Origin of the sequence: Roseburia amylophila, assembly GCF_025567465.1 — a bacterium.
GTDB lineage: Bacteria > Bacillota > Clostridia > Lachnospirales > Lachnospiraceae > Roseburia_C > Roseburia_C amylophila.
The window spans coordinates 263,185-304,853 of record NZ_JAOQKI010000001.1 but is presented as its reverse complement, the minus strand read 5'-3'; the positions used below and the strand labels follow the sequence as shown (position 1 = coordinate 304,853).

General features: G+C 43.8%; 38 protein-coding genes and 2 pseudogenes. 22 read left to right on the top strand and 18 right to left on the bottom strand.

Annotation, left to right across the window (positions count from 1 at the left end; genetic code table 11):
• Positions 1 to 116: 116 nt before the first annotated feature.
• From OCV43_RS01465 to ftsH, 14 genes are all read right to left on the bottom strand, one after another.
• Positions 117 to 1,313 carry an ammonium transporter gene (locus OCV43_RS01465; protein ID WP_227701031.1) on the bottom strand — a complete coding sequence of 399 codons (1,197 nt, stop codon included), beginning with the start codon at positions 1,311 to 1,313 and terminating at the stop codon, positions 117 to 119.
• Positions 1,314 to 1,482: 169 nt separating this feature from the next.
• Positions 1,483 to 1,821, bottom strand: coding sequence for a P-II family nitrogen regulator (locus tag OCV43_RS01460; RefSeq protein WP_022243575.1), 339 nt, complete (start codon positions 1,819 to 1,821; stop codon positions 1,483 to 1,485).
• Positions 1,822 to 2,067: 246 nt separating this feature from the next.
• A complete protein-coding gene (locus tag OCV43_RS01455; protein ID WP_262623215.1) occupies positions 2,068 to 4,188 on the bottom strand; it encodes a glutamine synthetase III family protein in 2,121 nt (706 codons plus the stop codon).
• 466 nt (positions 4,189 to 4,654) lie between these two features.
• Positions 4,655 to 5,521: a class II fructose-1,6-bisphosphate aldolase gene (fba, locus tag OCV43_RS01450; protein ID WP_227710784.1), complete on the bottom strand. Its 867-nt coding sequence runs from the start codon at positions 5,519 to 5,521 to the stop codon at positions 4,655 to 4,657.
• 71 nt (positions 5,522 to 5,592) lie between these two features.
• Positions 5,593 to 6,501 carry a diacylglycerol/lipid kinase family protein gene (locus OCV43_RS01445; RefSeq protein WP_117696671.1) on the bottom strand — a complete coding sequence of 303 codons (909 nt, stop codon included), beginning with the start codon at positions 6,499 to 6,501 and terminating at the stop codon, positions 5,593 to 5,595.
• Positions 6,502 to 6,526: 25 nt separating this feature from the next.
• Positions 6,527 to 6,781 (bottom strand): HPr family phosphocarrier protein, encoded by a 255-nt coding sequence (locus tag OCV43_RS01440; protein WP_022243579.1) that lies wholly within the window; start codon positions 6,779 to 6,781, stop codon positions 6,527 to 6,529.
• A 21-nt stretch (positions 6,782 to 6,802) separates the two neighbouring features.
• The gene (gene whiA / locus OCV43_RS01435) at positions 6,803 to 7,720 is read right to left on the bottom strand and encodes a DNA-binding protein WhiA (protein WP_022243580.1); all 918 of its coding nucleotides are present in this window, start codon (positions 7,718 to 7,720) and stop codon (positions 6,803 to 6,805) included.
• A 13-nt stretch (positions 7,721 to 7,733) separates the two neighbouring features.
• Positions 7,734 to 8,606, bottom strand: a complete 873-nt coding sequence (gene rapZ / locus OCV43_RS01430) for an RNase adapter RapZ (protein ID WP_118057105.1) — start codon at positions 8,604 to 8,606, stop codon at positions 7,734 to 7,736.
• Entirely contained in the window at positions 8,603 to 9,514 is a 912-nt protein-coding gene (gene murB / locus OCV43_RS01425) for a UDP-N-acetylmuramate dehydrogenase (RefSeq protein WP_118172849.1), read from the bottom strand. The genes rapZ and murB overlap by 4 nt, the downstream gene beginning before the upstream one ends.
• A gap of 27 nt (positions 9,515 to 9,541) precedes the next feature.
• Entirely contained in the window at positions 9,542 to 10,933 is a 1,392-nt protein-coding gene (locus OCV43_RS01420; protein WP_117696662.1) for an aminopeptidase, read from the bottom strand.
• Between the two features lie 16 nt (positions 10,934 to 10,949).
• Entirely contained in the window at positions 10,950 to 11,891 is a 942-nt protein-coding gene (gene hprK, locus OCV43_RS01415) for an HPr(Ser) kinase/phosphatase (RefSeq protein ID WP_262623214.1), read from the bottom strand.
• 45 nt (positions 11,892 to 11,936) lie between these two features.
• Positions 11,937 to 13,232: a methyl-accepting chemotaxis protein gene (locus tag OCV43_RS01410; RefSeq protein WP_262623213.1), complete on the bottom strand. Its 1,296-nt coding sequence runs from the start codon at positions 13,230 to 13,232 to the stop codon at positions 11,937 to 11,939.
• A 26-nt stretch (positions 13,233 to 13,258) separates the two neighbouring features.
• Positions 13,259 to 15,133, bottom strand: coding sequence for an excinuclease ABC subunit UvrC (gene uvrC, locus OCV43_RS01405; RefSeq protein ID WP_262623212.1), 1,875 nt, complete (start codon positions 15,131 to 15,133; stop codon positions 13,259 to 13,261).
• Positions 15,123 to 17,087, bottom strand: coding sequence for an ATP-dependent zinc metalloprotease FtsH (ftsH, locus tag OCV43_RS01400; RefSeq protein WP_117947729.1), 1,965 nt, complete (start codon positions 17,085 to 17,087; stop codon positions 15,123 to 15,125). The genes uvrC and ftsH overlap by 11 nt, the downstream gene beginning before the upstream one ends.
• 251 nt (positions 17,088 to 17,338) lie before the next feature.
• Between ftsH and OCV43_RS01395 the strand changes: the two genes are divergently transcribed.
• Entirely contained in the window at positions 17,339 to 18,949 is a 1,611-nt protein-coding gene (locus tag OCV43_RS01395; RefSeq protein WP_117842220.1) for a CTP synthase, read from the top strand.
• A gap of 99 nt (positions 18,950 to 19,048) precedes the next feature.
• Here OCV43_RS01395 and OCV43_RS01390 read toward each other — a convergent pair whose 3' ends face one another.
• Both OCV43_RS01390 and OCV43_RS01385 read right to left on the bottom strand, forming a co-directional pair.
• Complete coding sequence (locus tag OCV43_RS01390) at positions 19,049 to 19,453, bottom strand: hypothetical protein (protein ID WP_022243589.1); 405 nt, start codon at positions 19,451 to 19,453, stop codon at positions 19,049 to 19,051.
• A gap of 15 nt (positions 19,454 to 19,468) precedes the next feature.
• Entirely contained in the window at positions 19,469 to 20,455 is a 987-nt protein-coding gene (locus OCV43_RS01385) for a helix-turn-helix transcriptional regulator (RefSeq protein ID WP_227701022.1), read from the bottom strand.
• Positions 20,456 to 20,704: 249 nt separating this feature from the next.
• On the opposite strand from OCV43_RS01385, the gene OCV43_RS01380 reads away from it, so the two are divergent.
• The 6 genes from OCV43_RS01380 (at position 20,705) to OCV43_RS01355 (ending at position 25,857) form a co-directional block, all read left to right on the top strand.
• Positions 20,705 to 22,153 (top strand): NAD(P)/FAD-dependent oxidoreductase, encoded by a 1,449-nt coding sequence (locus tag OCV43_RS01380; RefSeq protein ID WP_262623211.1) that lies wholly within the window; start codon positions 20,705 to 20,707, stop codon positions 22,151 to 22,153.
• Positions 22,150 to 23,463: an NAD(P)/FAD-dependent oxidoreductase gene (locus OCV43_RS01375; protein ID WP_262623210.1), complete on the top strand. Its 1,314-nt coding sequence runs from the start codon at positions 22,150 to 22,152 to the stop codon at positions 23,461 to 23,463. Before OCV43_RS01380 ends, OCV43_RS01375 begins: the two co-directional genes overlap by 4 nt.
• A gap of 4 nt (positions 23,464 to 23,467) precedes the next feature.
• Complete coding sequence (locus tag OCV43_RS01370; RefSeq protein WP_262623209.1) at positions 23,468 to 23,836, top strand: DUF1667 domain-containing protein; 369 nt, start codon at positions 23,468 to 23,470, stop codon at positions 23,834 to 23,836.
• A 248-nt stretch (positions 23,837 to 24,084) separates the two neighbouring features.
• The gene (locus tag OCV43_RS01365) at positions 24,085 to 24,651 is read left to right on the top strand and encodes a glycerol-3-phosphate responsive antiterminator (protein WP_262623208.1); all 567 of its coding nucleotides are present in this window, start codon (positions 24,085 to 24,087) and stop codon (positions 24,649 to 24,651) included.
• A 57-nt stretch (positions 24,652 to 24,708) separates the two neighbouring features.
• A complete protein-coding gene (locus tag OCV43_RS01360) occupies positions 24,709 to 25,290 on the top strand; it encodes a sugar O-acetyltransferase (protein ID WP_262623207.1) in 582 nt (193 codons plus the stop codon).
• Between the two features lie 15 nt (positions 25,291 to 25,305).
• Positions 25,306 to 25,857, top strand: a complete 552-nt coding sequence (locus OCV43_RS01355) for a DUF6548 family protein (RefSeq protein WP_262623206.1) — start codon at positions 25,306 to 25,308, stop codon at positions 25,855 to 25,857.
• Positions 25,858 to 25,932: 75 nt separating this feature from the next.
• Here the strand turns inward: OCV43_RS01355 and OCV43_RS01350 are convergent, their stop codons facing one another.
• Positions 25,933 to 27,696: a glycoside hydrolase family 13 protein gene (locus OCV43_RS01350; protein ID WP_262623205.1), complete on the bottom strand. Its 1,764-nt coding sequence runs from the start codon at positions 27,694 to 27,696 to the stop codon at positions 25,933 to 25,935.
• Positions 27,697 to 27,758: 62 nt separating this feature from the next.
• Between OCV43_RS01350 and OCV43_RS13960 the strand changes: the two are divergent.
• Positions 27,759 to 28,217 (top strand): annotated as a pseudogene (locus OCV43_RS13960) (glycerol-3-phosphate responsive antiterminator); the annotation flags it as partial.
• A 50-nt stretch (positions 28,218 to 28,267) separates the two neighbouring features.
• Here the strand turns inward: OCV43_RS13960 and OCV43_RS13890 are convergent.
• Positions 28,268 to 28,609, bottom strand: a complete 342-nt coding sequence (locus OCV43_RS13890) for a hypothetical protein (protein ID WP_199679560.1) — start codon at positions 28,607 to 28,609, stop codon at positions 28,268 to 28,270.
• Positions 28,610 to 28,680: 71 nt separating this feature from the next.
• Between OCV43_RS13890 and OCV43_RS01335 the strand changes: the two genes are divergently transcribed.
• The 14 genes and pseudogenes from OCV43_RS01335 to OCV43_RS01270 form a co-directional block, all read left to right on the top strand.
• Complete coding sequence (locus OCV43_RS01335; RefSeq protein WP_118555767.1) at positions 28,681 to 29,625, top strand: DUF6017 domain-containing protein; 945 nt, start codon at positions 28,681 to 28,683, stop codon at positions 29,623 to 29,625.
• A gap of 36 nt (positions 29,626 to 29,661) precedes the next feature.
• The gene (locus tag OCV43_RS01330; RefSeq protein WP_118555766.1) at positions 29,662 to 30,135 is read left to right on the top strand and encodes a PcfB family protein; all 474 of its coding nucleotides are present in this window, start codon (positions 29,662 to 29,664) and stop codon (positions 30,133 to 30,135) included.
• Positions 30,132 to 33,053, top strand: a complete 2,922-nt coding sequence (locus tag OCV43_RS13955) for a DUF4368 domain-containing protein (protein WP_262623204.1) — start codon at positions 30,132 to 30,134, stop codon at positions 33,051 to 33,053. The genes OCV43_RS01330 and OCV43_RS13955 overlap by 4 nt, the downstream gene beginning before the upstream one ends.
• A 4-nt stretch (positions 33,054 to 33,057) precedes the next feature.
• Positions 33,058 to 33,435, top strand: coding sequence for a TnpV protein (locus OCV43_RS01320; protein ID WP_005944774.1), 378 nt, complete (start codon positions 33,058 to 33,060; stop codon positions 33,433 to 33,435).
• A gap of 13 nt (positions 33,436 to 33,448) precedes the next feature.
• The gene (locus tag OCV43_RS01315; RefSeq protein ID WP_005944778.1) at positions 33,449 to 33,733 is read left to right on the top strand and encodes a DUF6809 family protein; all 285 of its coding nucleotides are present in this window, start codon (positions 33,449 to 33,451) and stop codon (positions 33,731 to 33,733) included.
• Positions 33,734 to 33,864: 131 nt separating this feature from the next.
• Positions 33,865 to 35,397, top strand: a complete 1,533-nt coding sequence (locus tag OCV43_RS01310; RefSeq protein WP_015573038.1) for a hypothetical protein — start codon at positions 33,865 to 33,867, stop codon at positions 35,395 to 35,397.
• A gap of 330 nt (positions 35,398 to 35,727) precedes the next feature.
• Entirely contained in the window at positions 35,728 to 35,970 is a 243-nt protein-coding gene (locus OCV43_RS01305; RefSeq protein WP_148447517.1) for a hypothetical protein, read from the top strand.
• A 107-nt stretch (positions 35,971 to 36,077) separates the two neighbouring features.
• A complete protein-coding gene (locus OCV43_RS01300; protein WP_055260677.1) occupies positions 36,078 to 36,398 on the top strand; it encodes a DUF6572 domain-containing protein in 321 nt (106 codons plus the stop codon).
• A 128-nt stretch (positions 36,399 to 36,526) separates the two neighbouring features.
• The gene (locus tag OCV43_RS01295; protein WP_055260675.1) at positions 36,527 to 36,886 is read left to right on the top strand and encodes a DUF3847 domain-containing protein; all 360 of its coding nucleotides are present in this window, start codon (positions 36,527 to 36,529) and stop codon (positions 36,884 to 36,886) included.
• Entirely contained in the window at positions 36,852 to 38,348 is a 1,497-nt protein-coding gene (gene mobQ / locus OCV43_RS01290; RefSeq protein WP_262623203.1) for a MobQ family relaxase, read from the top strand. Before OCV43_RS01295 ends, mobQ begins: the two co-directional genes overlap by 35 nt.
• A gap of 41 nt (positions 38,349 to 38,389) precedes the next feature.
• Positions 38,390 to 38,566 (top strand): hypothetical protein, encoded by a 177-nt coding sequence (locus OCV43_RS01285; protein ID WP_262623202.1) that lies wholly within the window; start codon positions 38,390 to 38,392, stop codon positions 38,564 to 38,566.
• A gap of 13 nt (positions 38,567 to 38,579) precedes the next feature.
• Complete coding sequence (locus tag OCV43_RS01280; RefSeq protein ID WP_262623201.1) at positions 38,580 to 40,451, top strand: AAA family ATPase; 1,872 nt, start codon at positions 38,580 to 38,582, stop codon at positions 40,449 to 40,451.
• Between the two features lie 142 nt (positions 40,452 to 40,593).
• Positions 40,594 to 40,752: a transposon-encoded TnpW family protein gene (locus tag OCV43_RS01275; protein WP_006428300.1), complete on the top strand. Its 159-nt coding sequence runs from the start codon at positions 40,594 to 40,596 to the stop codon at positions 40,750 to 40,752.
• 32 nt (positions 40,753 to 40,784) lie between these two features.
• A pseudogene (locus OCV43_RS01270) lies at positions 40,785 to 41,627 on the top strand (VirD4-like conjugal transfer protein, CD1115 family); the annotation flags it as partial.
• Between the last annotated feature and the right edge of the window lie 42 nt (positions 41,628 to 41,669).

Genomic DNA, 41,669 nt, shown 5'->3' with positions numbered 1-41,669 from the left:
TAAACCGCCTTCAGCCCTTTATTTTCAAGGCTTGAAAGCGGTTTTCATCAACACATTTTGTCCTATAACTCGGATTAGATAATTACTAACCTAATCACAATTAGATTAGTACATGATTAGTGAAGTTCTCTTGTTACAAAATCCGGGTAAGCTGACTCTAAGCCATGCTCAGTAGAATCCAGACCTTCTAACTCTTCTTCTTTTGATACTCTAAGACCAATTGTCTTCTTTAATACGATAAATACAATGCTCATGGTTACAATTACCCAGCCTGCGATACATACGACACCAAGTGCCTGAATAGCCAGATGATGAACTCCGCCACCATAGAAGAGGCCATCTGTATAATCGAAGAGACCTACCATCAATGTTCCAAAAAGACCACAGACACCGTGTACGGATACAGCGCCAACCGGGTCATCTACTTTTAATTTGTCTTCTACAAAGTATACTGACATGGTACAAAGGATACCAGCTAAACCACCGATAACGAATGCACCTACTGCATCAACATTTGCACATCCTGCTGTAATTGCTACCAGACCTGCCAGGGAACCATTTAAGGACATGGACACATCCGGTTTACCATTCTTAATCCAGGTATAAATCATTGCTGTAACAGTTGCTGCTGCCGGTGCAATGGTTGTTGTTGCAAAAATCTGTGAAAGCTGTAAGGTATCAGTTGCTGCTGCACCATTAAATCCATACCAGCCAAACCAGAGAATAAATACTCCCAAAGCACCAATTAAAATGTTGTGACCCATAATAGGTCTTGATTTACCATCTTTGTCATATTTACCAATACGAGGTCCTAATAAAGCGGCTCCGATAAATGCGGTAATTCCACCTACCATATGAATACATGCAGAACCTGCGAAATCTGTAAATCCAAGGTCTGTAAGCCATGGAGTTCCGCCCCATACCCAGTGTGCTTCTACCGGATATACAATCAGGCTGATTACAAAACTGTAAATACAATATGTAATGAATTTGGTACGCTCTGCCATTGCTCCAGATACAATTGTTGCAGCTGTTGCACAAAATACCAGGTTAAATACGAAATTGGACCAGTCTGTTGTTCCAAAATTCTTCAATGGGTTTAAACCCCATCCCACAAATTTTCCATCACCACAAAGAATATTATATCCTAATAAATAAAATGCAACGGTACCAATACAGAAGTCCATCAGGTTCTTCATTGTAATATTACCTGTATTTTTTGATCTGGTAAAACCAGCCTCTACCATTGCAAATCCACATTGCATAAAAAATACTAACGCTGCTCCCATCAGGAACCAAACACTCATATCCATAATCATTTCCTCCTTTACCAAAATAAATATTAAAGTAAAAAAAATAGAGATATCAAACAAGGCTCTCTCCTTGTCTGCTTATCTCCTTCGATAATATTTATTTGCGATATTCATTTTTCAATATCCACAAGACAGTTTCCTATCTGTGCCTTACTCCTCTTTGCATCTTTTATAATGCTTTGTCACCATGTTCACCGGTACGGATACGAACGGCATCTTCTACATCATACACAAAGATTTTACCATCACCAAAGTTACCGGTATTAATCTCATCTACTACCTTATCAATTAATCCTGGTGCAACTTCATCCGAGACAACGGTCTCTACTTTGATTTTCGGAAGTAATGTTACATTATAAGATGCTCCACGGTAATTCTTGATAATACCCTTCTGATTACCATATCCCATGCTGTTTACAATGTTTAAACCATTGACTTCACTGCTTTCTAAGACTGCTTTCAAGTCTTCAAGCTTTTCCGGTTTGATAATAATTTCCAGCTTTTTCATATTATCTCGTCCTCCTTCTTATTATTGTTCACAATTTATTCACCTGGTATTCAAAGATGATTCACTTTATCAACACGCTTTTTTCAAATTAGGCTGATATAGTATAGTCATAAGCAAAAGAAAAACATAACTTTAAATATTCTTTTTCATAATCTGCCAGGTAACTTAAGTTGCCTGGCATCCTCCCTTTTATGCCTCTTTTTTCCGTCTGCTCTAAGGAGAATGCCCTGCAATTAAAGTTCTTTCTTATACTTCGAAGATTAAATCTCCATAAGATGGCATTGGCCATATATCTTTGTCAACAAGCATCTCTAACTTGTCAACCGGAGCTCTTAATGCATCCATTGCTGTTTTTACAACATCTCTATAATATACAGCCTGATTTCTTCCCTCTTCCATTGTTCCACCTTTTTCTGTTACTTCTTCCAGTTTTGCCAAAGCAACCTTGGTCTCAGATAAAAGGTCAGATACTTCTGCCAGTAATTCTGTCTGAACACTGATGTCTGCATCACATACAGATTTTACAGCTGCTGCAGAAGTTGCAAGCTCTGTTGTATATTTGATAACTGCCGGGATAATCTGTTTTCCTGCAATATCAATCATAGCTTTTGCTTCGATGTTAATCTCTTTTGCGTAGGTCTCATATTCGATTTCTACACGGGAATCCAGCTCCGCTTTGGTAAATACACCAAAACGCTCGAATAAAGAAACTGCTTTTTCTGTATTCAGTGCCGGGATTGCATCTACCATGGACTTGATGTTTGGAAGTCCACGACGCTCTGCTTCCTCTACCCATTCATCAGAATATCCGTTTCCGTTGAATACAATTCTCTGATGCTCAGTTGCATATTTCTTAATCAGATCATGTACTGCCATATCGAAATCGTCTGCTTTTTCCAGTTCATCACACGCCTCAGAAAATGCTTCTGCTACGATTGTATTCAATACAACGTTAGGCTGTGCGATGGAATCCTGGGAACCAACCATACGGAACTCGAATTTATTTCCGGTAAATGCAAATGGTGAAGTTCTGTTACGGTCTGTTGCATCTTTCATGAAGTCAGGCAATGTCTTAACACCAGTCTCTAATTTAGAACCAGCTAAACTGTGTGTAGCTTCTCCGGTGCAGATAAGCTGTGATAATACATCCTGTAACTGTTCTCCAAGATAGACAGAAACGATTGCTGGCGGTGCCTCGTTTGCGCCTAATCTGTGGTCGTTTCCAACGTCTGCTGCAGATTCACGAAGCAGATCTGCATGTTTATCTACTGCTTTTAAGATGCAGGTAAGCACTAATAAGAACTGTACGTTCTCATGAGGTGTTTTGCCCGGCTCTAATAAGTTAATTCCATCATCTGTTGTGATAGACCAGTTGTTATGTTTTCCAGAACCATTGACACCTGCAAATGGCTTCTCATGAAGCAGACACTGTAAGCCATGACGACCGGCAACCTTCTTTAAGGTTTCCATTACTAACTGGTTGTGGTCTACTGCTACGTTTGCTTCGGAGTAGATTGGAGCTAACTCATGCTGTGCAGGAGCAACTTCGTTATGCTGTGTCTTTGCAGATACACCAAGTTTCCATAATTCTTTATTTACATCTCTCATGTATGCTGCAATTCTCTCACGGATGATTCCGAAGTAATGGTCATCCATTTCCTGTCCTTTTGGAGGCATTGCTCCAAATAAGGTACGTCCGGTAAAGATTAAATCTTTTCTCTTTAAATATTTTTCTCTGTCTACGATGAAATATTCCTGCTCCGGTCCAACGGAAGGAGTTACTTTCTTAGATGTTGTATTTCCAAATAATTTTAAAAGACGAAGAGACTGGGTATTAATCGCTTCCATAGAACGAAGTAACGGTGTCTTCTGGTCTAATGCTTCTCCTGTGTAAGAGCAGAAAGCGGTAGGAATGCAAAGAGTTGCTCCTGCTGCATCCTGTCTTACGAATGCCGGTGAAGTACAATCCCATGCTGTATATCCTCTTGCCTCAAAGGTTGCTCTTAATCCACCGGATGGGAAAGAAGATGCGTCTGGCTCACCTTTGATTAATTCCTTACCGGAAAAGCTCATTAAAACTTTACCGTTTGGCATTGGTGCTGTAATAAAGGAATCATGTTTCTCAGCGGTTACTCCTGTTAATGGCTGGAACCAGTGTGTATAATGGGTAGCTCCTTTTTCGATTGCCCACTCTTTCATCTCATGTGCCACTACGTCTGCTGTCTCGGGATCTAATTCTTTTCCCTCTTCGATTACTTCTCTTAACTTTTTGTAGGTCTTTTTCGGAAGACGTTCCTGCATTACTGCATCATTGAATACGTTCTCGCCGAAAATATCTGCTACATTGAAATATTCTGTCTCACTCATACTATACATCCTTTCTGCCTCTCACCATAAATCCCCTGAGAAATATGATTTTTATTTTCTGCAATCAATGTATGACTTCTCTCCTCCGGTAATTCCCCAGATATAGAAAAAAGGGCATTCCAATTCCTTTGGAACACCCTTGTTCGTCACGCACATTTCATCTGCTATATCTAAAATACATGAAACTTTCTAAAAAATCAAGTCAAAGTTTATATTTTTTTTATTTTTGATACATTCTACAAATTTGTGCAAAATAATATACATTTTTTGTCGATTTTATCAATCGCCGGTTTCGGAATCAGTTGCTGCCAGGCGGTACTGCATACCCATTCTCATCTGCAACTACTTTTTCCGTACCCTCTTCTGTGCTTTTTAATGTACGCATTCCGTGGTTTCCCGCACGGACAGCAATTTCCTGTAAAGTAATAAGAGCCGCCACAACGGGCGGCCCTTATAAAAATCATTCTTATTCTGCTTTTCCAACAGAACCAAATAATTCCATTTTTTCTTTTACAGTAGCTTTGATTGCTTCTGCACCTGGAGCTAATAATTTACGTGGGTCAAATCCTTTGCCCTCTAAGTCCTTACCAGCTTCAATATATTTACGTGTAGCATCTGCGAAAGATAACTGACACTCTGTATTTACATTAATCTTAGATACGCCAAGAGAGATAGCTTTCTTAATCATATCTGCAGGAATTCCTGTACCACCGTGAAGTACTAATGGCATAGTTCCTGTCTTCTGCTGGATAGCGTCCAGGGTCTCGAAGGAAAGTCCTTTCCAGTTTGCCGGATATTTTCCGTGGATATTACCGATACCTGCTGCAAGCATATCTACACCAAGATCAGCGATTGTCTTACACTCGTTAGGATCTGCGCACTCGCCCATTCCAACTACTCCGTCTTCTTCTCCACCGATGGAACCAACCTCGCACTCGATAGAAAGTCCAAGCTGATGAGCTACATTTACAAGCTCTGTAGACTTAGCAAGGTTCTCTTCAAATGGATAATGAGAACCATCAAACATGATAGATGTAAATCCAGCTTTGATACATTTATAACATCCTTCGTATGTTCCATGATCTAAGTGAAGTGCTACAGGAACTGTGATTCCAAGTTCTTCATGCATAGCTTTTACCATAGCTGCAACGGTCTTAAAACCTGTCATATATTTTCCTGCACCTTCAGATACACCAAGAATTACAGGGGATTTTAATTCTTCTGCAGTTAACAGTATTGATTTTGTCCACTCAAGGTTGTTGATATTGAACTGGCCTACTGCATAATGACCAGCTTTTGCTTTTTTTAACATTTCTGTTGCTGATACTAACATTTTGATTCCTCCATTGTTTTTTTTTCATTGTACCATGGCTTTTCCCAAAAATAAAGTTAAAAATATAACAATCATTTTACAGATGTTTCTTTATTCTTGACCATAATCTCCAATGCCTGGTGCATATTTCTTATTTCCACTTCCTTATGGTCTCCCCCAAACTCACCATCTAAAGTCCATGGAATAATTTCTTCCGGATAAAACTTAATATTGCTGCTCTTAAATGAGTATACCAGGTCGGTATCATCCTTGCGGCTGGTTAATGCTGCAATAATCTCATTTAACTCCAGTGGATTCTTCGGTGCTTTAATCAGTGTCACCTCAAAAACACCGTCATCCAGGAGTACATTTTTACCTGTCAGGTTCTTAAATCCCCCCACAGAAATAGAATTGGTAATCATACCATAGATAAATTCGTCCTCTAATACCTCATCATCATATTCCACCCGCATCTTATAGACCGGAATGTCTAAAAGCTGTTTCATTCCTTCTAAAATATAAGCTGCGTGTCCTAATACATTCTTTAACTGCTGGCTGGTCTGATAAGATACTGCAGTAAACAGTCCAAATGCTGCCACATATACGAATGAATCTCCATTAAAATATCCTATATCTACCGGAAACCTTCTTCCCTTTACCGCTACATTTGCTGCCTTTAGCATGCTTTTAGGTATTCTTAAAGAATTGGCAAAGTCGTTGGTACTTCCTGCCGGAATATAACCAAGCAGTGTCTTTTCTTCACTTTCCATCATTCCGCTGACTGCTTCATCCAAAGTACCGTCTCCACCACTACAGACAATCAGATCATAATTCTTCGCTTCTTCTCTGACATGGTTCTGCGCATCCCCTTTGCTCTGTGTCGGATATATGGTTACTTCATAATCTGCCTTTACCATAATATCTACAATTTCTAACAGTTTATTCTTAATCAGTCCCTTGCCGGAATGTGGATTAAATATAAAAAGTAATTTCTTTTTCATTTTTTACATAACCTCTCTTTTCCTTCTAGCCCTCAGACAGGAACTGTTCCAATGTATCCAAGGCTTCCTTCTCGTCCTCACCCTCAGTAACAACTGTTACCATATCCTCATAATTCATTGCCAGTGACATCATACCCATAATGCTCTTCACATTTACTTTTTTATCTCCGGATTCAATATAAATACTGCTGGAAAAACGATTTGCAGTCTGAACAAGCAATGCAATGGGACTTGCTTCGACACCATTAACAAATTTAATGGTCACCTCTTTCTTCATCATATGTATTCCTCCTCATCCTTTTCATACTCTCATGTTTTCAGCAATTTCACTTATCTTTCTTAACCTGTGATTCACACCGGATTTTCCCACCGGCGGATTTAAGTATGCCCCCAGTTCCTTAAGAGGCGCTTCCGGGTGCTCCAAACGTACCTGTGCCATCTCGTAAAGATTATCCGGCAATTCCTGCAGTCGTCCCTTTTCCTGGATAAACTTAATATCTTCAATCTGCTTTACTGCAGCATTCACTGTCTTATTAATATTGGCAGTTTCACAATTTACCTGCCGGTTTACACTGTTACGCATCTCTTTCAAAATGCGTACATTTTCAAGGTTCATCAGTGCCACATGTGCTTCCATGATATTTAACATATCCACAATCTGTGCACCTTCTTTTAAGTATACCACATGGTGCTTCTTGCGTTCCACCACTTTCGCATCCATGCCAAAGTCACTGATTACCGTCCTGAGCTGTTCTGCCTGTTGTGGCGTTGCACATACAATTTCAAAATGATAGGATTTATGCGGGTCACTCATGGAACCCGAAGCCAGAAATGCTCCTCTTACAAATGTCCTTCTACAGCAGGACTTCTGCAGCAACATTCCATTTACTGCCTGTCGGAACGGATGCAGTGAACCGTCCTCTTCCAAAAATTTAAGTGCCATTAATACCCTGCGCATGGCATCCTGTTCTTCTATATATAACACACCCGGATTCTGTTCAGATAACTCTGCACTGATGTCAAATGCCCGCTTCAAAAGCGTATAGCACTTTTTTGCCAATCCGGCATGTTCTGTTGCAATTTCCAATCTGGGATCTGCTCCCGTCAATATCATTCTTCCGGAAAAACTTATAATTGCTGCAAGTTCTGCTAACTGGCAGTGTCTGCTTTTACTTATATGCTTCTCCAGTTCCGCCTTTACTTCTCCTGAAAAAGACATCTCATATCTCCATCTAGTGCCGCATCGTATCCTTTTCAATGTCACGATGCTCTATCTTAATTCCAAACTGTTTCTGTTTCTCCAACCGTTTAAACAATTCATTGGCAAGGGTTACGGAACGATGCTTGCCTCCGGTACAGCCAATGGCAATTACCAGCTGGCTCTTCCCCTCTGTTATGTAATTCGGTATCAGAAATTTTATCATATCTTCTAATTTATCCAGAAATACGTGGGCTTCCTTATATTGCATCACAAAATCCTGAATTTCTTTATCATTACCATTCTTTTGGCGTAAGCCTTCCACATAATAGGGATTTGGCAGAAAACGTACATCAAACACCAGATCTGCATCTGCCGGAATTCCATACTTGAATCCAAAGGATAAAATTGTGATAAATAAATTCTTAAATTCCTGATTCTCTACAAATATTTTATTTAATTCTGTTTTTAATTCTCTGGTCAGAAGATGACTGGTATCTATAATGTAATTTGCCTGTTTCTTTAAGAATTCCAATCTTCTTCTTTCTTCTTCGATGCCTTTATCGACACGATCGCTTCCTGCCAGTGGATGACTTCTTCTGGTTTCTTTATAACGTTTTACCAGCACACCATCCTCTGCATCCAAAAACAGTACATCAAATTCTTTTCCTTCACCTCTCAGGTGGTCAAGAATATCCTGCAAATCTTCCAATGCCTGTCCGCTTCGGATATCCACACCCACAGCAACCTTCTGAAGCTCGGTATTTCTTAAATCTGCCAACTCTATAAACTTTTCAATCAGCGGAATCGGTAGATTATCGACACAATAAAATCCGATATCCTCCATCATCTTAAGTGCTGTACTCTTTCCAGCCCCGGACATTCCTGTCAGAATTACCAGTTTCATGAAAATTCTCCTAACCTTCTTACTTCCGGCTCCAGTCTTACCTGAAACTCCTGTTCTACTTTTTCCTGCACCCTGCGCATCAGCTCTTCCACTTCTGCTGCAGTTGCCTGCCCACGGTTTATAACAAAGCCACAATGTTTCTCGGATACCTGGGCATCTCCCACACGATAGCCTCTTAACCCGGCATCCATAATCAGCTTTCCGGCAAAATAGCCTTCCGGCCGCTTAAAGGTACTTCCTGCACTTGGGAATTCCAACGGCTGCTTCTCCTGCCGTTTCTGGCGGAGTTCCTGCATGACAGCTTCAATTTTCTCTTTTTCTCCGGATACTAATTTTAACGTTACACCCAGCACTACTTCCCCGGTCTCCATGACACGGCTGTGTCTGTAACTTAAAGAAATCTCTTCTACCGGAACTTCTACCACTTCACCATCTTTGGTCAAAAGATCCGCAGATACTAAAATATCCTTCATCTCTCCGCCATAAGCACCGGCGTTCATCACAACTGCACCTCCGATACTTCCCGGAATTCCTGCTGCAAATTCCATGCCGCCTAAGGATGCTTCCAGTGCCTTGTGCGCAACCTTCGAAAGCAATGCTCCCGCTTCGGCATGAATCATATTTTCCTTTACTTCAATGGAAGAAGCATTTGCGCCAAATTCAATGACCACTCCGGGAATTCCCTTATCGCCCACCAGAAGATTGCTTCCGTTTCCAATAATCGTATACGGAATCTTCTTTGCTCTGCACAATGTGATGACATCCACTGCCTCTTTGATGGTCGGCATCAGAAAAATCTCTGCCATGCCCCCAATCCGGAATGTGGTATGACGGCTCATCGGCTCCTGCAAGCGTATTCTGCTTTCATCTACAATTGTCTTAATGGCTTCTATCCAGTCTTCTCTCACAATTTGCTTCTCCCATTTTTTATTTCTCTATGAAGCCAAAAATGCTACATATCCTTTATATGCTTCATATAAATCTGCTTTACTGATAATTTCCCATGGTGCATGCATATTTAAAACTGCCACACCACTGTCAATTACCTGCATTCCATAATTTGCCAGAATATACGCGATGGTTCCGCCGCCACCCTGGTCTACTTTACCTAATTCTGCAGTCTGATAAAATACATTACCATCGTCCATCACCGCACGCAATTTTCCAACATATTCTGCACTGGCATCATTAGAACCTGACTTTCCTCTGGAACCGGTATATTTATTAAATACCATTCCTTTTCCAAAATATGCTGCATTTTTCTTATCCATAACGGACGGATAATTGGGGTCAAATGCCGCACTGACATCAGAGGATAATACATGGGAATTCTGCAATGCACGACGCAGTGCAAGTTCTGTATACTGTCCTGCTGCTGCCATCACTTCTGCTGTCATATTTTCAAAAAATCTCGACTGCATCCCGGTTGCTCCCACGCTGCCGATTTCCTCTTTATCTACCAGAAGACATACACTGGTATATTCCGGTGTTTCATTTTTTGCCAGCATTGCCTCAAAGGATGGATACGCACAGACTCTGTCATCATGTCCGTACCCCATAATCATGCTCCGGTCAAGTCCATAATCTCTTGCTTCTCCGGCTGGTACTACTTCAATCTCTGCGGACAGGAAATCTTCTTCCTCAATTTCATATTCCTCTTTTAAGATTCCAAGGATATTTTCTTTTACCGTATCCTTGGCATTTTCTTTTTCTTCACCTGCAAGCGGAATGCTTCCAATCAGAAGGTCTAAGTTTTCTCCTTCAATAACCTTTGCTGCTTTCTTTTCCATCTGCTCACCAGCAAGATGAATCAGTAAATCACTGACACCAAATACCGGATCTCCGGGCTTATCTCCAATATTTACCTCTACTACACTTCCGTCTTTCTTTGCCACTACACCATGCAATGCCAGCGGAAGTGTTACCCACTGGTATTTCTTCACACCACCATAATAATGGGTATCTAACATAGCAAGCCCGGTATCTTCATAGAATGGATTCTGTTTTAAATCCATTCTCGGAGAATCCACATGTGCGCCGAGAATCCGCATGCCCTCTTCCATTGGTTTCTTTCCTACAATGAACATAGCAAGTGCTTTTCCATTATTATCTGCATACACTCTTGCACCGGATTCCAGTTTTATTCCTTCTGCAATCACTTTCTTTATATCAAGATATCCTGCTGCCTCTGCCCGCTCTACAAAAGTGCGTACACATTCTCTTTCTGTCTTACATGCTGATATAAATTTACGATACTCTTCTGCAAATTCAAAAACTTTCTTCTTCTCTTCTTCACTGTAATGATTCCATGCTACTTCTCGTTCCATATGAATGAATCTCCTTTTACTCTTCTTCCTCGTCGTCCTTCTTGTTCAGATTTGCCTGTACACGACGATACAATTCCTGAGCTGCATTGTAACCCATCTTCTTCTGTCTGTGGTTAACGGCTGCAGCCTCGCAGATAACTGCGAGATTTCGGCCTGGACGGATTGGAAGGGAATGACAGACTACTTTATTTCCAAGTAACTCTGTATATTCTTCCTCAAGGCCAAGGCGGTCATACTCATTATCTTTCTTCCAGTCTTCCAGTTTAATTACAAGGTCGATATTCTGTTTCTCTTTTACACACTCAACACCGAACAAAGTCTTTACATCAATGATTCCGATACCTCTTAACTCAATGAAGTATCTGGTGATATCCGGTGATGTGCCGGTTAAGGTATGCTCATTGATTTTACGGATTTCTACCACATCATCTGTTACCAGACGATGTCCCCGCTTAATCAGTTCCAGTGCTGCTTCACTCTTACCGATTCCGCTTTCACCGGTAATCAGAAGTCCCTCACCGTAAACGTCTACCAGCACACCATGGATGGTAATACACGGAGCAAGCTCTTCACTCAAAAGATAAATCAGCTCCGCCATGAATTCTGATGTGCTTCTGCCTGTTCCGAATACCGGAATATTATTTTCCTTTGCCCTCTGTAAGAACAGGTCATCCGGCTGTAAATCCCTGCAGAAAATAACACATGGTATATCATATTTTAAGAACCGGCTGTAAATGCTGTCCTTTTCTGAATCATTCAAATGCTGCAGGTATGTATATTCTACCATACCGATAATCTGTACACGGGACTGCTCGAAATGTTCAAAATATCCGCTCAGCTGTAACGCCGGACGGTTTACATCCGCAAGTCTGATGCGGTGTCCCTTTAATTCCATATCCTCAATATATTTCTTTAACTGCAGTTTTTTTACAATTTTCTCAATTCCTACACCTTCCATGGCATGACTCCTTCCTTATCTTCACCCCTGTATTTTTATAATTCTTTACTGTTCTAATAATTTGAAACGTTCTACCAGTTCATCTAAAGAAGTTGCCTCTGCAGACAATTCTTCACTGGTTGCTGATGCTTCCTGGGATGCTGCAGAATTGGTCTGAATAACATCATCAATCTGTTTTACACCATCTTCAATTTCTTTTACTGACACTGCCTGGCGGTCAGATGCAATTCGGATATTAGCAACTTCTGTAATAATAGCATCCAGTTCTGTAATAACCTTATTTAATGATTCCGATGTCTGCTGTGTTACTTCATTTCCATGTTCTACTTCTACCTGGTTTGTCTCCAGTAAATGTTTGGATGTCTCTGCAGATTCTGCACTGCTTTCAGCCAGCATACGAATCTGCTCCGCAACAACTGCAAATCCCTTTCCTGCTTCTCCGGCTCTTGCAGCTTCAATGGATGCATTTAAGGAAAGAAGGTTGGTCTGGCTTGCAATACCATCAATTTCAGTAATAACTCTTTCCAGTTCTTTGGATGTTGTCGAGATACGTTCCATTGCCTCCATAAGTTCCCGCATCTTGTTCTGGCTGACATTTGCTTCCATTCCTACACTCTTTGCACGGTCATGTACAATATCTGTTGACTTGCTGTTTGCAACAACCTGCTCTGTAACCTTTGAAACATTCTCCACCAGATTATCTACTGCAATAGACTGGTCTGTTGCACCCTTTGCCAGGTCCTGGGAGCTGATTGCAAGCTGTTCAGAACCGGCGGCTACCTGATTAGAAGATTCCTTAATCAGACATAATGTACTGCTTACGTTCTGGATGGTGCTTACCAGTTCTTCCATCACTGTTTCAAATTCTCCCACATATGCTTCTTTGCATGAAGAATGTACGGTATAATTACCCTGTGCAAATTCTTTTAAAATATTCTGTAAATCACCAACAATTTTCTGTAAAGTATCTTCCATATTACGGAACTGATTTGCCAGTTCTCCGATTTCATCTTCAGACTGATAAGTTACTTTCTCATGTAATTCTCCATGAGAAAGATGCTCTGCTACATCTTCTAATTCCCGGATTGGTTTTACAATATAATAAATTAACCACTTGGATTCCCGGCCGGTTAAAGTAACACTTACTACTACGATTGTCAGCATAATCACAATGCAGATAACCAAAACCGGAATACGGAACGCATCCGGTACCACTGCCAGCAGAATCAATCCCAGACTGGCTAGTGCTACTGTTGCAAAATACAGCCTGAATATCATGTTAAATGAATCATTAACTTTTTTCTTGATACTTTTGTTTTTGAATTTTTCTTCTTTGGTCATAGTGATTCTCCTTTTTCTTTTTCTTTTTATTTTTCCTCTTCCCCGTGGAAAAAGCGGAATACTTCTTCCGCTGCTTTTTCATTCATCGTTTCTGTCCCAGACAATTCTTCTATGGACGCACTGCGAATGGCATCTAAAGACTGGAACCTTCGCATCAGTGCCTTTCTTCGAGCCGGACCGATTCCCGGAATATCATCCAGCACAGAATGTACCTGTTCCTTACTTCGCAAAGAACGATGATATTCTATGGCAAACCGATGTGCTTCATCCTGTATTCTTGTAATCAGATGAAATCCTTCACCGGAAGTGTCTATCGGTATCTCTATATTCTGATAATATAATCCTCTCGTCCTGTGATGATCATCTTTTACCATTCCACAGACCGGTATGGAAAGATGCAGTTCATCCAGCACCTGAAGAGCAATATTTACCTGACCTCTTCCACCATCCATCATAATCAAATCCGGGAATTTTGTAAATCCCCCATATTGGTCATCCAGCCCTTTTTTTTGTAAAATTTTCCTTTCTTCCTGTCCATGGGTGAATCTGCGGGTCAGAACCTCGTGCATGGATGCATAATCATCCGGTCCCGTGATAGTTCTTAACTTAAATTTCCGGTAATCACTGCGCTGTGGTTTTCCCTTTTCATAAACCACCATGGAACCTACCGTTTCAAATCCATTGATATTGGAAATATCATAGGCTTCCACACGTTCTAACTTTTCTAAATCCAGCCAGGATGCAATTTCTTTCATTGCACCGATTGTCCTGCCTTCTTCACGCTTTAGCTTTTCCCTGTCCTGGGACAATACCAGTGCGGCATTTTTCTCTGCCAGCTCTACCAGTTTTTCCTTCATTCCTTTCTGTGGTACCCGGAGTACTACCTTCTGACCACGCTTCTTAGTCAGCCAGTCTTCAATAACTGCTGCATCCTCAACTGCATATTGCAGCATGATTTCCTTTGGGATATATGGTGTTCCGGAATAGAACTGCTTCAAAAATGTTGCCAGTATCTGTTCCTTACTGTCTTCATTGGCAATAGTTACATAAAAGTGTTCTCTTCCTATAAGCCTGCCACTCCGGATAAAGAATACCTGAACTACCGCATCCCGGTCATCGGCTGCAAGAGCTATTATATCTTTATCCTCTCCGTCGGAACTGGTGATTTTCTGCTTCTGTGCCACCTGTTTTACACTGTTTAAAAGTTCCCGGTACTCAATTGCCCGCTCAAAATCCATATTTTCCGATGCCTGCATCATCCGCTCTTCTAATTCTTTTAAAACCGGCTGATAATTGCCATTTAAGAAATCTACTGCCTGATTGATTTTCTCCCGGTACTCCTCTTTGGAAATATACCCCTGACAGGGTGCCTGACACTGATGAATATGGTAATTAAGGCACGGACGTTCTTTTCCAATATCTCTTGGCAATACCCGGTTGCAGGTTCTTAAATGATAAATTTTTTTCAACAAATCTATCGTATCTTTCACCGCACCGGCACTGGTATATGGACCAAAATATCTGGATTTGTCTTTTTTCAGCTGACGGCAAAAGAGAACCCTGGGGAATTCTTCCCCCAGAGTCACCTTTATATAGGGATAAGTCTTATCATCCCGGAGCATGGTATTATACTTCGGTCTGTACTCTTTTATTAAATTGCATTCTAATACCAGTGCTTCTAATTCCGAATCAGTGATAATATATTCAAACCGGGTAATCTTCTTTACCATCTGGTCTTTCTTGATTCCTTCGTCATGACACGCCTGAAAATACTGACGTACCCGGTTCCGAAGGCTTACTGCCTTACCTACATAAATAATGGCATCACTGGCATCATGCATGATATAGACCCCCGGCTGATCCGGAAGCTTCTTTAATTCTTCTTTAATGTTAAACGTCATTCCCGTTCTCTTCTTTTTGGTCCTCTTCTTCCTTCTTTTCCTCATCCGGATCCGGCAGCCCTTTTAACTCACGGAATATCTTCATAAATTCTTTACCCGTAATGGTTTCATGTTCATATAAATAATCCGCAATATGGTCTAATACCTCGCGATTCTCTTCTAAGAGCTGATATGCCTCCTGATAGCAGTTATGAATCATGGTACGGACTTCTTCATCAATCTGTGCCGCTGTCTCATCGCCGCAATTCAAATGTGCTGCACCATCCAGATATGCATTATCTACAGAAGCCAAACTCATCATGCCAAATTTATCTGACATACCAAACTGTGTAATCATTGCCCTTGCAATCTTAGTCGCATTTTCAATATCATTTGCTGCTCCACTGGTTGCAGAATGGAATACCAGTTCTTCTGCTGCACGGCCTGCCATATAAGTCGTTATCTTGGCAATTAATTCATCCTTGGTCTCAAGAAATTTCTCTTCTTCCGGTGTCTGCAAGGTGTATCCCAATGCCCCCATGGTTCTTGGTACGATAGTAATTTTCTGTACCGGTTCTGTATTCTTCTGTAATGCAGTAACCATTGCATGACCTACTTCATGATAAGAAACAATCTTCTTCTCATGATTACTCATGGCACGGTCTTTCTTCTCTTTTCCACCAACTGCCACGATTTCAAAGGCTTCAAACAAATCACTCTGATTTACAAATTTACGGTTATGTTTTACTGCATTAATAGCCGCTTCATTAATCATATTTGCAAGATCGGAGCCAACCAGTCCTGCACTTGCCAGAGCAATTGCTTCCAAATCTACGGATTCATCCATATGCACATCTTTGGAGTGTACCTTCAGCGTCTCAAGACGACCCTTCAAATCCGGTTTGTCTACAATAATTCTACGGTCAAACCGGCCCGGGCGAAGTAACGCTTTATCCAGTACTTCCGGACGGTTTGTTGCTGCCAGAACTAAAAGCCCCTTTGAAGTATCAAATCCATCCATCTCTGCCAGCAACTGGTTTAAGGTCTGCTCACGCTCGTCATTTCCACCGCCGAATCTGCTGTCACGGCTCTTGCCGATGGCATCAATCTCATCAATAAATATGATACATGGTGCCTGTTTCTGGGCATCCTTAAACAAATCTCTTACCCGGGATGCACCAACACCTACAAACATCTCTACAAAGTCAGAACCGGCCAGTGAGAAGAACGGAACATTTGCTTCTCCGGCAACTGCCTTGGCAAGCAGCGTTTTACCGGTTCCAGGTGGTCCTACAAGCAATGCTCCCTTCGGAAGTTTTGCTCCGATTTCACGGTATTTTTTCGGATTATGCAGGAAATCTACCACTTCCTGTAAAGATTCTTTTGCTTCATCCTGTCCGGCAACATCCTTAAAGGTTACACCGGTTGTCTTTTCTACATATACTTTGGCATTGCTCTTGCCGACTCCCATCATTCCGCCGCCGGCCTTCTTCATGACTGCGCCAAAAATAATCCAGATAATAATCAAAGGCAATACAATACTTAAAATATTAAATACCCATGTCGATGTATTATTCGGAATATATCCGTCAATTTCTACCTTGTGTTTATTTAAGAGATCTAATAAATTTTCATCTTTAATAAATCCGGTATAATAGGTCATCTTTACCAGCGTCTTATCATCTGACTTTGGTGTGATATTATACTGGTTTGCACCTACTTCGACCTTTTCTACCTTGTCATCCTTTACCATCTGGACAAATTCCGTATAGGTAATCCGCTGGGAAGTCATATCTGCACTGCAACGGTTTAAAAGACTCATAAAGAACAGCGTCACAAGAGTAATGATAACAAATGCCAGTATCATCTGGCCATTACCGCCCTTTTTATCGCCGTTCTGATTATTATTCCCATTATTCTGGTTATTATTTCCACCATTCTGATTATTATTTCCATTATTAAACAGGTTATCCATTGTATCCTCCGTATATGATTCTCGAAACTCTCCCAAAATATAGTTCTTATTATATGTAATCTGCCCGGATAAATCAATAATAACTCTGTTAAGTTTTCCTTTCTTTTCTAAATATTTTATAAATTTTTGTGGATTTATTTTTACTGTCGTTGTATAATAGACTAAGTTTGAGAAAAAATGAGACCGACGGCGCATTCACTGTCGGTCTATCTAAGTTTTAACCATATACACACATTTAAGGAGGAACTACCATGCCTGTAAAATACGTCTTTGTCACCGGTGGAGTTGTTTCCGGTCTCGGAAAAGGCATTACTGCTGCATCACTTGGCCGTCTGTTAAAAGCCAGAGGCTACAAGGTTACTATGCAGAAATTTGACCCGTATATCAATATTGACCCGGGTACCATGAACCCAATCCAGCACGGTGAAGTTTTCGTTACCGATGATGGAGCAGAAACCGACCTGGATTTAGGCCATTATGAACGTTTCATTGATGAAAGTCTTACCAAGAATTCTAACGTTACTACCGGAAAAGTTTACTGGTCTGTACTTCAGAAAGAACGCCGTGGAGACTTTGGTGGCGGTACTGTTCAGGTAATTCCACATATTACCAATGAAATCAAGAGCCGATTCTACCGTAACTTTACTTCCAATGATACCCATATTGCCATCATTGAAGTAGGTGGTACTGTCGGAGATATTGAAAGCCAGCCTTTCTTAGAGTCCATCAGACAGTTCCAGCATGAAGTCGGACATGAAAATGCAATTCTGATTCATGTAACACTGATTCCTTATATCAAGGCATCCGGTGAATTAAAGACCAAACCGACACAGTCCAGTGTAAAGGAATTACAGGGAATGGGTATCCAGCCGGATATTATCGTATGCCGTTCCGAGCATCCTTTAGACCAGGGCTTAAAAGATAAAATTGCTTTATTCTGTAATGTGCCAAATGACCATGTGCTGCAGAATCTGGACGTAGAATATCTCTACGAAGCACCACTTGCCATGGAAAAAGAAAATCTGGCAAAGGTTGCCTGCGATTCTCTTCATCTTCCATGTCCGGAGCCGGATTTAAAAGACTGGACCGATATGGTTGAAGCATTACGCAATCCGATTCAGGAAGTAAATATCTCCTTAGTCGGAAAATATACACAGCTTCATGATGCTTATATCTCTGTTGTAGAAGCATTAAAACATGGTGGAATTGCCGAGCGTGCAACCGTTAATTTAAACTGGGTAGATTCCGAATTATTAAATGATGAAAACGCAGAAGAAATTCTTGGTAATTCTGACGGAATTATTGTACCGGGTGGTTTCGGTGACCGTGGTGTAGAAGGAATGATTACTGCTGCAAAATATGCAAGAGAACATAAAATTCCATACCTTGGTCTCTGTCTTGGTATGCAGGTTGCTATCATTGAATATGCAAGACACGTCTGCAAACTCAATGACGCGCACAGCATCGAATTGGACCCGAATACCACACATCCTGTTATTGCTCTGATGCCGGATCAGGATGGCATTGAAGACATCGGTGGAACCTTACGTCTCGGTTCTTACCCATGTGTTCTGGATACTGCCTCCCTTGCTTATCAGGTTTACGGAGAAGAAACCATCCACGAAAGACATCGTCACAGATACGAAGTGAACAATGATTACCGTAACATTCTTACTGAAAACGGTATGAAGCTGTGTGGTCTTTCTCCGGATGGACGTATCGTAGAAATGGTAGAAATTCCTGGACACCCTTGGTTCGTTGCAACCCAGGCCCATCCAGAATTAAAATCCAGACCAAACCGTCCACATCCTTTATTCAAAGGCTTTATTAAAGCAGCAACTGAAATCAGAAAGCAGAAATAGACTTTATTTTAAAAACAGCCTGTGATTTTCATGATACATCATGAAAATCACAGGCTGTTTCTGTTTTACAAATATAACCAAAAATCAAAGCAGTACTGCTTACTTTCTTTCTCCGTCTAAGAAACGCATCTCGCCCTCTTCCCCTTCTTCCGGTTTTGAGAAGCCAATCATTCTGGCCTTTTCTCCATTTAAAAGACGCAGGCACTGTGGACAAAGTGTTCCAAAGGAAACTGGCTGTCCGCACCGGGAACAATAATTCGACATAATACCTGCTTTATCCTTTTCTTTATATTCAATTCTTCCCTCTTTAATCCACTGCTTTACCATCCGTACCGGAATATCAAAATACTCTGCCACCTGATATTCATTTACATCATTGTTTCGTACAAATTCCCGCACTTTATCAAAAAGAAGCAGTTCCTCACAGGCATAACAGTATTCCCTGTCTGACAAAGGCGGCAATGCCTTTCTGCACATCTTACAATACTTAACTTCTGTCTCCATTCTTCCCATCACCTGCTAACTGTATTTATTCTGTATCTTCTGAAGATATGTCACATATTTTTCTCTCATCTCTGCCGGCTCGATAATCTCAACCTTTTCTCCAAGGCCACAAAGCCAGCCGTAAAACTGTCCGCTGACTGCCACATGAAGTCTTGCTCTAAAATGCATATCATCTGCTTTTCTGACATTTACTTCCTGCCCAAACCGGTCAATCACCACGCCAATCATATCATTTTCACAAAGCAGTGTCACCGTTTCTTCCTCACCGGCAAACATACCAAAAGTTTTCTTTGAATAAGATGCAATATCAAAGGTTTCAAACTGCTTAAGACCTTCCCGTTTCTTTCTGGTCAGTGAAATCTTAAGCATCTTATCCACGCGGAAATGCTTGATAATCTTATCTTCCTCATCATATGCTATAAGATAATAATTCTCATCATCCCAGGAAAGCACCAGCGGACTCACCTCGTAAAATGCTCCGTCCCGTCGAAGCTCCATTTCTTTTTCGATATTCCACGAAAAATACTGGAAACGGATTTTTACATCTCCGGAAATTCCGTTGTAAATCATATCAATGTTATAATAAATATTCTCATTAATGGTCTTATTCCGGTTGGTTACCACTACCTGACGCTGAAGCTGTTTTGCCTCATAGACGCTGACCAGCTTCTCCAACTTATGTATCAGCTCTCTTGATTTCTTCTGTGTAATGAACTTCGATGACTGCACCGCATCCACCAAAAGTTTCAATTCTGCCAGTTCAAAATCACGGCTTCCGATATAATATCCGCCTCGGTACTCCTGTTCCCTTAAAATATCCACACCAAAGTCCTGCAGCATCTCCAAATCCCGATAAATACTTTTGCGTTCTGCCGAAATACCTTTCTGATTCAGATATGCTATAATATCCCTCATCCTGACAGCATGCTTCTCATCCGTCTGTTCATACAGCAGTTCTAATATATATAATATTTTCAGTTTCTGATGCTCTGTTTTTCCCATAATTCTAGTATAGCATAGGGCAAAACTTTGCGATACCTGTTTTTCAAATTTTCTGACATTTTCTCGTCACCCGCCTAAATTATGTTTTTCATTTTACTGTAAAAAAGGAATTGTCACCCATTCCAATTCATGTTATAATATGTATAAATAAAGATTGAATTACCAAGAGACGAGAGCAAGGTAAAGAAGAGCGAGAGTATCGCTTTTATTTATCTTGCTTTTTTTGTTGCCAGCAGAAAGGAGTTTTATATGTACGATATTGCAATTATTGGTGCCGGAGTCACCGGCTGTGCCATTGCCAGAGAGTTATCCCGCTATCAGGCAGGCATCTGTGTCATTGAACGGGAAGAGGATGTCTGCTGCGGAACCTCCAAAGCCAACAGTGCCATTATCCACGCCGGATTTGACGCAAAACCGGGCACGCTGAAAGCAAAGCTTAATGTAGAAGGAAATGCCATGATGGATACTCTCTCTAAGGATCTGGACATTCCTTTTGTACGAAACGGTTCTCTGGTGGTCTGCACCGATGAACAGGATGCCAGCGAATTGGAACGTCTTTTGGAACAGGGGAAAGGAAACGGGGTCAAAGACTTACGCATTCTTGACCGCGAAGCCTTACACACCATGGAACCAAATTTAGACGATCATGTCACAAATGCTCTCTACGCGCCCACAGGTGGTATCGTCTGTCCGTTTCATATGACAATTGCCTTCGCAGAAAATGCCGTTGCAAATGGCGTTGAATTCTTTTTAAATACTGCTGTAACTTCTATCACCAGCCTAGAAGATGGATACCTGATTTCCACTGATAAGCAGGATATCACCGCAAAAACTGTTATCAACGCTGCCGGTGTATATGCAGATGTTTTTCACAATATGGTAAGCAGCAAAAAACTTCACATTACCGCCCGGAAAGGTGAATACCAGCTTCTTGATAAATCTGCCGGAACTCATGTATCCCATACGATTTTCCAGCTACCGGGTAAAATGGGAAAGGGTGTCCTGGTTACTCCTACGGTTCACGGCAATCTTCTCGTTGGTCCGACCGCAGAGGATACCGATAACAAAGAAGGTATCAATACCACCAGAGAAGGACTTGCTTCTCTTTCCGAAAAAGCCTCTCACAGCGTTAAGAATCTTCCGATGCGTCAGGTCATTACTTCTTTTGCAGGACTTCGTGCCCATGAAGATAATGGCGACTTTATCATCGGCGAAGCAGCTGATGCTCCCGGCTTTTTTGATGCCGCTGGTATCGAATCTCCAGGACTTTCCTCTGCACCAGCCATTGGCGTCATGATGGCCAGACTGGTGCAGGATAAGATGCATTTAACCGAAAAAGAAAATTTCATTGCCACCCGCAAAGGAATTTTAAGACCAGAAGAGCTTTCCTTAGAAGAAAGAAATGAACTGATCAAAAAGCAGCCTGCCTATGGAAACATTATCTGCCGCTGTGAAATGATTTCAGAAGGAGAAATTCTCGATGCTATTCACCGCCCGCTGGGTGCCCGCTCTTTAGATGCCATCAAGCGTCGTACCAGAGCAGGCATGGGACGCTGTCAGGCAGGTTTTTGTTCCCCGCGTACCATGGAAATTCTTTCCAGAGAAGTTCCTATGGAAATGACGGACATCAGCAAATGTGGTGGCTCTTCACAGTTTGTCTATGGATATAACAAAGAGATTCAGGAGGAAATGCCATGAAATCATATGATTTAGTAATCGTTGGCGGCGGTCCTGCAGGACTTGCAGCCGCTGTATCCGCAAAAGAAAATGGAATAAATGATATTCTCATTATTGAACGTGACAAAGAACTGGGCGGCATCTTAAACCAGTGCATACACAACGGTTTTGGCCTTCATACCTTTAAGGAAGAGCTGACCGGGCCGGAATATGCTTCCCGCTTTATTGAAAAAGTACTCGCTCTTGGCATCTCTTACAAATTAAACACTATGGTAATGGATATCTCCCATAAGAAAAAAATAACTGCCATGAACCGGAAAGATGGCATGTTTGAGATTCAGGCAAAAGCAATTATCCTTGCCATGGGCTGCAGGGAACGGAGCCGTGGTGCCCTTAATATTCCGGGCTATCGTCCGGCAGGTATCTACTCCGCCGGAACGGCACAGCGTCTTGTCAATATGGAAGGCTATATGCCGGGCAGGGAAGTCGTTATCTTAGGCTCCGGTGATATCGGTCTGATTATGGCACGCCGCATGACCTTAGAGGGCGCCAAAGTAAAAGTCGTAGCAGAACTGATGCCTTATTCCGGTGGTCTCAAGCGTAATATTGTTCAATGTCTGAATGACTTTGATATTCCGTTGAAATTAAGCCATACCGTTATTGATATTGAAGGAAAAGAGCGTGTCACCGGTGTTACCATTGCAGAAGTCGGCTCCGATGGAAGGCCAATTGCCGGTACAGAAGAATATTATTCCTGTGATACGCTCCTCTTATCCTGTGGTCTGATTCCGGAAAATGAATTAAGCCGCAGTGCCGGTGTCACTTTAAATCCGGTCACCTCCGGTCCTGTTGTAAATGACAGCTTAGAAACTAGTATTTCCGGTGTTTTTGCCTGTGGAAATGTCCTGCATGTCCATGACCTGGTGGATTATGTTTCTGAAGAAGCCGGTATCGCCGGAGCGAATGCTGCACAATATATTTTATCCGGCAACACTGCTGATGCATGTAATACCAGCAGCCAGCATTCCGATGCATCCGTTTCCGAATGCAGCCAGCCATCTGTCGAAATTATTCCAACCGGTGGCGTCCGCTATACCGTTCCAAAATACATCCGGCCGGAGGCTATGGCGGACAAAGTTACTGTCCGGTTCCGCGTGGGACAAATTTATAAAAACTGCGGAATTGCCACTTACTTCGGCAAAGAACGTATCAGCTTCCGGAAACGTCCGGTTATGGCTCCGGGCGAGATGGAATCCGTTGTCCTTACCAAAGAACAGCTTACCAACTGCCCTGATTTAGAGCAGATTACCATTTGTATAGAGGAGGCGTAAGAGGATGGAAAAACGTGAATTAACCTGTATCGGCTGCCCTTTAGGCTGCTCTATTACCGTAACCATGGAAAATGCAGAAATTCTTGATGTTACCGGCAACACCTGCAAACGCGGCGATGCTTATGCCCGTAAGGAAGTTACCCATCCAACCAGAATCGTAACTTCTACCGTCCGGGTATCCGGTGGCACGATTCCGATGGTGTCCTGCAAAACCAAAGAGGATATCCCAAAAGAAAAGATTTTTGCAATTATCAATGCTCTCTGTGGCGTCACTGTTCCTGCACCGGTTTCTATCGGAGATATTCTGGTTCAGGACGTTGCAGGTACCGGCGTGGATATTATTGCCACAAAAAATGTTCCTGCAAAATTATAATCTCATTGTTATCAAATGATTCACATCATTCTGATAAATATTTATTCCAGGGGAATAACTGTTTTGGTGCGCCAGTATCTGATTGAGGGGTCGGATGCTGGCGTACTTGTTTTTACATGCGTTCCGTATGTTCATAAAATTCCGCAAATTTATATTTTTTATCCTATAGTTTTCCTTTATCATTTCCGGAAATGACGGTATAATATTTATAAATACGAAAATACGATGCGTAGAAAGGCGGTTTTACTATGCTTTCAAATTGTAAAGATGCTATGGATAATTCTCCGATTATTGCAGCCATCAAGGATATGGCAGGATTGAAAAAATGTCTCACCTGCGACAGTCAGGTTATTTTTATCCTGTTTGGAGACATCTGCAATATTGCAGATATTGTAGATAAGGTCAAAGCTGCAGGGAAAACGGCTATGGTACATATCGATTTAATCAATGGCCTATCCGGAAAAGAGATTGCTGTGGATTTCATCCGCAAATACACCCACGCCGACGGAATTATCACTACAAAACCAGTCCTTATCAAACGAGCCCGGGAATTAGAGCTTTCCACGATTCTGCGATTCTTCGTCATTGATTCCATGGCTTATGACAGCATTGAAAAGCAGCTTCGTTCTGTAAAACCGGATTACATTGAAATCCTGCCGGCACTAATGCCTAAGGTTGTATCCCGCATATGCCGGCTTTCAAAAGTTCCGGTTATTACCGGCGGACTCATTTCCGATAAAGAAGATGTAGTTACCATGCTGAATGCCGGAGCAGTCTGCATCTCATCTACGAATCCGGATGTGTGGTTTTTGTAATATGATTTTCAATTTATTTTATACATTTTCTATTTGTAACGAATCAGGAGGTTTCCTATGACAGAATCAGAAAAAATGAAGCTGGGACTTTGGTATGATGCCAATTATGACCAGGAATTATCAGAAGAACGTGAGAAAGCCGAAGATTTATATTTCACTTTCAACCATACTGCACCAAAGGAAAAGGCGCTGCGGGAAGATATTCTTAAAAAACTGCTTCCAAAAATGGGTGAACGTGTTACCATTCTCTCCCCATTTTATACCGACTATGGTTATAACTGTAACATTGGCTCTGATTGCTTTATCAATCACAATGCCTATCTGATGGACTGTGCTCCGATCACTCTTGGCAGCCACTGTTTTATCGGCCCAAACTGCGGCATGTATACAGCCGTTCATGCTACCATTGCCGAAGAACGCAATCTTGGGTTGGAAAAGGCACTTCCGATTACTGTTGGCGATAACGTCTGGATGGGTGGTGATGTCACCATTCTTCCAGGTGTCACCATTGGTGGAAATACCATTATCGGTGCCGGAAGCGTCGTCACAAAGGATATTCCTTCCAATGTCGTTGCCGCCGGTAATCCATGCCGTGTTCTCCGTCCAATTACAGAGGCAGACCGCATTGCAAAGAAATAATAGGGGGAGTAAAAAATGACACCAACCGATAATGAATTTTATGAAGCGTACAAAAAGTCAGCCAGCTTTTGTGATGATCTGTATCAGAAAGAACGGGAGAAAAACTATAAAAGTGGTATTAAATATTATATTGAAGATATGGAGCATACTCCCTTTTCAGTTGCAAGAATGATTCCCAACTGGAATTCTGATTTAAAAAAGCTGAAATATCTGCTCTATCTCAGAAATCAGCTCAGCCATGATATCAATACATCTCCTGGTTCGCTCGCTACCTCAGATGATACTCTGTGGATTCAGTCCTTTTATCAGCGATTATTAAACCAGAGTGACCCTCTTGCCCTAAAACATCAGTTGCTTTCTCCTAACAGAAATACCAATACTCCTGCTAAAAGTGTCTCCACACCAAATCAGTCTATGCAACATAGAACAATGCCATATAACCCACTCTATGCCAATGAAGCTGATAGAGAACCACAAAACATGCATTTTCACTGGACATGGATTGTTATTGGGATTGTTATTGCATTCATTGTTCTATTTTTCATTTACCTTGGAGCTATAATTTAACTCCCTATTTCTGATTGTATTAATTTCTGTCCAATCATTTCAAATTCCTTTTCATCTTCATTCATTTTACTACACTTACTTTCTTATTCTTCTTATCAGCACGCCATTAGACAAAAGTGTGGAATCAATGTAGTGGCGGGCAAGCAGGATTTCTCCCTGCTGTTCTACTTCCACATCTTCCTCACAGCAATTGATGATTACTTCCACATAACAATCCGGAAAATCCACTTTCCGGAACTGGATAACACGCTTGTACTTGGCATAATCATTTGGGAAATGGAAATTGCGGCTTTTTAAAAGTGGTTCCTGCCTGCGCAGGTGAATCAGTGTTGCAATAATTTTACTGCGTTCAGCATATTTTCCAGCCTCAATGTCCTTCCAAGGCATACAACGTCTGCAATCCGGATCATAGCTTCCCTCCATTGCAATTTCCGTTCCGTAATAAATGCAAGGACTGCCCGGCATTGCAAATAATACTGCAATCTGCGCAAAATACTCATCCAGATTTTTCACATCCGAGCGGAGCCGCTTTGTATCATGAGAATCCAGAAGATTGAAAAGCACATCATTGGTCTGCTGCATATAGCTTGTATAGCAGCGGTTAATCGTATACTCAAAATCCTCATTGGTCAGGCTTTTATCTATCCAGAAATCCTTAATACTTTGTCCCAGTGGATAATTCATAACGGCATCAAATTCATCCCCGCGAAGCCACGGAAGTGCATTGTGCCAGATTTCTCCTAAAATATAAATGTCCGGGTTAATTTCCTTTACTCTGGCATGCAGCTCCTTACAGAATCGATGAGATACCTCATTTGCCACATCCAGACGGATTCCGTCAATACCATAATGCTCCACCCAGTTTGCACAGATATCGACAAAATATTTTCTGACCTCCGGATTATTGGTATTGATTTTCGGCATTCCATCATAAAAGGCAAAGGTATAAATCTGTTTTTTCTTTGCAGCTTTTCCATTCCGGTCAAATGGCCATTCATTTATCATAAACCAGTCATAATATTCTGATTCCGGTCCTTTTTCAAGGACATCCTGCCACGGTGCAAAATAATATCCGCAATGATTAAACACGCCATCTAACATTACACGGATGCCACGTTTATGTGCTTCTTCCACCAGATGAATCAATGTCTCTTCATCTCCGAACCGTGGGTCTATCTTTGTATAATCCGTCGTATCATACTTATGGTTGGATGGTGACTCATTGATTGGTGTCAGGTATAATCCATTGATTCCAAGATTCTGCAGGTAATCCAGCTTACTTGTGATTCCAGCCAGATCTCCGCCAAAGCATTCCTCATTTTTCACCCTGCCATGCTCACGCCACGGCACTACATCCTCCGGGTCAATGGAATGGTCGCCGTTACAGAAACGGTCCGGGAAAATCTGATACCATACGGTATCATTTACCCAGGCAGGTGTCCGTGGCACATCACATGGATTCATCCATGGAAATACAAAGCACTGGCGGCTTCTGCCTTCCAGATGCATCTGCTCATCACTGACAAATCCATCCTCAAAATAGAACCAGCTTTCATTTTCTGTCTGTAACTTAAAATAATATTTCAGACGTTTATACTCCGGTCGGACGGTTGTTGTCCACCAAATCTGATTTTTCAGACGCTTCTTATAAATGATTGCCTCTTCCGTTCCATCCCAATGCTCTCCGCCACCTAAGATACCAACAGCAAATGGGTCTCCTAATATGATGGATACCGATTGCACATCATATCCCGTCTTAATATTAATAATTAACTCCTCTTCATTCAGCGGATAACAATAATTGTCACTCGCCTGATGATAAACTGCATTAAAATCCATTTGTTTCCTCTTTCTCTTTGCGATATATTTGTCTTTAAATTATAACATATTTCTTTTCATTTCTCTTTATCATTTTTTCAAATACAGGTATAATAGTTACAAAGATTCAGAAAGGCGGTTATATTATGCTTTCCAACTGTAGAGACGCTATGGTACACATTGATTTAATTAACGGTCTTTCCGGGAAAGAGATTGCCGTGGATTTCATTTAGAAATTTACCCGGGCTGACGGTATTATCACTACCAAACCAGCTCTTATTAAACGAGCCAGGGAATTAGAACTTTCCACGATTCTGCGTTTCTTTGTCATCGATTCCATGGCTTACAGCAGCATCGAAAAGCAGCTTCGCTCTGTTAAACCGGATTACATCGAAATCCTGCCGGCACTGATGCCTAAGGTTGTATCCCGCATATGCCGGATTTCCAAAGTCCCTGTTATTAAGCGCGGTGAGATAAGAAAACAAGCAAAAACCCTTATATCATCGCGTTTTAAGGACAGCGGGCAAACAGGTTACAAGTGAATAACCAAGCAAAAGGGACGTTATCGAAAGATAGCGTCCCTTTCTGCATACTACGCCGCAGCTTCAAAGAAGTTGTGGCGTTTTTTTATGCCCGCAGGAAAGGAGGCGCAGCCGGAATGTATTTCACAAAGGGCAAGCAGCGGGCATTTGAACTGCTCATGCAGCAGAAGCCGGGATTTGACCGCTATCAATCCGGTTGTGCCGGAGATGATGAAGATTGCGGCACTTGCCGTTTCTACCGCCCACAATGGAAATATGAGTTTTGCGTTTTCAAAAAGTGTCCCTATTGCCCCGGCAAAAGGACGCGGAAAACGCCCGCCAGCATGGACAAATAGACGGGCAAAAGCCCTTGTGCCATGCGGCTTTGCAGACGCGAAAACGGCAAAGGGCATATTGCAATACCAAAACCGCCGAAAACGGCTTTCTAATTGTCCACGCAGATCAAGAGAGGAAGTGAGGAAAAATGGCAGTTTTCAGAGTGGAGCGAAATACGGGATATACCGTTATGAGCAACCACCACTTGCGCAACAAGGAATTGTCCTTAAAGGCAAAGGGCTTGTTGTCGCAAATGCTGTCTTTGCCGGAGGATTGGGATTATACCCTTGCGGGCTTATCCCATATCAACCGGGAGAAGATCGACGCAATCCGCGAAGCGGTAAAGGAACTCGAAAAAGCCGGATATATCGTGCGCAGCCGGGAACGCGACGAAAAGGGACGCTTGCGGGGCGCGGATTACGTCATATACGAGCAGCCGCAGCCGCGAGAGCCGGAAGCAGCTACCAGCGGCGGACAGCCGCCTATATTGGATTTACCTACATTGGAAAATCCAACATTGGATAATCCAACGTTGGAAAAACCTACGCAGGAAAAACCTACGTTGGAAAATCCAACGCAATTAAATAAAGATATATCAAGTAAAGAACAATCAATTACTGATTTATCAAGTACCCATTCCTTTCCATTCCATTCCCTAAATCCCTTGCCCTTCGAACAGGGCAAAGCGGCTACGCCGTCGGAAAGGAAAAGAACGGAAGCGAAAAGCAATAGCGCAGTAGAGATTTACAGGGAGATTATCAAGGACAATATCGAATACGACCATCTCATTCAAAACTGCAAAATTGACAAAGACCGCTTGGACGAGATTGTTGACCTTATGCTGGAAACCGTCTGCACAGCGCGAAAGACAATCCGTATTGCCGGGGACGACTACCCCGCCGAATTAGTGAAATCAAAGTTTTTGAAGCTGAACAGCAGCCATATTGAGTTCGTTTTGGATTGCATGAGGGAGAACACAACCAAAGTGCGCAACATCAAGCAGTATCTAAAAGCGGTGCTGTTCAACGCGCCGAGTACCATTGACAGCTACTATACCGCCCTTGTCAATCACGACTTATACGGCGGCGAATGAGCATAGCCGCACTTTACCGGGAAAGGAGTTGATACCTTGCAGGAAGAAGTAACCCAAAAAACGATTGCCCTATACGTCAAAGTGGGAAAAGGCGCGGCGCGGCTTACCGAACAGGCGTTGCAGAAAGCAATCCAAAAGTTTTTGGAGCAGAAAAGCAAGCCCGCACATGGGAAACAGACCATGCGGCAGCTTATGAAGCAGAACGCGGGCGTTTCCAACATCGAGATCACCGACAGCAATATTAAAGCCTTTGAGAGTACGGCGAAGAAATACAACATAGATTTTTCGCTGAAAAAGGTTAAGGGTGAACAGACCCGTTACCTTGTGTTTTTCAAAGGCCGGGACGCAGACGTTATGACCGCAGCGTTTCAAGAGTTTTCTGCAAAGAAGCTGAACCGGGATAAAAAGCCCTCTATCCGCAAAGCCCTTGCCGCTGCAAAGGACAAGGCGAAGCAGCTTAACGCCGCCCGCGACAAGGTAAAGAAAATGGACAGGGGGCGCGAGATATGAAGCAGATAAACTACAAAAAGCTGATACTTCCGAATATCCCCTATGTGTTCTTTGTCTATCTCTTTGATAAAGTCGGACAGGCGGTGCGGCTTGCCCCCGGCGCGGATATATCCGCAAAGATACTGAATATCACAAAAGGATTTTCCGCAGCCTTTGAAAACGCCTTGCCGAGCATTTACCCTCTGGATTTGCTTGTCGGCATTGTCGGCGCGGTGGTTATCCGCTTGATTGTCTATGTCAAAGGGAAAAACGCGAAGAAATACCGCAAGGGCGCGGAGTACGGCTCTGCCCGATGGGGCAACGCCGAAGATATAAAGCCCTACATAGACCCGGAGTTTCAAAACAACATCATTTTGACGCAGACGGAACGGCTTACCATGAACAGCCGCCCGAAGCAGCCGAAGTACGCGAGAAATAAGAACGTCGTCGTGATCGGCGGCAGCGGCAGCGGAAAAACAAGGTTTTTCGTCAAGCCTAATTTAATGCAGCTTCATTCCTCTTACGTCTTGACAGACCCGAAAGGTACGGTTTTGATTGAGTGCGGGAAGCTGCTGCAACGGGCAGGCTACCGCATTAAGGTATTGAATACGATTAACTTCAAAAAATCCATGCACTACAACCCCTTTGTGTATATCCGCAGCGAGAAAGATATTTTGAAGCTGGTAAATACGTTGATAGCGAATACCAAAGGTGAGGGCGAAAAAAGCGCAGAGGATTTTTGGGTAAAGGCAGAACGGCTTTTGTATTGCGCGTTGGTGGGCTACATCTGGTACGAAGCCCCCGCAGCGGAAAAGAACTTTATTACCCTGTTGGAACTTATCAACGCCAGCGAAGCCCGCGAGGACGACGAGGAATATCAAAGCCCCGTCGATCTGCTGTTTGCCGACTTGGAGGAACGCGACCCCGACCATTTCGCGGTGAAGCAGTACCGAAAGTACAAATTAGCGGCGGGTGTTGTATGCTCTAAAAGACTTCTTAATCAAGCGGTTGGGAAGTCTCTTAGAACACACAACCTAAAACCGAAGAAAGGAGCGCAAGTTATGAGAAAAAATGAGAAAATCACAGCTCTGTACGAACGACTGAGCCGTGATGACTTTGGCAAAGATGATGACCAACAGCGTGAGAGCAATTCCATATCCAATCAAAAGGCAATGTTGGAGGAGTTCGCCGCACGGCAGGGCTTTACAAACATTGTCCATTTCACGGACGATGGCATTAGTGGTACTTGCTTTGACCGTCCCGGATTTTTAGCAATGATGAAAGAAGTGGAAGCCGGGAATGTGGAGTATTTGTGCATCAAGGACATGAGCCGCATGGGTCGTGACTATCTGAAAGTCGGTCAGATTATGGAAATCCTGCGTCAGCGTGGCGTTCGCCTTATCGCCATCAATGACGGCGTGGACAGTGCCAGAGGGGACGATGATTTTACCCCTTTCCGCAACATTATGAACGAATACTACGCCAGAGACACCAGCCGTAAAATCCGTTCCACTTTCCAGTCCAAAGGCAAGTCCGGCAAGCACCTCACAGGCACGGTCATTTACGGCTATCTTTGGAACGAAGCCAGAGACCAATGGTTGGTTGACCCCGAAGCCGCCGAGGTGGTCAAGCGCATCTTTGCCATGACGATTGACGGCTACGGTCCGTATCAGATCGCCAGCAAGCTGAAAGAAGAAAAAGTCCTCATTCCGTCCGCTTACCTTGCCCGGCACGGCGAGGGCGTGAACAAAAATAAGACCTTCAAAGATGTGTACGGCTGGGGTTCTTCCACCATCTGCAACATTCTTGAAAAGCGTGAATATCTGGGACACACCATCAACTTCAAGACCCGAAAGCACTTCAAGGACAAGAAAAGCCATTATGTCCCGGAGGACGAATGGACAATTTTCGAGAATACCCATGAAGCTATCATTGACCAGCAGACCTTTGACCTTGTGCAGAAAATCCGTGGGAATGTCAGACGCTACCCGGACGGCTGGGGCGAAGCAGCTCCCCTCACAGGCTTGCTTTATTGTGCCGATTGCGGCGGCAAGATGTATGTCCACCGTACCAACAACGGCAAGCGTATTTCTCAATATACCTGTTCCCAATACAGCAAAGTCCCAGTTGGAAAGCTCTGCACGACACAGCACCGTATCAATGAAGATGTGGTACTGTCCCTTGTTTCCGAAATGCTCAAAGCTATTGCCGAGTATGCGAAGCATGACAGAGCCGAGTTTGTCCGAGTGGTGCAGGAAGCGCAGTCCAGCCAGCAGACGGCAGAGGTCAAGAAACAGCGGACACGCCTTGCCACCGCAAAGCAGAGAGTTTCCGAGCTGGAAGTCCTGCTCTGCAAAATCTATGAGGACAACATTTTAGGAAAGCTGTCTGACAGCAGATATGCCACTCTGGACGCTCAATATGAAAAGGAGCAGACCGAGCTTACCGCTGAAATCTCTGTTCTGGAAAAGGCTATCAAGAGCTACGAGAAGCACGAAAAGGACGCTGACCGTTTTATCGCTCTGATTGACAAGTATGAGAACTTCGACAAGCTGACGATTGCCATGCTCAATGAGTTTATTGAGAAAATCCTTGTGCATGAGCGTGACCGCAAGGGCAGTATTCAGACCACACAGGAGGTCGAGATTTACTTCAATTTCGTGGGTCGTTTCGTTCCCCCTGCGTTTGGCGAAGTGGAGCTTACCCCGGAGGAATTAGAGGAAATCCGCAAGCGTGAGGAACGCAAGGACAGGCTCCACCAGAACTACTTGAAGCGGAAAGCCAATGGTAAACAGAAAGAGTATGAGGAGCGCACGAAAGCCAAGAAAAAAGCGGAGATTGAAGCCAGAAAACAGGCAATCCGCACCGAGGATATTGCCAGAGGGGTATTTATCCCGGTGAGCAGTTTGCCGCAGCTGGGACCGAGAAAGGGAGCGTGATTTTATGAAAGAGTTGAAACCGAGAATCCATGAGAACGGTATGGACTATGTGTTGGTGGGCGACTACTATGTGCCGGACTTGAAGCTGCCGGAGGAACGCCGACCTATTGGGCATTGGGGACGCTTGCACCAGTCCTATCTGAAATTGCACCGTCCCATGCTTTACAACGAGCTAATTTTGTCCGGCAGGCTCCACACCGTCGTTGCCGATCTGAACGAGCAGGCGGCAGACAGGCTGGACTTGATTATCCGGCAGATGATGAAAGCCGAGGGCGTGACCGAAGCCATGAAAGCGGAAAATCAGATGTTATGGGTGCAGTCAATGAACTCCATCCGCTGCCGGGCAGAGGAAATCATCAAGACGGAACTAATCTACTGTTGAGAGAGGTAAAGCTATGATTTTGGAAGCCATGTATAATGGGGAGTTTTATCCCTGCGAGACAGTTGTACCTACATCACCGGAATACCGAAAGGCAGTCATAGCCTGTGAAAAGCTCATGGAGCAGTTGTCCCAGCGGCTCAGCAAAGAGGACTATGAGCTGGTGCAGGAACTCCGGGCGCAGACAGCAATCGCCCAATGTGAAGAAAGTGAAAGTCACTTCAAGTATGGCTTTTCCGCTGGGCTGATGTTCAGCAGGAAGCCCATGAACAAGTGCAGCAGAAGAAAGAAAAATAGATGAAGAAAGCCGCCTGAGCAGAAAGAAACTGTTCGGGCGGTTTCAGCATTCGCCAGTAGATTTATTCACACTCTTGTGATAAAATTTACTACAATAAAGAGCATGATAGCACTAATTTTATGGGGGGATGCTTAATGAATAGAATTTTGAAAAAATTTTTACAGCGGGGTGTCGATTTAAGTCCTGTGGGAGTTGAACTCCGTGAGGATAATACAAATTATTTTTGTACCCCAAAAGGGGCATCGGTTTTTGGATGGGCAGGGATAGATGGTATCCACTTCTGTTTCATTCGTGGATTTGGAGAGATGGTTTTCTCTGTCAGCCCCATGAATACTTCTCCTGATTATGTTCATCCAGTAGCTGAAAATTTTACCGACTTTCTGCGGCTTATACTGGCTTGTGGTGATGTGGCGGCAGTGGAACAAGCGTGGATGTGGAACGAAGCACAGTTTGAAGCCTTTCTCAATGAAAACCCTACAACCCAGGAACAACAGCAAACTTTATCGGAAATTTCAGAGAAGATGAATTTGTTGCCTATGGAACAACCGTGGACATATATCAAAAACCTGCAATCTTCCTTTGATTACAGTCAGATTAAATACACAGAAGATTATTACGATAATGATATGACTTCAGAGGCAGAATTGGTTGCCCCTGAATGGAAGGTCTACTTTGATGGAGATTTCTGGGGACATCGAGGTAAAGACCGTGCCGGAAAAGAGATCAAGCTGGATAAACAATTCGATTGGGCTGGATATCATTGGGTAATTCCGGCTGCTTATTCATGTAGCAAAGGACTTGTCGTTGATTTTTGTATGCGAGTTGATTCAGAAAGCATCCGTGACTTCATGAAAAAATGGAATCTGGACTGGGAAAATGACTCATGTGAAAATTTTACCCGTGAGCAACAGATGCAGATGGAATGGGAAAACCCACTTTGTTTTAACTTCAAACCTTGCTTGAAGTTAAACGAGAAAATATTACAGACAACCCATGGCTGCGCTGTGAGCTTTAATCCTTGTCTGCCAGATGGCGTTATCAATGAGTTGGAAGCAAAATGGGCAATCGACCATTATGGGCTGGATAGTACTTATGGCTGGGTCATATGCAGAGACGTATTTCCTTGGGGAACCAAGCATCACCCTGAAATCAATAAACTTTTTCTTACAATGGAGCAGCAACCAGGACAAGTTCCAGGCTCACATTTCAAAGTTCACGCACCCGGAGATTCATTTATGTTTTCCCATCCTGTTAGCGGAATAACCCATACACTGACCGTGCAGGAAATAGAACAGCAGACAGTTCCTCAAAATAGTTTTGGTTCTGATCGCTGGATTTATCCGACACATTATATTGCCATGAGTTATACACTTACCCCTGAACCGATGGAGAACATTTCGGTTTTTGACTGTGATGAAGGCGATAGACCGATAGAAGTTACACCAGACGATCATTCGTTCCGTCCAGTTGGCAGTAGTTCCTGTTTTGTTGTTGGTGTTATTGGTGGTGCAGATGGTCCGACAGCAGTTATATATGGAACAAATTCACAAGAAAAACTTCATGCTGCTTGTTCTGCTCTGCACTTTGAACCGGTTGGTGATGATGTCGAGTGGCGTATCGTGTTCAATGTTACGCAGTTTGACAAAGAAACATTCCCAATTATCTAAAAATACCCTTAGAACTCTAAGGGCGCACTTCTATACTCTCCTATCGAGAGTAGTGCGTCCTGCGGAGCTTCATTCCCGGTCAGCAGAAGAAAACTGCATGACCGAGAATGTTGCGTCACTTCGTTCCGTCAAGGTGGCTACACCCCCTTGCGCCGCTAATGCGGCTATCCCCTGTGGACTTGCCGTCCGCAAACAGCATAAAATGCTGTTCGCCGCCAGCAAGTTTGAAAGCGACTAAAATGAATTTTATGGAACAAACAAATCGGGACTTACGGGAGGAAAATCGATGGAGCATCATGATATAACGATTTAACATATTTTGGAGGCGTAATGATGACAAGAAAAGAAGTAGAAAGAATTGTTGGGATTTTTAAAAATCATGGTATAGACAAAGAAACAGGGAAAAGAGTGAAAGAAAATGTTATACATGATTTTTTTGACGAAATAGACGATTTGATGGGATATGAAGGAGCTTCTGAAGTTATATTTGTACCGGAAGAGTATGGTCTTGACAAAGAAGCAACAATTCAAGAAATTGTAGATTATATATTGGAAAATCAAAACATCGGGTGAAAAGAAAAATATTGTGGTCAAATATGGATATGATTTCAAACATTGGGACTGACACAAATACATATTTATCGAGTTGCCTTTATAAAGAACTGTAAAGGAGAGATATTGTGGCTGTTGATAACGCAAGTCAGATTGACGCAATTGCAAACGATAAAGAAAATGCTTGTTTGGTACTCCTTATTACCGACCATTTGAATTGGGACAATGAGTTTGAACACTTGAAGATTTTACAAGATAAAATCAATGCGTATGTGGCTTTTATCGAAAGCAAACAGTACGATGAAATATACCCCAATGCTGATTTTAAGATGGCTATGATAGAAATCCATTTCAAGTATGACATAACAGATAGCTGCCAGAAATTTTTGCAAGTAGCTCAAGATCAATTAGGTCAGATAGGGATAAAAATCAAGGCACAGATTAGTTAACATTTTCCAGTTTGCCGAACTGAACACAAAAACCGAATACCAAAAATCAGACCGTTGACTGGTCGCACTATGCGAAAAGTTGACGGTCTTTTTTTATCCCCATTTTTCAAAAAAGGAGGTCAATCACAATGACAAAACCGAAAACCCTCGACCAGCTCCAAGCCGAAAAGGAGCAAGCCGAGACGCAGCTTGCACAGGAACAGCACAAGCTGGAGCGTCTGGAGAACAGAAAGAAGTATCTGGAGAAAGGCGAAAGGCAGAAACGCACCCATCGTCTTTGCAATCTGGGCGGCACGATTGAGAGCCTTGCCCCGGTGGTCAAAGATCTCACACGCACCGAAATGACAGAGCTGATGGAACACATCTTTTCCCTGTCCGAAGTCCAGCGAGCCGTCCGTCACATGGCGATTACCCATATCAGCCAAGCGAACAGAGAAAAGGAGTTGAAAGCCGATGGCACTATTTCATCTGAGCGTCACGCAGACTAAGCGAAGCGCAGGACAGTCCGCTATTGCTTCTGCCGCCTACCGTGCCGGGGAGCGATTGTATAGCGAGTATTACGGCGAATACAGCGACTACACCCGCAAGGGCGGCGTGATCTGCTCCGATATTCTCCTGCCGTCCCATGCTCCCCCGGAATTTGCAGACCGTCAGACCTTGTGGAATGCCGTGGAAAAAGCCGAGCGTGGAAAGAACGCCCAGCTTGCATACAGCTTTGACATTGCCTTGCAGAATGAATTTTCCCTTGAGGAAAACATCGCTCTTGCAAGGCAATTTTTGTTGGAGAACTTTGTGAGCCGGGGCATGGTGGTTGACTTCGCCGTACACCAGCCAGACCGTGAGGACGGCGGCATACCCAATCCGCATTTTCATGTGCTTTGCCCCATCCGTCCCATCGAGCAGAACGGCAAATGGGGACTAAAGCAACGCCGGGTGTACGAACTGGACGAGGACGGCAACCGTATCCGAGACCAGAACGGAGAGTTTGTTTTCAACGCCGTTCCCACTACCGACTGGGGCAGTCCCGAAACGCTGGAACATTGGCGTGAAGCATGGGCGGAGATGTGCAATGCCAAGTTTGCGGAAAAAGGTATTGATGTTCGTATCGACCACCGCAGCTATGAACGGCAAGGCGTGGATTTACTTCCCACTATCCATGAAGGCGCAACCGTCCGGGCAATGGAGAAGAAAGGCATACGCACCGAAAAGGGCGAGTTCAACCGCTGGATCAAGGCAACCAATGCCGTTATCCGGGACATCAAGAAGAAAATCGCTCTCCTGTTCGATTGGATTGCCGAAGCAAAAGCGGAGATTGCCAAGCCGCAGGCACCCGACCTTGTTTCTCTGCTGAACGCCTATTACACCAGCCGCAGAGCCGGGGCATATTCGCAGAAAGGCAAGGTCAGCAACCTAAAGGAGATGAACGAGACTTTCAATTATCTCCGGGCAAACGGCATTTACTCCCTTGAAGATTTGGAACACCGTGTCAGCGAACACAGTGCTGCCACAGAGAGCTTGAAGAAAACGCTGGACGAACAGACCGCCCGAATGAAAGCAATTAAGCAGCTCTATGACAGCTCCGCTGCTTTCCAGAGCTTGAAGCCTGTCTATGACGGCTTGCAGAAAATCAAGTTTGAGAAGCCCAGAGCCAAGTACAAGGCAGAGCATGAAGCGGAACTGAAACAGTTCTACGCCGCCAGACGAAAGCTGACCGGGGAGTTCCCAGACGGTAAAGTGGATGTGAAAAAGCTGTCCGCAGAGTATGACGAGTTGGAACAGGCACATGACACCACCTACGGCGAGTTTAAGACCGTCAGAGACGATTTACACCGTCTTTGGAAGGTCAGGTCATGCGTAGATACTGCCGCCCGATTTAACGAGCGTACAGAGGAACAAAAGCTCCAAAATCGACCCCAAACACGACACAAAAAGGAGGATATATCCCTATGAATTATCACGATTGGAAAAGCGAGAAAAACCCCGTCCGCAGAATGGCGAAACGCCTGTTAAGCGGAGACCCCTTGACCGATGGCAGACCTCTTTCCGACCTTATCGAGCTGGACGAGCGCACCCGAAAGGAGCTTGCCTTTGAAGCCACCCTTACCGACCAGCAGATTGAAATGTTGCAGGAATTAGGCTATCTGCCGTCCCCAAATGACAATGAGTAAAGGAGGACACCCCATGCAGTACACCCAAGCACAGATTGACCGGGCAAACGCCGTCAGTCTGGAAGATTTTCTCCGTACACAGGGAGAGACGCTTATCAAAAGCGGACGGGAATACCGCTGGAAAGAACATGACAGCCTGACCGTTCGGGGAAACAAGTGGTTTCGCCACAGCCAGAGCAAGGGCGGCTATCCCATTGATTTCGTCATGGAGTTTTACGGCAAGTCCTTTCCCGAAGCAGTCCAGCTCTTAACCGGCGAAAGCGCCGAGGGACAGACCGAAGCCACCACAGCACCGCCCACAGCGTTTCACTTGCCCTTGCACAACCGAACAGCCGATAGAGCAATTCAATATCTTTGCGAAAGCCGAGGTCTCAACAAAACGCTTGTTGAGGCTTTTCTTCTTTCCGGGGATATTTACGAGGACGCAAAGCGGCACAATGTTGTCTTTGTTGGCAGAGACCGAAGCGGTACGCCAAGATACGCCCATGTGCGAGGAACGGCAGACCCATTCAGACAGGATATTACCGGGTCTGACAAGTCCTATCCGTTCCGCTATGAGGGAAACGGCAACCAGCTTTTTGTTTTTGAAGCGCCGATTGACCTTTTGTCCTTTATCTGCCTTTATCCGCAGGATTGGCAGACAAGAAATTATCTTGCCCTGGGCGGCGTTTCGGGCAAAGCCCTTGACCGTTTTCTTTCTGAACGCAAGGACACCCGAAAAGTATTCCTCTGCCTTGACAGCGACACCGCAGGAGGTGAAGCCTGCTTCCGACTGGCGCAGGACATTCCCAGCGAGATCGCCGTCATTCGCCTTGTCCCGGCAAGGAAAGACTGGAACGATGTTCTCCGTCAGCAAGGGGACATTCCCAGCCGCAAATTCATAGCCGAGACAATCACGCTGCGAGAGCTGCCCACCGCCAAGCCTGTCCCAATGCTCCGTATGGCAGATGTGGAGCTGACGAGCGTGGATTGGCTATGGTTTCCGTATATCCCATTTGGAAAGCTGACCATCATACAGGGCAACCCCGGCGAGGGCAAGACCTACTTTGCTATGCGCCTTGCGGCGGCTTGCACCAATCGAAAGCCTTTACCCGGTATGGAGACACTTGAGCCTTTCAATATCATCTATCAGACCGCCGAGGACGGTCTGGGCGATACCGTTAAGCCCCGGCTGATGGAAGCGGACGCAGACCTTGAAAGAGTACTTGTCATTGACGATAGAGACACGCCGCTGACCCTTGCCGATGAGCGCATAGCAAGGGCAATCCGTGAGAACAACGCAAGGCTGGTTATCATTGACCCGGTGCAGGCGTTTCTGGGCGCAGATGTGGACATGAACCGGGCAAATGAAGTCCGTCCCATCTTCCGCAGTCTGGGAGACATTGCACAGGCTACCGGGTGCGCTATCGTGCTGATCGGACACCTCAACAAAGCCGCAGGAACGCAAAGCACCTACCGGGGATTGGGGTCTATCGACATTACGGCGGCAGTCCGCAGTCTGCTTTTTATCGGCAAGCTGAAGGACAGCCCCACAACGAGGGTGCTTATCCATGAGAAAAGCTCCCTTGCGCCGCCCGGACAGTCCCTTGCCTTTTCTCTGGGAGACGAGAAAGGCTTTGAATGGATAGGAGCTTATGACATTACCGCTGACGAGCTTCTTGCCGGGACAGACACCGCCAAGACCGAAAGCAAGACCGCACAGGCGCAAATGCTCATTCTGGAACTGCTGGCAGATGGAAAGCGTATGCCGAGCGCAGAGCTGGAAAAGGCAGTCAATGAGCGTGGGATTTCCTCACGCACCATGAGAACGGCAAAGAGCCGTATCGGGGACAGACTTGTGACCGAGAAAGACGGCACAGCATGGGTCTGCTATCTCCGAGATTGACAACAGGAACACGGCAAGCGTGGCAAAGACGGCAAGGTTTTTATAGATACCTTAATGTTGCCGCCTTGCCTTGTTCCCTCATACCGACACCGCCCGATGATGAACAGTCACCGGGCATTTTTCATTTACAGGAGGATTTTGAATGAACAATACCGCAACCAACACCGCCACTTGCCCGACTGTCAGAAAGCAGATCGGCAAGACAACCTATATCGTCCGTGTGCATTTCAGCCAGACCGCAAAAGAGACAATGGAGGACAAAATCAAGCGTCTGCTCCGTGAGGAAGTCCGCAAAATGTGACTTCTTTTTGAATTTGATGAAAAAGTCCTTGACTTTTCGTCTCTGGCAAGACAGCAAAATCAATCCTTATTTCTTGCGGTGCGCGGCTTGCCCCTTTCGATATAAAGGAACTCCGCGATCTCATGTCCTACGACGAATTAGAACTTGATACGTTAGGCGACAGAAAGACCGCGCTTTTTCTCATAATGAGCGATACGGACAGCACGTTTAATTTTGTTATCGCTATGCTGCAATCGCAGCTTTTCAATTTGCTTTGCGACAAGGCCGACGATGAATACGGCGGCAAACTGCCCGTCCATGTGCGGTGCTTGTTAGACGAGTTTGCAAACATCGGGCAAATCCCGCAGTTTGAAAAATTGATTGCCACAATCCGCAGCCGGGAAATATCGGCTTCTATCATTCTGCAATCGCAGAGCCAGCTAAAAGCCATTTACAAGGACGCGGCAGAAATCATACTTGACAATGCCGACAGCACCTTGTTTTTGGGAGGGCGCGGGAAAAATGCAAAGGATATTTCGGAAAACTTGGGACGGGAAACAATCGACAGTTTCAACACTTCCGAAAATCGCGGCACGCAGGTTTCTCATGGCCTCAATTATCAAAAATTGGGAAAGGAGTTGATGACACAGGACGAAATCGCAGTTATGGACGGAGGAAAATGTATTTTGCAGTTGCGCGGCGTGCGCCCATTTTTCAGCGACAAATACGATATAACGCAGCACCCGAACTACAAGTACCTTTCCGACTTCGACAAGAAAAACGCTTTTGACGTTGAACGGTATATGTCCACCCGTCCGGCAATCGTAAAGCCCGACGAACCTTTTGACATATACGAAATAGATTTGTCCGACGAGGACGCAGCCGCCGAAACGTAACGGCGGCATTTTTATTTCCCACAACATTTTTTGAGCCGTTTT

What these genes read in the sequence shown, in the direction of transcription:
- OCV43_RS01455 (WP_262623215.1), bottom strand. Translation starts at nt 4,188, where the DNA reads ATGAGTGAGACAGAATATTTCAATGTAGCAGATATTTTCGGCGAGAAC.
- OCV43_RS01335 (WP_118555767.1), top strand. Translation starts at nt 28,681, where the DNA reads ATGGCAGTTTTCAGAGTGGAGCGAAATACGGGATATACCGTTATGAGC.
- OCV43_RS13890 (WP_199679560.1), bottom strand. Translation starts at nt 28,609, where the DNA reads ATGCCCTTTGCCGTTTTCGCGTCTGCAAAGCCGCATGGCACAAGGGCT.
- OCV43_RS01385 (WP_227701022.1), bottom strand. Translation starts at nt 20,455, where the DNA reads ATGGGAAAAACAGAGCATCAGAAACTGAAAATATTATATATATTAGAA.
- OCV43_RS01310 (WP_015573038.1), top strand. Translation starts at nt 33,865, where the DNA reads ATGAATAGAATTTTGAAAAAATTTTTACAGCGGGGTGTCGATTTAAGT.
- OCV43_RS01285 (WP_262623202.1), top strand. Translation starts at nt 38,390, where the DNA reads ATGGCGAAACGCCTGTTAAGCGGAGACCCCTTGACCGATGGCAGACCT.
- hprK (WP_262623214.1), bottom strand. Translation starts at nt 11,891, where the DNA reads ATGGAAGGTGTAGGAATTGAGAAAATTGTAAAAAAACTGCAGTTAAAG.
- OCV43_RS01395 (WP_117842220.1), top strand. Translation starts at nt 17,339, where the DNA reads ATGCCTGTAAAATACGTCTTTGTCACCGGTGGAGTTGTTTCCGGTCTC.
- OCV43_RS01420 (WP_117696662.1), bottom strand. Translation starts at nt 10,933, where the DNA reads ATGGAACGAGAAGTAGCATGGAATCATTACAGTGAAGAAGAGAAGAAG.
- OCV43_RS01355 (WP_262623206.1), top strand. Translation starts at nt 25,306, where the DNA reads ATGACACCAACCGATAATGAATTTTATGAAGCGTACAAAAAGTCAGCC.
- OCV43_RS01275 (WP_006428300.1), top strand. Translation starts at nt 40,594, where the DNA reads ATGAACAATACCGCAACCAACACCGCCACTTGCCCGACTGTCAGAAAG.
- OCV43_RS01375 (WP_262623210.1), top strand. Translation starts at nt 22,150, where the DNA reads ATGAAATCATATGATTTAGTAATCGTTGGCGGCGGTCCTGCAGGACTT.
- OCV43_RS01390 (WP_022243589.1), bottom strand. Translation starts at nt 19,453, where the DNA reads ATGGAGACAGAAGTTAAGTATTGTAAGATGTGCAGAAAGGCATTGCCG.
- OCV43_RS01280 (WP_262623201.1), top strand. Translation starts at nt 38,580, where the DNA reads ATGCAGTACACCCAAGCACAGATTGACCGGGCAAACGCCGTCAGTCTG.
- OCV43_RS01445 (WP_117696671.1), bottom strand. Translation starts at nt 6,501, where the DNA reads ATGAAAAAGAAATTACTTTTTATATTTAATCCACATTCCGGCAAGGGA.
- OCV43_RS01315 (WP_005944778.1), top strand. Translation starts at nt 33,449, where the DNA reads ATGATTTTGGAAGCCATGTATAATGGGGAGTTTTATCCCTGCGAGACA.
- ftsH (WP_117947729.1), bottom strand. Translation starts at nt 17,087, where the DNA reads ATGGATAACCTGTTTAATAATGGAAATAATAATCAGAATGGTGGAAAT.
- OCV43_RS13955 (WP_262623204.1), top strand. Translation starts at nt 30,132, where the DNA reads ATGAAGCAGATAAACTACAAAAAGCTGATACTTCCGAATATCCCCTAT.
- rapZ (WP_118057105.1), bottom strand. Translation starts at nt 8,606, where the DNA reads ATGAAACTGGTAATTCTGACAGGAATGTCCGGGGCTGGAAAGAGTACA.
- whiA (WP_022243580.1), bottom strand. Translation starts at nt 7,720, where the DNA reads ATGTCTTTTTCAGGAGAAGTAAAGGCGGAACTGGAGAAGCATATAAGT.
- OCV43_RS01440 (WP_022243579.1), bottom strand. Translation starts at nt 6,781, where the DNA reads ATGATGAAGAAAGAGGTGACCATTAAATTTGTTAATGGTGTCGAAGCA.
- fba (WP_227710784.1), bottom strand. Translation starts at nt 5,521, where the DNA reads ATGTTAGTATCAGCAACAGAAATGTTAAAAAAAGCAAAAGCTGGTCAT.
- mobQ (WP_262623203.1), top strand. Translation starts at nt 36,852, where the DNA reads ATGGCACTATTTCATCTGAGCGTCACGCAGACTAAGCGAAGCGCAGGA.
- OCV43_RS01370 (WP_262623209.1), top strand. Translation starts at nt 23,468, where the DNA reads ATGGAAAAACGTGAATTAACCTGTATCGGCTGCCCTTTAGGCTGCTCT.
- OCV43_RS01320 (WP_005944774.1), top strand. Translation starts at nt 33,058, where the DNA reads ATGAAAGAGTTGAAACCGAGAATCCATGAGAACGGTATGGACTATGTG.
- OCV43_RS01410 (WP_262623213.1), bottom strand. Translation starts at nt 13,232, where the DNA reads ATGACCAAAGAAGAAAAATTCAAAAACAAAAGTATCAAGAAAAAAGTT.
- OCV43_RS01365 (WP_262623208.1), top strand. Translation starts at nt 24,085, where the DNA reads ATGCTTTCAAATTGTAAAGATGCTATGGATAATTCTCCGATTATTGCA.
- uvrC (WP_262623212.1), bottom strand. Translation starts at nt 15,133, where the DNA reads ATGACGTTTAACATTAAAGAAGAATTAAAGAAGCTTCCGGATCAGCCG.
- OCV43_RS01305 (WP_148447517.1), top strand. Translation starts at nt 35,728, where the DNA reads ATGATGACAAGAAAAGAAGTAGAAAGAATTGTTGGGATTTTTAAAAAT.
- OCV43_RS01380 (WP_262623211.1), top strand. Translation starts at nt 20,705, where the DNA reads ATGTACGATATTGCAATTATTGGTGCCGGAGTCACCGGCTGTGCCATT.
- OCV43_RS01350 (WP_262623205.1), bottom strand. Translation starts at nt 27,696, where the DNA reads ATGGATTTTAATGCAGTTTATCATCAGGCGAGTGACAATTATTGTTAT.
- OCV43_RS01460 (WP_022243575.1), bottom strand. Translation starts at nt 1,821, where the DNA reads ATGAAAAAGCTGGAAATTATTATCAAACCGGAAAAGCTTGAAGACTTG.
- OCV43_RS01295 (WP_055260675.1), top strand. Translation starts at nt 36,527, where the DNA reads ATGACAAAACCGAAAACCCTCGACCAGCTCCAAGCCGAAAAGGAGCAA.
- OCV43_RS01465 (WP_227701031.1), bottom strand. Translation starts at nt 1,313, where the DNA reads ATGGATATGAGTGTTTGGTTCCTGATGGGAGCAGCGTTAGTATTTTTT.
- OCV43_RS01360 (WP_262623207.1), top strand. Translation starts at nt 24,709, where the DNA reads ATGACAGAATCAGAAAAAATGAAGCTGGGACTTTGGTATGATGCCAAT.